The sequence below is a fragment of the Streptomyces longhuiensis genome, from assembly GCF_020616555.1.
Classification (GTDB): Bacteria; Actinomycetota; Actinomycetes; order Streptomycetales; family Streptomycetaceae; genus Streptomyces; species Streptomyces longhuiensis.
In genome coordinates this window covers 9536370-9593550 of record NZ_CP085173.1, presented here as the reverse complement: position 1 = coordinate 9593550, position 57181 = coordinate 9536370, and the positions used below count along the sequence as shown (strand labels likewise).

General features: G+C 67.6%; 50 protein-coding genes and 4 pseudogenes (1 of these 54 running past the window's edge). 32 read left to right on the top strand and 22 right to left on the bottom strand.

Annotated elements, in window-relative coordinates:
- Positions 1-118: 118 nt before the first annotated feature.
- Positions 119-1063, top strand: a complete 945-nt coding sequence (locus LGI35_RS43730) for an NmrA family NAD(P)-binding protein (protein ID WP_227299978.1) — start codon at positions 119-121, stop codon at positions 1061-1063.
- Positions 1064-1515: 452 nt separating this feature from the next.
- On the top strand, positions 1516-2631 hold the full coding sequence (locus LGI35_RS43725; protein WP_227299977.1) for a PP2C family protein-serine/threonine phosphatase: 1116 nt from the start codon (positions 1516-1518) through the stop codon (positions 2629-2631).
- Positions 2632-2851: 220 nt separating this feature from the next.
- Here LGI35_RS43725 and LGI35_RS43720 read toward each other — a convergent pair whose 3' ends face one another.
- Complete coding sequence (locus LGI35_RS43720) at positions 2852-3175, bottom strand: hypothetical protein (RefSeq protein ID WP_227299976.1); 324 nt, start codon at positions 3173-3175, stop codon at positions 2852-2854.
- Between the two features lie 474 nt (positions 3176-3649).
- Here LGI35_RS43720 and LGI35_RS43715 point away from each other — a divergent pair, with 474 nt between their 5' ends.
- On the top strand, positions 3650-4297 hold the full coding sequence (locus tag LGI35_RS43715) for a hypothetical protein (protein WP_227299975.1): 648 nt from the start codon (positions 3650-3652) through the stop codon (positions 4295-4297).
- Positions 4298-4363: 66 nt separating this feature from the next.
- On the opposite strand, the gene LGI35_RS43710 is transcribed toward LGI35_RS43715, so the two are convergent.
- Entirely contained in the window at positions 4364-6301 is a 1938-nt protein-coding gene (locus tag LGI35_RS43710; protein WP_227299974.1) for a hypothetical protein, read from the bottom strand.
- A gap of 1056 nt (positions 6302-7357) precedes the next feature.
- A complete protein-coding gene (locus tag LGI35_RS43705) occupies positions 7358-8131 on the bottom strand; it encodes a PepSY domain-containing protein (protein ID WP_227299973.1) in 774 nt (257 codons plus the stop codon).
- A 130-nt stretch (positions 8132-8261) separates the two neighbouring features.
- Here LGI35_RS43705 and LGI35_RS46795 point away from each other — a divergent pair.
- From LGI35_RS46795 to LGI35_RS43685, 3 genes and pseudogenes are all read left to right on the top strand, one after another.
- Positions 8262-8417, top strand: a pseudogene (locus tag LGI35_RS46795) (oxidoreductase); the annotation flags it as partial.
- Between the two features lie 257 nt (positions 8418-8674).
- Positions 8675-9211 carry a DinB family protein gene (locus LGI35_RS43695; protein WP_227299972.1) on the top strand — a complete coding sequence of 179 codons (537 nt, stop codon included), beginning with the start codon at positions 8675-8677 and terminating at the stop codon, positions 9209-9211.
- Between the two features lie 602 nt (positions 9212-9813).
- On the top strand, positions 9814-10020 hold the full coding sequence (locus LGI35_RS43685) for a cold-shock protein (protein WP_227299971.1): 207 nt from the start codon (positions 9814-9816) through the stop codon (positions 10018-10020).
- A 383-nt stretch (positions 10021-10403) separates the two neighbouring features.
- Here LGI35_RS43685 and LGI35_RS43680 read toward each other — a convergent pair whose 3' ends face one another.
- Entirely contained in the window at positions 10404-10898 is a 495-nt protein-coding gene (locus LGI35_RS43680; RefSeq protein WP_227299970.1) for a GNAT family N-acetyltransferase, read from the bottom strand.
- Positions 10899-11145: 247 nt separating this feature from the next.
- Here LGI35_RS43680 and LGI35_RS43675 point away from each other — a divergent pair, with 247 nt between their 5' ends.
- Together LGI35_RS43675 and LGI35_RS43670 are read left to right on the top strand one after the other, a co-directional pair.
- The gene (locus LGI35_RS43675; RefSeq protein WP_227299969.1) at positions 11146-11730 is read left to right on the top strand and encodes a DinB family protein; all 585 of its coding nucleotides are present in this window, start codon (positions 11146-11148) and stop codon (positions 11728-11730) included.
- Positions 11731-11809: 79 nt separating this feature from the next.
- Positions 11810-12570 (top strand): IS5 family transposase gene (locus LGI35_RS43670; protein WP_376692732.1). Its coding sequence is split into 2 segments (ribosomal slippage): positions 11810-12206 and positions 12206-12570, totalling 762 coding nucleotides; the frame shifts between segments, so codons are not numbered across the junction.
- A 71-nt stretch (positions 12571-12641) separates the two neighbouring features.
- Here LGI35_RS43670 and LGI35_RS43665 read toward each other — a convergent pair.
- Entirely contained in the window at positions 12642-13814 is a 1173-nt protein-coding gene (locus LGI35_RS43665) for an epoxide hydrolase family protein (RefSeq protein WP_227299968.1), read from the bottom strand.
- A 103-nt stretch (positions 13815-13917) separates the two neighbouring features.
- Here LGI35_RS43665 and LGI35_RS43660 point away from each other — a divergent pair, with 103 nt between their 5' ends.
- Together LGI35_RS43660 and LGI35_RS43655 are read left to right on the top strand one after the other, a co-directional pair.
- Positions 13918-14493 (top strand): CGNR zinc finger domain-containing protein, encoded by a 576-nt coding sequence (locus LGI35_RS43660; protein WP_227299967.1) that lies wholly within the window; start codon positions 13918-13920, stop codon positions 14491-14493.
- A 530-nt stretch (positions 14494-15023) separates the two neighbouring features.
- The gene (locus LGI35_RS43655) at positions 15024-15461 is read left to right on the top strand and encodes a cupin domain-containing protein (protein WP_227299966.1); all 438 of its coding nucleotides are present in this window, start codon (positions 15024-15026) and stop codon (positions 15459-15461) included.
- A gap of 20 nt (positions 15462-15481) precedes the next feature.
- Here LGI35_RS43655 and LGI35_RS46730 read toward each other — a convergent pair whose 3' ends face one another.
- Complete coding sequence (locus LGI35_RS46730) at positions 15482-15937, bottom strand: hypothetical protein (protein WP_423835765.1); 456 nt, start codon at positions 15935-15937, stop codon at positions 15482-15484.
- A 99-nt stretch (positions 15938-16036) separates the two neighbouring features.
- On the opposite strand from LGI35_RS46730, the pseudogene LGI35_RS43645 reads away from it, so the two are divergent.
- Positions 16037-16150: pseudogene (locus tag LGI35_RS43645) on the top strand (DUF4291 domain-containing protein); the annotation flags it as partial.
- A gap of 245 nt (positions 16151-16395) precedes the next feature.
- Here the strand turns inward: LGI35_RS43645 and LGI35_RS43640 are convergent.
- Both LGI35_RS43640 and LGI35_RS43635 read right to left on the bottom strand, forming a co-directional pair.
- Entirely contained in the window at positions 16396-16659 is a 264-nt protein-coding gene (locus LGI35_RS43640) for a PepSY domain-containing protein (RefSeq protein ID WP_227299965.1), read from the bottom strand.
- Positions 16660-17266: 607 nt separating this feature from the next.
- Entirely contained in the window at positions 17267-18118 is an 852-nt protein-coding gene (locus LGI35_RS43635; protein WP_279348839.1) for a class I SAM-dependent methyltransferase, read from the bottom strand.
- A 134-nt stretch (positions 18119-18252) separates the two neighbouring features.
- Between LGI35_RS43635 and LGI35_RS43630 the strand changes: the two genes are divergently transcribed.
- Positions 18253-20454 (top strand): FUSC family protein, encoded by a 2202-nt coding sequence (locus LGI35_RS43630; protein WP_227299964.1) that lies wholly within the window; start codon positions 18253-18255, stop codon positions 20452-20454.
- A 50-nt stretch (positions 20455-20504) separates the two neighbouring features.
- Here LGI35_RS43630 and LGI35_RS43625 read toward each other — a convergent pair whose 3' ends face one another.
- Entirely contained in the window at positions 20505-21050 is a 546-nt protein-coding gene (locus tag LGI35_RS43625; protein WP_227299963.1) for an HXXEE domain-containing protein, read from the bottom strand.
- A gap of 343 nt (positions 21051-21393) precedes the next feature.
- Between LGI35_RS43625 and LGI35_RS43620 the strand changes: the two genes are divergently transcribed.
- Together LGI35_RS43620 and LGI35_RS43615 are read left to right on the top strand one after the other, a co-directional pair.
- Positions 21394-21891 (top strand): SRPBCC family protein, encoded by a 498-nt coding sequence (locus LGI35_RS43620; RefSeq protein WP_227299962.1) that lies wholly within the window; start codon positions 21394-21396, stop codon positions 21889-21891.
- Entirely contained in the window at positions 21888-22397 is a 510-nt protein-coding gene (locus LGI35_RS43615; protein ID WP_227299961.1) for a DinB family protein, read from the top strand. The genes LGI35_RS43620 and LGI35_RS43615 overlap by 4 nt, the downstream gene beginning before the upstream one ends.
- Before the next feature lie 308 nt (positions 22398-22705).
- Here LGI35_RS43615 and LGI35_RS43610 read toward each other — a convergent pair whose 3' ends face one another.
- The gene (locus LGI35_RS43610; RefSeq protein ID WP_227299960.1) at positions 22706-23791 is read right to left on the bottom strand and encodes a helix-turn-helix domain-containing protein; all 1086 of its coding nucleotides are present in this window, start codon (positions 23789-23791) and stop codon (positions 22706-22708) included.
- A gap of 99 nt (positions 23792-23890) precedes the next feature.
- Here LGI35_RS43610 and LGI35_RS43605 point away from each other — a divergent pair, with 99 nt between their 5' ends.
- The 4 genes from LGI35_RS43605 to LGI35_RS43590 all read left to right on the top strand — a co-directional run bounded on the left by LGI35_RS43605 (position 23891) and on the right by LGI35_RS43590 (position 28760).
- The gene (locus LGI35_RS43605) at positions 23891-25132 is read left to right on the top strand and encodes an MFS transporter (RefSeq protein ID WP_227299959.1); all 1242 of its coding nucleotides are present in this window, start codon (positions 23891-23893) and stop codon (positions 25130-25132) included.
- Between the two features lie 369 nt (positions 25133-25501).
- The gene (gene dnaK, locus LGI35_RS43600) at positions 25502-27367 is read left to right on the top strand and encodes a molecular chaperone DnaK (RefSeq protein WP_227299958.1); all 1866 of its coding nucleotides are present in this window, start codon (positions 25502-25504) and stop codon (positions 27365-27367) included.
- A 2-nt stretch (positions 27368-27369) separates the two neighbouring features.
- Positions 27370-27864 carry a nucleotide exchange factor GrpE gene (gene grpE, locus LGI35_RS43595; protein WP_227299957.1) on the top strand — a complete coding sequence of 165 codons (495 nt, stop codon included), beginning with the start codon at positions 27370-27372 and terminating at the stop codon, positions 27862-27864.
- A 434-nt stretch (positions 27865-28298) separates the two neighbouring features.
- Positions 28299-28760, top strand: coding sequence for a PPOX class F420-dependent oxidoreductase (locus LGI35_RS43590; protein ID WP_227299956.1), 462 nt, complete (start codon positions 28299-28301; stop codon positions 28758-28760).
- A 772-nt stretch (positions 28761-29532) separates the two neighbouring features.
- Here the strand turns inward: LGI35_RS43590 and LGI35_RS43585 are convergent.
- Together LGI35_RS43585 and LGI35_RS43580 are read right to left on the bottom strand one after the other, a co-directional pair.
- Positions 29533-29721, bottom strand: a complete 189-nt coding sequence (locus LGI35_RS43585; protein ID WP_227299955.1) for a DUF6381 family protein — start codon at positions 29719-29721, stop codon at positions 29533-29535.
- An 814-nt stretch (positions 29722-30535) separates the two neighbouring features.
- Entirely contained in the window at positions 30536-31777 is a 1242-nt protein-coding gene (locus LGI35_RS43580; protein WP_227300759.1) for an AI-2E family transporter, read from the bottom strand.
- 506 nt (positions 31778-32283) lie between these two features.
- On the opposite strand from LGI35_RS43580, the gene LGI35_RS43575 reads away from it, so the two are divergent.
- The 5 genes and pseudogenes from LGI35_RS43575 (at position 32284) to LGI35_RS43555 (ending at position 35903) form a co-directional block, all read left to right on the top strand.
- Positions 32284-32745, top strand: coding sequence for a pyridoxamine 5'-phosphate oxidase family protein (locus tag LGI35_RS43575; protein WP_227299954.1), 462 nt, complete (start codon positions 32284-32286; stop codon positions 32743-32745).
- Between the two features lie 773 nt (positions 32746-33518).
- The gene (locus tag LGI35_RS43570) at positions 33519-34796 is read left to right on the top strand and encodes a molybdopterin-dependent oxidoreductase (protein ID WP_227300758.1); all 1278 of its coding nucleotides are present in this window, start codon (positions 33519-33521) and stop codon (positions 34794-34796) included.
- Positions 34793-35362: a hypothetical protein gene (locus tag LGI35_RS43565; protein ID WP_227299953.1), complete on the top strand. Its 570-nt coding sequence runs from the start codon at positions 34793-34795 to the stop codon at positions 35360-35362. The genes LGI35_RS43570 and LGI35_RS43565 overlap by 4 nt, the downstream gene beginning before the upstream one ends.
- Before the next feature lie 114 nt (positions 35363-35476).
- Positions 35477-35662 (top strand): annotated as a pseudogene (locus LGI35_RS46255) (glycoside hydrolase family 15 protein); the annotation flags it as partial.
- The gene (locus tag LGI35_RS43555) at positions 35622-35903 is read left to right on the top strand and encodes a glycoside hydrolase family 15 protein (RefSeq protein ID WP_227299952.1); all 282 of its coding nucleotides are present in this window, start codon (positions 35622-35624) and stop codon (positions 35901-35903) included. The pseudogene LGI35_RS46255 and the gene LGI35_RS43555, both read left to right, overlap by 41 nt.
- 218 nt (positions 35904-36121) lie before the next feature.
- Here LGI35_RS43555 and LGI35_RS43550 read toward each other — a convergent pair whose 3' ends face one another.
- Positions 36122-37600 (bottom strand): FG-GAP repeat domain-containing protein, encoded by a 1479-nt coding sequence (locus LGI35_RS43550; RefSeq protein WP_227299951.1) that lies wholly within the window; start codon positions 37598-37600, stop codon positions 36122-36124.
- A gap of 412 nt (positions 37601-38012) precedes the next feature.
- Between LGI35_RS43550 and LGI35_RS43545 the strand changes: the two genes are divergently transcribed.
- Positions 38013-38192 carry a hypothetical protein gene (locus tag LGI35_RS43545; protein ID WP_227299950.1) on the top strand — a complete coding sequence of 60 codons (180 nt, stop codon included), beginning with the start codon at positions 38013-38015 and terminating at the stop codon, positions 38190-38192.
- A 569-nt stretch (positions 38193-38761) separates the two neighbouring features.
- Here the strand turns inward: LGI35_RS43545 and LGI35_RS43540 are convergent.
- Positions 38762-39502, bottom strand: a complete 741-nt coding sequence (locus LGI35_RS43540) for a VOC family protein (protein WP_227299949.1) — start codon at positions 39500-39502, stop codon at positions 38762-38764.
- 481 nt (positions 39503-39983) lie between these two features.
- Between LGI35_RS43540 and LGI35_RS43535 the strand changes: the two genes are divergently transcribed.
- Entirely contained in the window at positions 39984-41177 is a 1194-nt protein-coding gene (locus LGI35_RS43535; protein WP_227299948.1) for an alpha/beta fold hydrolase, read from the top strand.
- 78 nt (positions 41178-41255) lie between these two features.
- Here LGI35_RS43535 and LGI35_RS43530 read toward each other — a convergent pair whose 3' ends face one another.
- Positions 41256-41504, bottom strand: a complete 249-nt coding sequence (locus LGI35_RS43530) for a hypothetical protein (RefSeq protein ID WP_227299947.1) — start codon at positions 41502-41504, stop codon at positions 41256-41258.
- A gap of 213 nt (positions 41505-41717) precedes the next feature.
- On the opposite strand from LGI35_RS43530, the gene LGI35_RS43525 reads away from it, so the two are divergent.
- Positions 41718-42188 (top strand): VOC family protein, encoded by a 471-nt coding sequence (locus LGI35_RS43525; protein ID WP_227299946.1) that lies wholly within the window; start codon positions 41718-41720, stop codon positions 42186-42188.
- 277 nt (positions 42189-42465) lie between these two features.
- Here LGI35_RS43525 and LGI35_RS43520 read toward each other — a convergent pair whose 3' ends face one another.
- Positions 42466-43083 carry a hypothetical protein gene (locus LGI35_RS43520; RefSeq protein ID WP_227299945.1) on the bottom strand — a complete coding sequence of 206 codons (618 nt, stop codon included), beginning with the start codon at positions 43081-43083 and terminating at the stop codon, positions 42466-42468.
- Positions 43084-43566: 483 nt separating this feature from the next.
- On the opposite strand from LGI35_RS43520, the gene LGI35_RS43515 reads away from it, so the two are divergent.
- Positions 43567-44364, top strand: a complete 798-nt coding sequence (locus LGI35_RS43515; protein WP_227299944.1) for a COG4705 family protein — start codon at positions 43567-43569, stop codon at positions 44362-44364.
- 278 nt (positions 44365-44642) lie between these two features.
- On the opposite strand, the pseudogene LGI35_RS43505 reads toward LGI35_RS43515, so the two are convergent.
- The 3 genes and pseudogenes from LGI35_RS43505 to LGI35_RS43490 form a co-directional block, all read right to left on the bottom strand.
- A pseudogene (locus LGI35_RS43505) lies at positions 44643-44780 on the bottom strand (helix-turn-helix domain-containing protein); the annotation flags it as partial.
- Between the two features lie 170 nt (positions 44781-44950).
- Positions 44951-45982, bottom strand: coding sequence for a C40 family peptidase (locus LGI35_RS43500; protein ID WP_227299943.1), 1032 nt, complete (start codon positions 45980-45982; stop codon positions 44951-44953).
- A gap of 604 nt (positions 45983-46586) precedes the next feature.
- The gene (locus tag LGI35_RS43490; protein ID WP_227299942.1) at positions 46587-47105 is read right to left on the bottom strand and encodes a hypothetical protein; all 519 of its coding nucleotides are present in this window, start codon (positions 47103-47105) and stop codon (positions 46587-46589) included.
- 111 nt (positions 47106-47216) lie between these two features.
- Here LGI35_RS43490 and LGI35_RS43485 point away from each other — a divergent pair, with 111 nt between their 5' ends.
- Positions 47217-48683, top strand: a complete 1467-nt coding sequence (locus LGI35_RS43485; protein WP_227299941.1) for a cellulase family glycosylhydrolase — start codon at positions 47217-47219, stop codon at positions 48681-48683.
- A 339-nt stretch (positions 48684-49022) separates the two neighbouring features.
- On the opposite strand, the gene LGI35_RS43480 is transcribed toward LGI35_RS43485, so the two are convergent.
- Positions 49023-49514: a GNAT family N-acetyltransferase gene (locus tag LGI35_RS43480; protein WP_227299940.1), complete on the bottom strand. Its 492-nt coding sequence runs from the start codon at positions 49512-49514 to the stop codon at positions 49023-49025.
- A gap of 439 nt (positions 49515-49953) precedes the next feature.
- Between LGI35_RS43480 and LGI35_RS43475 the strand changes: the two genes are divergently transcribed.
- On the top strand, positions 49954-50694 hold the full coding sequence (locus LGI35_RS43475; RefSeq protein ID WP_227299939.1) for an alpha/beta hydrolase: 741 nt from the start codon (positions 49954-49956) through the stop codon (positions 50692-50694).
- Positions 50695-51031: 337 nt separating this feature from the next.
- Here LGI35_RS43475 and LGI35_RS43470 read toward each other — a convergent pair whose 3' ends face one another.
- Positions 51032-51526 carry a MarR family winged helix-turn-helix transcriptional regulator gene (locus LGI35_RS43470; RefSeq protein ID WP_227299938.1) on the bottom strand — a complete coding sequence of 165 codons (495 nt, stop codon included), beginning with the start codon at positions 51524-51526 and terminating at the stop codon, positions 51032-51034.
- A gap of 334 nt (positions 51527-51860) precedes the next feature.
- Entirely contained in the window at positions 51861-53123 is a 1263-nt protein-coding gene (locus LGI35_RS43465; RefSeq protein WP_227299937.1) for an MFS transporter, read from the bottom strand.
- Between the two features lie 445 nt (positions 53124-53568).
- On the opposite strand from LGI35_RS43465, the gene LGI35_RS43460 reads away from it, so the two are divergent.
- From LGI35_RS43460 to LGI35_RS43450, 3 genes are all read left to right on the top strand, one after another.
- Positions 53569-54600 (top strand): 2,5-dihydroxypyridine 5,6-dioxygenase NicX family protein, encoded by a 1032-nt coding sequence (locus tag LGI35_RS43460; RefSeq protein WP_227299936.1) that lies wholly within the window; start codon positions 53569-53571, stop codon positions 54598-54600.
- Positions 54601-54662: 62 nt separating this feature from the next.
- Positions 54663-55934, top strand: coding sequence for an FAD-dependent monooxygenase (locus tag LGI35_RS43455; protein ID WP_227299935.1), 1272 nt, complete (start codon positions 54663-54665; stop codon positions 55932-55934).
- A gap of 116 nt (positions 55935-56050) precedes the next feature.
- Positions 56051-57181, top strand: the 5' portion of a protein-coding gene (locus tag LGI35_RS43450) for an MFS transporter (protein WP_227299934.1). 297 nt of this gene lie beyond the right edge of the window; 1131 of the gene's 1428 nt are visible here — the first part of the coding sequence; the start codon lies at positions 56051-56053; the stop codon falls past the right edge of the window.

Sequence of the window (57181 nt, the reverse complement as noted above, 5' to 3'; positions counted from 1 at the left end):
CCGACGGCTCTCTGTCCGCGAGAATGCGGTCGTCTCAGGATCAGCGTTCCCTGGGGTGGTCCGGGAGCTGGACGCCACCCCGATTGCGCCTTGGTCGTGCGGGCCGCAGGCTAACTGCGTGGACTACAGCCCGGAAGCAGGCGTGCGGCCCATTTTGGTGACCGGTGCTGCGGGCAGCGTCGGGGCCGTCGGCAGGTCCGTGGTCCAAGGTCTACGGCGCCAGGGCCTCCAGGTCCGTGCTCTGGTGCGCCGAGATGACGATCGCGCCCAGGCGTTGCGCGCGATGGGGGCCGAAGTCGTGGTCGGAGATCTGACGCGTGCCCGTGATGTCGCCGACGCCCTCGACGGCTGCGGACGGATGTATTTCGGCATGGCCGTGTCGGCACAGTATCTGCTGGCCGCCGTGACCACAGCGGCCGTCGCACGCGCCTACGGAGGGCTGGAGGCGTTTGTGAACATGTCGCAGCTGACCGTCTCCGAGATGGACGCCACCAGCGGATCCGAGTCGCATCAGCATCGCCAGCAGTGGCTGGTCGAACAGGTTCTCGACTGGTCAGATCTGCCCGTGGTCCAGGTCAGGCCCACCGCCTTCATGGAGAACCCGCTCTTCCAAACCGTGTTCTCCTCGATCGCCAAGGACGGCGCCATCAGGTGGCCCTTCGGCAGGGCGAAAACCTCCCCGATCGCAGCCGGTGACGTTGCTTCGGTCGTCGAGGAGATTCTGGCCGATCCAGCCAGGCACATCGGCAGGATCTATGAGCTGACCGGTCCCCGATCACAGGACATCACCGCTTTGGCCGCGGAGATTTCTGATGCTTTGCACCGCACGGTCGGCTACACCGACGTCCCGTTGCAGGAATGGCTCGACAACGATCTCGGGACGCTGGGACTGCCGGATCACGTGTTCCAGCACATCTCCACCATGGCTCGCCTACACGCGGCCGGCCGCTATGACCGCCAGGCAGACGGCATGGCAGAGGTCACCGGGCGGTCCGCTGCAGGAGTAGCCGATTTCGTCCGCAAGAACCCCGAGCTGTTCACTGGCTCAACGACCCGGGGCTAGCGTCCCGGATTTGCTCAACGGGCGCCACTGGGGGTCGTGCTGCGTTTGCCTCCTGCCCCACGTCCGGTGTCCGGGGGTGGGTCTGGAGCGGTTGACTGCACGCCGCGTCGCCACAAGAGTTCCTCGGCGAACAACTGCAGGTTGACAGGAGCGATCGCCGTCCGGCTATCGGGCAGCGAAGAGGCGGCCGGCGGCGCGGTGACGTACTCCAGCCCGCGGCGTCTCAGGTCCGGCCCCAGCTCGGCCCAGACCGGACCGCCGACGAAGGCCGGATGCAGCGCCGACCAGTGCTCGTACAGAAATCCCGGAGAGCCCAGCTCGGCCGTCTGTCCCAGCCGCCCACCCGTCAGCCTGCCTCCGCAGAGCGACTGACATGCCGGTGATCGCCGGTTGTGATCGCGCAGCTCGTGTCCGCTGATGCGAGTGGGGCGAGCGCGATGTAGAGAGGAGTCATGGCGCAGCGATCTGAAGGGCTTCGCGGGCCGGAGCGAGCAAGCCGGGCGCTGGTCGCCATCCCGGTCGCATGGATCATTGCGGTGTCAGTGATCGACATTCTCGCGCCGCCCGACATCCACCTGGGTCCGCTGCTCGTCGCAGCCCCGGCGATCACCCCCTCGTTCGGCGGCCCCCGGACGGTGGGACTCGTGGCGGCACTGGCGGTGATCGCGCAGACCATCATCGGACTGGTCCGCGATTCCGACACGTTGCTCTCGTCCAACCACCAGGCACAGATCATCGCCCTGATCGTGGTGGGAATTTGCCTCGTCATCTTCTGCGTGGTGCGGGACCGCCGGGCGAAGGAGCTGGAACAGGTGCGGTACGTGTCCGAGACCGCCCAGCAAGTGGTCCTGCCTTCGCTCCCCAAGAAGCTCGGACCGCTGCGGGCCGCCTCCCTCTATCTCGCCGCGGAGGCCGAGGCCCAGATCGGCGGGGACCTGTACGCGGCCGCCCGCACCACCTCCGGCACCCGGCTAATGATCGGCGACGTGCGCGGGAAAGGGCTGACCGCGGTCAATGACGCGGCTTTGCTGCTCGGAGCGTTCCGCGGCGCGGCCCACCGCCAGGCGAGCCTGGGCGAACTGGTGTCCTACCTCGACCGAAGCGTGTGCTGGGACCTGATGGAGCCGGGCGAGACGAGCCGATACGGAGAAACCTTCATCACGGCCACCATCCTGGACATCCCCGACCGCGCCGGTCGGGTCCAGATGATCTCCTGCGGTCACCCGCCGCCGATCGTCCTGCGTGACGGCCGACCGACGAATATGGACGCCCGCAATCCCGCACCGCCCTTGGGCCTCGGCGAACTGTTGCATCCGCGCTACCGCGTCGACAGCTTTCCGTTCGAGCCGGGAGACCTTCTGCTGCTGTACACAGATGGCGTCACCGAGGCCCGCGACTCCACGGGCACCTTCTACCCGCTCGCCGAGCGCATCACCGGGTGGAACGGGAAGAGCCCCGATGCCTTCCTCGACCACCTCCACCGCGACCTGCTGCACTACGTCGGCGGACGCCTGAACGACGACGCCGCCATGATCGCCATCGAACGCCCCGCCGCACCCCGCGCTTGACGCTGTACGGCCAGGTCACTGACCTGCGGTGTCTCACGACCGCTTCATGAGTGCAGTCCGAAGCGGCCGTGAGCTTGAGAAGCCGAACGTGAGATCCCACAGGTTGTGAGGTCTCACCTGCTTCATGTAGCGGCGCTGTGACCTGCGGCTTTTCGCTGGTGTCTCACGCTGTGTCATCCGTCGGCCGTCTATGGCTCCGGCCGTGATCCGCCGACACCCTTCAGACACCCGAGGGGTCGGCGTGATCCGGGTTTCGGCGGAGCGGCAGCAGCTGGCTAAGGGCTATGAGGAGCAGTCCACCAAACAGCAGGGCGTTCCCACCGAAGAATCGAGCCTCCCAGGAAACGCTCGGCAGGACTCGAAAGTAGAAGAGTCCCTGCAGAACGAGGGAAGCGCCCATGAGTAGGGCACCGAGGCCGTGGAGTTGGGGCCTGGTGACGTGGCGGCGCGCCATGGGCGGGATCCACCCTGTCCGGAGCGTGACGATGCCCCCTGTGATCGCCAGCAGCCCGAAGAAGGCGCCCGTTCCCACCACCCATGCCACGGCGTCACTCCGCTCCGACCGCACGAGGCCCGGAACGCAAGTAGCGCCCAGACCGAAGACCTCCGCATTGTCGCTCGACCTGGTGGTGCCTGGCCATGCCGGCGCCGGGCCATCTCCGTTCGCCTTCGGGGTCTGCCGTCGTACCGCAGGTCTCCGTGAGGCAGAACGCTCCCGACAGGCAATCCAGGCCACGGAGAAGCAGCGGGCGACACATGCGAACGCGGGGTCCGTGGAGTCAACTGCCCGCGCCCCAGCCGCCGCCCCGCGAAGCTGCTATGGCGCCCGTGAGCGCCTCGAGAAGGAAGTTGCGGCCCTGGTTCCGCAGGGAAGTTGACGATGCATCAGGTGCAGCAGGTGCAGGTGTAACTCTCCTCCGCACTCACGTCAGGAGATCCGCGAAGCAGTGCCTAGCCGACCCAGGGCACTGCGGACAGGCCACGGCACAGCATCACTGCGCCCGATAACCTGGCTCGCATGTCTGACGGGATCGCCTGGATAGGCGCACACAGCACGACCGGCACGGCAGCACCTGGGGCCGGGATGCTCGGGGGGATCTCCCTCACGGTGGCCCGCGGCTTCGACGAAGAGGACGAGTTCCTGATCGCGCTGGGCGCGGACCTCGACGAGCTGGCCGACGGGGCTCTGTACAAGGACCGCGGGCTTGTACCGTCCGATGCGCATGCCGCGATGTACGGCAGGTGCGGCGAATGGACATACGTCCTGGAGGACTGGGGCATGGCGACCTGGGCCGCGGGCTGGCAGGGCGTCAAGTCAATGCGCCCCTACCCCGGCGAAGAGATCGTGTGTCTGACGCTGAACCGGTGGTCGCCCCCGAACCGGATCATCCACGCGCCCGGCGACGGACAGGTACAGCGGGCCGACTTCGGCACCGACACCGGGTGCACCTCGGACCTGGACGCTGCGCTGCAGGCGGCCGGGGCTGTGGTCCCTCCGCGCCCCGACGCCGGGGACGAACTGGCCATCGCACAGTACGAGCAGGACCGGGAGCGTCTGCCGCAGGCGGTGTTCGCCGCGGTCGGCGACTACTGCGGACTGGTTCTCGACCGGGCCGCCATCACGGCCGGGACCCTGCCGGGTCTGGTGCTGCCCGCCGTCAACTGACCCGACGCGGGCCGGCCCCCACCGCTGGCTCGGGGTGGGGGCCGGCTTGTTGTGCGAGCGTGCGGGTCAGGCGGTGGGGGTCAGCTTGCAGATGACCGGGGTGCTACCGCCGTTGAGGCACGTGATGCCCGGCGTCATGCGGGTGTCCAGCCAATAGGCATCCTTGTCCATGATCCGCATGTCCTTCATAAACTTGCCGAAGTGGCCGCCCATCGACTGCTGATTGTGCATGCCGCTGATCGCCGACCGGCCGCACACTTCGGTGAACGTCGGGTCGGTGCCGTCCAGACTGAGCAGGTGCACCGCCGCACCCAGCTTCTTCGCGTAGGTGGACAGGCACGCATCACCGGTCGGGGTCGGCTTGCCAGGCAGCAACGCCGGGTTCAGGCCGCCCTCGGCCGCCGTCATGCCGCCACTGTTGTAGCTGGACGCAAAGGCGAACTCGTCGCAGTTCAGTTCATCGGTCGCATCCACCAGCGCCGACGCGTCGCCGTGGTCCTTGGCCCATCCGGTCGGGCAGATCCGGTCACGGCTGCGCCCGTTCTGCGACTCGTCGCCCATGTAGTACAGCGGCTTGCGTTCGGCCTCGGATCCGGGGTGCGTCGGGTTGTACGTCTGGATCAGCCACGCGTGCGCGGTCGCCTGCGGAAACGCCTTCGAATTGAGCTCGAACGTCGGCGCAGAGTTCACGAACACGCAACCCGTACCGGCCCCTGCCGCGGTGGTGTCGCACCGGATCTGATCCAGCTCCGCCGTGTCACCGCGATAGTCCAACGACCACTGATAGCCGGTCATGAACGGACGGATCTTCCCATCGGAGGGCATGATCGCACCGTCGACCTGCACATCGGGCTTGTAAAGGTACGTCTGACCCGCGGTCGTCGCGTCCCACGTGTACGGGGTGGAGATCTCCGCGGAGTGCATCTCACCGGGCACCCACCAGTTCTTGCCCTTCCACGCGGACGCGTCGGGCTGGATCGGGTCGCACGATCCCTGACAGAAATGCTTGCCAAGGTTCATGTCGATCTCGGCGAAGTCGAGCGGGATCTGTTGCGCGGGCTCGATCAACAGGTGCTCGGTGAAGCTGTTCGCCCCGTCGAGTTGCAGCGTGCGCACGAACATGAAGTACGCGGTGGCCTGCACGACGCCGTCCATGGAGATGTACACGGGCACCGACCGCACGTCGCACTGAGCGGACCGGGTCGACAAGATGCTGGGGAAATCCGTGTTGCACCACGGGATCCCGGCGATCTCGTCGGCTGCCGCCTGCATCTTGGCGGCCACCTTCTTCGGGGCGTCGGCCTTGGACAGCTGCCTGCCGAAGCAAGCCTGACGCCCCTCGGCGTCCTTGGGCCCACATTGCTCGACCGCAGGCTTGGTCTTCCCGGCCAGCGTCGCACCGGCCCCCAGGGGCTTGGTCTGCGACCCGCTGGGCGGGTTGTCCAACGCCGACGGGTTGGGCGCGGTGTAGTCCGGGGTGGGCAATGTCAGGTCGACGGGCATCTCCGGACGGAACGGGGCCCACGGCGACCACGTCGTTTCGTACAGGGACCCGTCGAAAGCGCTGGTGTGGAACACGTAGTTCGTGTTCAGGGAGAGCCTGCCCGCCGGGACGTCGACCGTGACCAGTGTCCCGCTCGCCACGTACGGGGAGACGATCACGCCGAACTCGGAGTCGTTCAGCTTGACTTTGGTCTTCGGCTTTCCGGCCGCGTCCGCCGTCCACACCTCGAACGTAAGGGTGGACTTGTCGCCGTCCGCGTCAGTGACGGTGTTCTTGAGCTGGATCTTTTGCGAGATGACTCGCTGGAACCCGGCCGCGTCCTTCCGCTTCGACGGCGCGGCGGTGGGGTTCTTCCCCGACACCGGCCGCGATCCGGCGGCGGCAACGGACTTCACCTCGGGCCCAGCAGCAGGTCGCGTGGAGGGGGCCGCGTTGGGGTCGGGCCGCGTGGCTGTGCCGGAGGCTGCGGTCGCCACACCGGCGGTTGCCAGCATCAGCATGGCGACACCGGCGGCTAACCGTGAGATGTGACGTCTTGTTGTGCGTATGCCAGACAAAGGGGTTGCCCTTCTGGCCCGGCCTGCCCGGTAGTTGGGCGTGCGGCCGGACGGTTTGTGTGTCGCGCCGGGGACATTCCTAACGGGCAGCGGCAGCGGACGGCAAGATCCCCAACACGGGATGATTGCCTTTAACCGGAGCTATCAGACGTGATGCACAACACCGTTGACTCTGCGCCTGCCAAGTGACCTGCTGGGGCCACAGACTGGCGGGCTCGCATGTTGCGGTGTCGTGTATTCGACAGCCGCTTGACGCGCCGGACACGGTGGGTCAACGCGTCGGGCAACATGGCGCTCGTGAGCAACTACCAGAGCCAGCGGTCGAGGAACTCGGCCCATCGGCCCAGATGAAGCCGTTGTAGCCGTCGAAGGCAGATGAATCGATCCTCTTGAACTCGTCTGCCAGCACGCTGAGTTCAGCGAGGGCTTCAACCTCGCGGTCATCCGGATCGCTGAGGATCTCGGCCCGGCTGACGTGCAGGCCGTTGGCGAACCATGCCTCACCCGCCGGGGAGGACGTGGTAGACCCACCCCGTGCCGGATTCGGCGCCGAACGACCATGGCAGACCGGGTACGAGGTCGCCATGGTGATGTTGAGTGAGCCGGAGGGGATCCACCAGCTGACGTCTGGAGTGCCGGATCCGCTTCCGCCTGGAACGATGCGTACGCGATCAATTGGTCAACGACGGGGATCCCGACCTCGACCAGTAGTGCCTTTTGGTCCTCGGGGATCTGCCGGCCCCGACACAACTCCCGGGTCTGCCCGCGTCACGTTCTCGGCGCCGGCCGAGGCCGTGAACTCGTCGTACGTCGTCACGTGAGAGTCCTTCCGGAACTGACTGCGGATGCGAACTCTCTCGAGACGGTCTGACAGGCATGCTGCGCACCGTGGGTCAGCAGGTGCTGCGGCAGAGGCCGGTACGGCTCCCTGATAGCTCGGGCCGCCGAAGCTGTGCTCGTGGGAGGCCGGCTCGCCTGCTTCCCACGAGCGGCAGCGCGTCAGTCGTGGTCGACCTCCTCGCGGGTGATGGTGCCCTTCACCGCGTCGATCTCGAAATCGGTCCTGTTCCAGTCCTTGGTAACGACATCGACGGACCAGACAAGGGACTTGTCGTCGCTCTCATCCAGGTTGATGGAGGTGACCGTGCCCTTCTGCTTGTCCGTAGCGACCTTGGCCGCCTCCTGCGGCGTCTGGGTGGCACGGGCGATCCGGTCGGCCATCTCACTCTTGTCGCCGGAGTCCTGGCCGGTCTCCGTAACGGACTGGATGACCTTGCCCGAGATGGCGTCGATGCGGACGGTGTGCGTGGTCCCGTCCTTCTCGACGACCTCAGCGATCCATTCCGGGACGGTGGAGCTACCACTCGGCCTCGGGCTGGGGGTTCCGCTGGGACTGGGGCTCTTGCTCTCGTCGTGGTCGTTGTCGTCGAGGCCCTTCAGGTCGAGTTCGGCGAGTTTGCTGCCTGAGACCTCGCCCACGGCCGTGGCAGCAGCCTTGTCGAAGGTGACCTTGGTGACACCGAGCAGCTCCTTGCGTGCTGTCTGGTCCTCAGTAAGCTCCCCGCTGCTGGAGGGGCTGTCCGACGGTGTGGCCGCCTGGTTCGGAATGATCTTCGCCGCTTCCGCCGTCGCTGCGGCTGTCGTCTTGCCACCGTCCCCGCCGCAACCTGTCATCAGTGCTGCTGAGGCTACGACGGCACACACGGTGCCGAGGACATGAAGGTGGCGGGCTCGAGAGATGCCGGGTCTCTTGCATCGGGACTCAAATCGCATGACCCCATGCCTAGCCCTCACACCGATCGGCCATGTGGCGCGACGGCCGGAGTCACCCGATCAACCGTGCGGCGCCTCCTCTTGGCCGTTGTCGGAGTCAGCTCCTCCCGGGCTGAGCATCCGGGGCTCGCGATCCGGGTCTACCGCCAACGAAGCTGGCCTACGCCATCGACCGTGAGCGGAAGTGCTGGTGGACACCCTGCGCTGGGAGCGGGAGCAAGGTTTGGACCGGCCCGGCCGGGCGGGCCTCAGCAGCCGGCGCGAGCACGAACGGCGGGATGCATAGGGCACGGGGCAGTGCGGGTCTGGTGCTGTGACCGCATAGGTTCGCCCGGTTGCGCTCATGCCGCCTGAGACGCGCGGCGATACCTGGCCGCTCGCAGTCGTGGAGGACCACTCGCGAGGCCGCATTGAGCGATGAGTTCCGATGCGAAGAGAGGTCTTCTTGGGCAGACGTGCTCGTGGGGTGCCAGTAGAGGCGCCGCCCAGTCCTGGGCACATACAAACTCGGCCAAGCTTGATGACCGATGAGGAGACTCCAGCGTGAGCGACATTGTGGTCCAGAAGATCGTCCGTCCTGAGCGCGCAGTATCGGGCCCGTGGCTGGAGGTGATCTCCTCGAATCTCGATTACCACCGAGCGACCTTCTTGTGGAAGTGCGAAGGCCTCTCGGATGCACAACTGCGGCTACGTCCTGTTCGGTCGTCGGCGTTGACCCTGCTGGGGCTCATGCGCCATCTACAGGGGGTTGAGCGTGCGTGGTTCCAGCGGACGTTGGGCGGTACGACGCCTCGCTTCTTCCCCTATAAGACCTATGCCACCGCTGATGGTGGCGAGTGGTTCGACGAGTCGGACGCTACGCCGGCCAGAAGCGTCTACGAGGACTACCTGAAGGCGTGCGAGGAGTCGCGGCAGGTATTCGCGAAGGTGACCGTCGACCTCGCGCGCATCGTGCCTAACCCGGAATTCGGTGATACCGATGTGCGGTTCGTCCTTGAGCACGTGATCGAGGAGTACGCCCGCCACGTCGGCCATGCGGATCTCCTGCGCGAGGCCATCGATGGCGTCACCGGCGAGTAGCCGGCCGCTGCGCCCCACGAAGTAGGCCTCAGCCCAGCATGCGACGAATCGCGACCGAACAGGCGGCGACCTCTGTGCAGGTGGCCAACCACCCGTGAGCACAGGCCTGGTCACCGGGGGCCCGCGACCGCCCCCCCTGGCCACCTATCGCCGGCGGTCACACCGCCGTGACGGGGGCCGACCGACCCAGCGGATACCTCTTTCGCAGCGGATGCGGGCACGTTCCTTGCGTTCGGCGGCCAGGACGTCGCGGTGGCGGGCGTTGGCGTTGCGCCGTCGCAGGCAGGCGTGCAGCGCGTAGACCGCCACCCGCAGGACGCGGTGCGCCTGCGGCAGGCACATTGTGACGATGCTCGACACCCTCGAGCGGCCCTCGCCGAGCGCTGCACGGCCTGACTTCGTGAGCCAGGTGACGTGATGAGGCACCCCGGACCCTTTGTCGCTGAACGTTGACCGGTTGCTGTCGACGTTTGTGCACGGCACGGCACGCCAATCCGGAGGATTCGTCATGGTTGAGGGAGACTTGTCCCTGCCGGAGCTGTGTGCCGCTGCGGCCGGTGCCGCGAGTCGGTGCCGTGGGACATCACGAAGGATCAAAAGCGATGGCAACTGGCCGCGTGAAGTGGTTCAACGCTGAAAAGGGATTCGGCTTCATCGAGCAGGACGGCGGCGGAAGTGACGTCTTCGTGCACTACTCCGCAATCCAGGGCACCGGCTACAAGGAGCTGGCCGAGGGCGAGGCGGTCGAGTTCGACGTCACTCAGGGCCAAAGGGGACCGCAGGCCGAAAACGTGAACCGGATCGGTTGATCGGTTCCCCGCCGGGAGCCGGCGCGACGTAAGGCGGGCGCCCCGTCCGCTCTCCACACCTCGCCCCGGGCGCGATCACCTGCGCCGCGCCCTCTGCGGTCCGGCGCTCGGGGCAGGCAAGGAGAGCGGTGCTGTGGCTCGACGGCTCAAGCGTCAGGCTTGAGCGATCTCTTGTCTCCGCCTCCTGTCCGTGATCCGCTGCGAGGACCTGCGTGGTGGGCCGCATGGGGCAAACGCCAGGAACCTGCCGAACAACGGCAGCGAGTCCGCGATCACTTCCCTGGCATCGCTCTTCCTCAGACGGCGGGTGCGGGCGGCCCGCACCGATCAGCGGTGGCCACAGCCTTCCCTTCCCGCAGCCGACCCACGAGCCAGAGAAGGGTCTATGGCTGGAGGTCGCGCTGGTACCAAGTGCCTGACCTGCCGCCGAGATCGGCCGGGGTCGCAGGGCCAACCAGGACGAATCCGGCCTTGGCCAAGACTTTCTGGGACGCGGCGTTGTCGTGGGAGGTGGCCGCCCTCAGTGTGCGCAGGCCGTGCATCGCTGTCGCCGTCCGGCACAGCTCCCGGACAGTCGCGGTCGCCACGCCGCGGCCGGCGACCCGCTCCGCGACCCGGTAGCCGAGTCTGGCAGTGCCGTCCTCCAAGTCGTACAGGTTGAACCTGCCGAGTACCGAGCCGTCCTCGGCGAGGAGCACATAGAAGGCGCAGATGCCGGCCTCCTGCTCGGCCAGCGAGGCGTCGTACCGGTCGGTGAACCGGTCGAAGAAGTCGTCGCCGCGGTCGGAGATCGAGGCAGCGAAGTAGGTGCGGTTCGCCAGCTCGAAGGCCAAGACCTCCGGGGCGTCGCCGACATGCAGCCGCTTCAGCTCGGGCACTGCCCGACTCTATCCAGATCGTGCGCTGAGGCCACCCGAGGTTCCGCCAGTGGCAGGCAGCCCCAAGTCCAGGGCACATAACGATCTACGGGCTGGAGTATTAGAGGGTGTCTCACGTGGCAAGTTTCCCGAGCCTCTTGTAGCAGGTCAGGGCGGCGGCCATGGCCAGGCCTCGGCTCTGCAAGTCGTTGCGGACCACGTACGGGATCTTGAGACAACGAGGCAGCCCATGGCAGGCTCATGCCGCATGATCGATGAATTCGCGAAAGACAACCTGCACGGGAGACTGCGGCGGGACCGCCAGGCGCTGCTCTGGAAACTCGACGGCTTGTCCGAATACGACGCCCGCAGACCTTTGACAGCGACCGGGACCAACCTCCTCGGCCTGGTCAAACACGTGGCCACCGTCGAGGCCAGGTACTTCGGCGAGGTCTTCGACCGCCCTTCCCCGGAACCGCTGTCCCGGTGGCAGGACTCCAACGGCAGCGATCTGTGGGCGACCGAGGACGAGACCCGCGATCAGATCATCGGGTTCTACCGGCGCACCTGGGAACACTCGGACGCGACGATCAACAAGCTTTCCCTCGACGCCCCCGGCCACGTGCCGTGGTGGCCGGAGCCTCATCCCAACACGAACCTGTTCGCCATCATGGTCCATGTCCTCGGCGAGTCCATCCGGCATGCCGGGCACGCCGATATCCTGCGCGAGGGCCTCGACGGCCGGACCGGAGTGCGCGCCGAAAACGAGAAGCAGATCGACGAGCAAGCCCGTGCAGCCTACTGCGCGAAGATCGAGCAGGCAGCCAAGTCGGCCGCAACGATCAAGGCTTAAAAGCTGTCTCACGTGACTTGATGTTCGTACGGCATGATGCCGGTCGTGGGTGCTGACCTATCGAAGCGTCTGGATCCTGATGAACTCTGGGAGCCGGCCGGCCGCCCCGTTGCTGCCGTCGTTCGCTGCTCGTCCGCAAGGTGGGGGGCCCGCTCCGTGTGACGAGCGGGCCGTGTTCACGGCAGTGGTGTACGCGCTGACCAGCGGCTGTGCCTGGCGGCATCTGCCGCCGACGTTCGCTACGTCGCCCGCCACTGCGCATCGCCGCTTCACGGTATGGACCGAGGCCGGCCTGTGGCGTCGTTCGCACCGGGCGGTGCTGGACGAACTCGGGGCCCGGGGCGAGGTGGACTGGACCTCGGCGATCATCGACGCGGCCTCCGTTCGCACCAAAAGAGGGGGATCGCCGACCGGGCCGAAACCGGTCGATCACGGCAAGAAGGGCAGCAAGCCGCACGTGCTGTCCGAGGCCCAGACATCCCGGTCGTCGTCACTATGTCCGGCACGAACATCCACGACAGCCTCGCCATCAAGCCGCTCATCCACGGCATACCCGCTGTCCGGTCCCGCCGGGGACCACGGCGGCGCCGACCCGTCAAACTCCGTGCGGACAAGGCGTACATCTCTACCAAACACCTGGCCTGGCTCCGCAAGCGCGGGCTCGTCGCGCGCATCGCGCGGCCCGGCATCGAGTCCGGCGAACGCCTGGGTCGGCACCGCTGGAAGATCGAACGGTCGATCGCTCGGCTCTTCGGCTACCGCCGCCTCACCGCCCGATACGAACGAAAGGGCTGGCACTCCCTCGCCTTCCTCAGCCTGACCGCCGCCCTGAACTGCTGAAAGAAGCTCGCGAAACTTGCCACATGAGACGCCCTCTTGGGCGGTGACCAAGCAGCCGGCACCAGCCGCGTTCACCGATGAGCGGCCAGCACTGCAGCGAGGCCCTCTTGCAGATCCCTGACGAAGTACTCGGGAACCTCCAGCGACGGGAAATGTCCCCCGGCTTCGGGCGACCTCCATCGGACGATCCGTCGGTACCGCTCCTGTGCCCAGGGGCGCGGACACTTCTCGATGTCGCGGGGATACATAGTGATCGCTGACGGGACGTCGACCCGAAGTTCGGGATCGAGCGAGTTGTGGCTCTCGTAGTAAATGCGGGCCGCTGATGCGCCGGTCCGCGTCAGCCAATACAGGCTGACGTCGTCAAGAATGCGGTCTCTGGAGATCTTCTCGAACGGGCTGTCCTCGGTGTCCGACCACTCGGCGAATTTGTCGAGGATCCAGGCGAGAAGCCCGACCGGCGAGTCGACGAGCGAGTAGCCGATGGTCTGCGGCCGGGTCGCCTGCTGCTTCGCGTACGCCGCGCGGTGGCGCCAGAAATCGCGGGTCTCCTCGGTCCACTTGCGCTCGACAGCCGTCAGCCCGTCCGTCGTCAACCCGGGCGGCGCCTCCGCGAACAATGTGTGGATGCCCAGAACGTGCTCCGGGAACCTGCCGCCGAGAACCGTGGTGATATTGCCTCCCCAGTCGCCGCCGTGGGCTACGAACTTGCTGTAGCCGAGCCTTCCCATCAGTTCCACCCATGCGGCTGCGATCTTTTCGGTTCCCCACCCGGTGGTGGCCGGCTTGTCGCTGTAACCAAAGCCAGGTAGCGACGGGGCCACGACGTGGAACGCCGGCGCGTCCGCATTTTTCGGATCTGCCAGCTCGTCGACTACATCGACGAACTCGGCAATGCTGCCCGGCCAGCCGTGCGTCAGGAGCAAGGGAGTGGCATCTGCGCGGGCGGATCGGCGGTGCAGGAAGTGGATTCCCAGATCATCAATGGTCGTGCGGAACTGGCCGATCCGGTTGAGGCGCGCTTCGAACGACCGCCAGTTGTACTCGGTGCGCCAGTAGTTCACGACCTCGACGAGGTCGGCGAGAGGAACGCCCTGCTCCCATCGGCGAGGGCCGGGCGCGGCGCGGTGGACCGTCTCGGGCTCCGGCAGTCGCGCCGCGGCCAGTCGCGCGCGCAGATCGGCGAGGTCGGCGTCAGTTGCGTGGGCTTCAAATGCTTGCACGTCACTGGTTGGACGGGGCATGAGACCTCCTGGCCGTCGCGGAACCGGCTACGACCCATCGCGAACCGGCTATGCCGGTTCTAGCAGTTCCCCGAGCCACGCCGCAACCAGCTAAGGTGGTTCCATGCGTGCTGCGTTCCCTGACTTCCGCCTCGGTAACGTGCTGTCGACCAGCTTCACGGGGACTCTGTCGGAGCGTCATGGCGACGCTGTGGAGCGCATTCCCACTCCGCACCGACTCGTCGACTGGCTGACAGTGAGCGGCCTCGCCGTGGACTCCTGCACCACTGCCCAGCTCGACTTCGCTTGGGAACTGAGGGAGTCGATTCACGCTGCCGCGACAGCGGCCGCGGTCAAGGACGCTCTCCCTGCGTCTGCTGTCCAAGTCATCAATGACTGCAGCATTCAGGGTCGGGCCGCAGCGGTCCTGACGCCTGAGGGTCAGCGGCGATGGCGCCTCAACGCGGATTCCTGCGTGGAAGATGCCCTCGGCGTGATCGCCGCCGACGCGATCAGCATCATCGCAGGCGAACGCGACGGAAAATTGGCCTTGTGCGCATCACCAACCTGCCAAGCCGCCTTCTTCGACACCAGCCAAAGCCGCACCCGCAAATGGTGCGACATGAACACGTGCGGGAATCGTCAGAAGAAGGCGCGCTTCAATGCCAACCAGCGCAAAAAACCCAGATCAGCGGAGTGATATTTACGCTCCGTACATCCAAACGGGCCGCACACCTGAGACACATCCGTCGCGTTGGGTGCACCCCAACGGCATCGCTTAAGAGCCGTCCGTCGCCTTCGAACAATCAGTGCAGCAGGAGGCTCTGGCCGAGGCAATACTGCCAAGCTCTGCCACCGGGACAGCCTCATAGCGACGCACCGCCTGCACCAGCACCCAGCGGCACCTCGCATCGGAGCAGGGGAAACATTGCGTGATACGGCACGAGATGCCTGCCGATGGCATGATGCGATGCAGTCTCGATGCCGCTGACTCCGAATTGTGGCTGCTGCCGATGGAAGGCAGGGTGGTCTCGAGACCGTTCGGACCAGACAGAAGGCACACCGCCTGCCACGGATATGGGCTGTGGCTTGTCCTCGTGGCGAAGCGAATTGTGTGAGCCAGAAGCCGGCGAACCTGGTCACCGCCGAACGAGTGGGTCGGCACACCTGCGGAATGCGGTGACCCACGCAAGATCGTCCATCCTGGGCAGGCTTACGGAGGTGTGGTGCATGTCAGAGAAGAACCCAGAGCACGGGACCGCCGAAGAGGTCTCCTTGCCGCCCGAAGTCAAGTTGCTGCAGGAAGTCACTCCGCCCTTCTTTCCCCAAGGTGGCTCGGCAATGACCATTCTTGTCGAGTGGCCTCCTGGGCACCCTGGGCTCCCCCCGCATCGCCACTCGGGCCCGTCGTTCGGTTACGTCATGGAGGGCGCGCTCAGGTTCGAGCTCGAGGGTGAGCCGGAGCGTGTGGTCGAGGCAGGTGGGACGTTCTGGGAGCCTGGCGGTGACGTGATCCACTATCAGGACGGCAACGCCCTGTCGGACGCACCGACCAAGTTCGTGGTGACCATGGTGTGCGCGCCGGGTCAGCCGATGCTCAAGGTGGTCGACGAGGAGGAGCTGAAGGAACGGGCGCACCTGCGCGCCCCGCGTCCCTCCGAAGGCTGACCCGATCGACACGCGTCACTTCACAACAGGGCAAACGCCCCTGGCGCGGCGACGCGCCGCCATTCGTAAACCGGGCACTGCACTGACGTCGACGAGGTCTGACCGAGTGCATGGAAGCGGCATTGGCGCACGATGACCAGCGAGGTGTCGTCGGTGGCGCCACCCGGTGGGAGTAGGTCGGTGAGCACCGCGTCGACGAGGCCTTCGGGATCGTCTGCCCGGTGGCGGGCCACGGCGTCGGCGAGCCAGGCGAGGCCCTTGTCCATGTCCTTGTCGATGTCCTCGTCGCGGCGTTCGATCAGACCGTCGTAAACGCACGAGGGCGGCGCCCCGCGGAAGGTCGCGACAGCCCGGATCCGGGAGGTGTTGAGGGCGGACGCCCAGTGTCGGGGGTGATGGTGCCGCTCTCCCAGTCGATGAACGTTGGCCACGGTGGTGTTCTCGGCCCCGTCGATGGTGCGGGCTTCCCTGGGCACCGTCGAAGCCGTCTCCGGTGGACGTCAGGTTGATCACCCGTGGGCGTGCGCTCGTAGAACGCGCAGCCTCAAGGCAAGCCAAGAAGCCGAACGATGGGCGCACAGGAACATGCCTACCTGGCCCGCTGTGAGCACGGGCTGCATCCTGACCGCGCCACCTGGAGACGCCGGTTGAAGCGGTCTCCGGCTCGGGTCCGGTGGGACCCGGAACGTCTTCGGTGGAAACTCCCTCCTGTTTGCTGGACTGCTCCTCATGGCGCATAGCCAGGTACGGCCGCTCCGCCCCAACCCTGATCATCCCGACTCCTCGGGTGCCTGAAGGGTGTTGGCAGATCACAGCACGGCCGTAGACGGATAGCCCCGTCCCACGCCAAAAACAACGTGCCCGCAATCCGGAAGTCACATGATCCGCCGGGGTCGCCTGGCAATGGATCCGGCCCGGGACAGGAGCCGCACCCTCACCGGTTCGCGGAGTTGTCCTCCTCGAGGATCTCGCCCGTGTGGGCATTGAGCTCGATCCACCACACAACCCCGGCGGCATCCTCGACCTCGACAGCGAACCGGTAGCGGCCGGGCGCAGTCTCGTCTTCGCCGTACTCGAACCCGAGGACGTCTTTCCGTGCCGGGTGCCGTGCGGCGGCGATCCGCTCGAGTTCGTCACGCGGCATGACTTGGCCGGCTTCGACGATTTGCCGCGCCTGTTCGCTGTCGATACGTCTCATGGCGCCACGGTATGGCGGCCTCCCCCGCCCGGCGACCGGTGCGCGCCCCCTTGGTCTACGGGATGGGCCGACTGTGTTCGCGTACTTGGGGTCGCCGGGGAACTAGCCGCGCCTGCCGGGCAGGAGGACGTGCCGGATCGTCAGGCCGGGCCCGTACAGGGCATGGACGCGGGTCAGGCCGGACGTGTCGCCCGCCGGAGGGCGCAGGCAGACGCTGTGGCCCCTCGCGTATGGGCATCAGGGCTGACCGCGCCAGGCGGGGGCTTTGCACTCTCGGGGAGGACCTGGGCTCCGCTGCTGTGGATCAGGCGGGAGAAGCAACCGGGGGCGGACAGGGGTACCCGGTGACGAGAAGCCCGTCCACGGCGTGGGAGCCGGTGTTGGCATACCTGACGGTGTGTCCGTCCAGGCGGCTCGTGGTCGCCGCGTCGAACGAACCCGAAGACCCTTCGGGCCGGCGGCAATGCCTGGCCTCCGCGTGGCGATTTTCGGGCGACTCTCAGTGGTCGTAGGCGGTCAGTGCGCGCATGGCCGGCTGGCGGCGCATGAACCTGGCTCCACTCATCAGGTCCCCTTGGGATCGATCATTCGGGGAACTGGGAGGAGCTTACCGGCGGACCGCCGAGATGAGTCCGCCGGGCCGCTCCTCGTGCTGCGGCGGGGTACTGATCGGACGGCCGTAGGCGGCAGCGCGTTCGCGCAGGGTGTGGCTGTCGGCGTCCCAGCCGTGCCCGGCCAGCCAGCCCACCGGGTCGTCGGGCATCTCCGAGACCCACATGGACGCCGCCGATCCCGGCGCGGCGTCCGCGCCGAAGCGCTCGATCACGCCACGCGAGCCCAATGTCAGACCCATCCAACTGCCCGCCGCCGACTGCGTGCTGATCCGGGCCAGCAGTAGCTCCACCGCGTCCTCGGGCAGATAGATCAGTAGTCCTTCGGCGATCCACACGGTCGGCGCGGCCGGGTCGTGCCCTGCGACGGTCAGCGCGCCTGGCCAGTCCTCACGCAGATCCACCGCGACGGTGATCCGCTCGCAGCGTGCGAGGGCACGCTCCTGGCGCAGCACCGAAGCCTTGAAGTCCAGTGGCGCGGCGGTGTCGACCTCGAACAGCCGGGTGCCCTCGGGCCAGTCGATCCGGAAGGCCCGGCTGTCCATGCCGGCGCCGAGCAGCACGACCTGCCGGACCCCGGACGCGGAAGCCTGCTGCAACAGGTCGTCGAGGAACTTCGTCCTGATGACGATGGAGTGGGACACGGCCAGTCGGCGGCGTCGCGCGGCCTCGTCATCGGGCAGCGGCGGCGAGGAGGGCCACAGGCCGCCGGCGGTGGCGAAGGCCTGTGCCAGTGGGTCGCGGAACAGCGCGTTCTCCCGCTCGCTCTCCAGCGCGCGCACCCGGGCCACCCCCACCGCCGTGGCCCACACTCCCGACGGTTGCGCCCGCTCCCGCTCATCAGTCACCGCGCCAGCCTAGATGATCGATTCCAAGGGGCACCTGACGAGGGAGCGCCGGGTTCATGCGCCGGATGGGCGAGCTCCAGGACGACTGACCTCCCGGGCGGGCGGACCGCACGGCTCGGGGTGATCCTGGTGGCATGGGTGGTACCGGCGTTCCCTGGGTCCGGCTGCCCGCCGCCTACCGGGCGGCGGCCCGCCGCTCCGTGCGGGTCACGGTGGCCGCCGGCGCCGGGTTCTACCTGTTCCTGTACGGCTTTCATTCGGTCGACGCAGCGACCTACGCGCTCTTCGCCGCGATATCGCTCGCGGGACTGTCGCACATCCCCGGGACCGGCCGGCAGCGTGCCGCGGTGGTGGCACGGCTGCTACCGGTCTGCCTGGTGCTGATCACCGTCGGCACCTACCTGTCGGTGCGGACCTGGACCGCGACGGCCGGGATGCTGGTGATCGGCTTCGCGCTGGCCTTCTCCGCGGTAGGCGGCCCCCGCCTGGCGGGGGCCGCGCCCGGTCTCCAGCTGATGTACATCCTGCCGTCGTTCCCGCCCTACGACCCCGGCTCGCTCGGCGGCCGGCTGGCCGGCGCCTCGGTGGGCATCGTGTTCCTCGTGCTCGCGGAGACGTTCCTGCTGCCCGATCCCCCCACTGTCCCCTACCGAGAGCTGGCCGCGCGGGCCGCCGACAGCGCCCGGCGCTGTGCCGAGGAACTGACCGGTCCGCCGTACGCGATCACCGCCCGGACTGCGCAGGAGGCCCGAGCCGCCAGTACCGCGCTGCGGTCCTCACAGGTACCGGAGGCCGAGCGGCCCGCCGGGCCGAGCGTGCGGGACCGCGGCCTGGCCCACACCGGCCTGGCCACCCGCACCCTGCTGGCGCGGCTGACCGCTCCCCCCGAGCAAAATCCCGGGCCGGCCGAATCCGAGGTGGGGCTGGTCGTACTGCGCGCAGTGCGGGACACAGCCCGCGAGACGGCCGACCGCCTGCGGGGCCGATCTCCCACCGCCGAGGACGCACACATTCGGCTACTACGGGCCCGTACCACCCTGGCGGCCGGCCCGGACGCGGACATCTCGCCGGCCGCGCTGCGCCGGCACGCGCAGGTGCTGGAGCTCGCGGACGCCGCGCTGGCGATGTCCACGGCCGCGGCCATCGCCGTACGGGGCCGAGCGGGCGCGGCACAGGCAGCCCCAGGCCGATTCTGGTACGCCCGAAAGCGTGCGCCGCAGCTGTGGTGGTCGCGGTTGGTGGGGCACGCGGGCAACCGGTCGGTGTTCTTCCAGAACGCAGTACGGATCAGCCTGGCCCTCGCCGCGGCCCGGCTGATCGCGGGTGTGGACACCCTGCCGCACGGCTTCTGGGTTCTGCTGGCAACCTTGACTCTGACCCGGACCACCGTACGGGAGACCCGCTCGACGATACGGTTGGCACTGACCGGGACTCTCGTCGGCGCACTGATCGTGGCCGCACTCTTCACGCTGGTCGGGACCGGAATCGCCGTCTACGCGGCGGTGCTCCCGCCGCTGATGCTGATCGCGTTCACGCTGGGGCCGGTCAAGGGCATCGGCTGGGCCCAGGCGCTGTTCACCCTGGTGGTCGCCCTGGCATTCGCACAGCTGGCGCCCGCGACCTGGCAGCTTGCCGAGTTCCGGCTGCTGGACGTGCTGACCGGCAGCGCGATCGGCGCTGTCTTCGGGCTGCTCGCCTGGCCGCGCGGTGCCCACGACGAACTGCGGCGGTCGATGGCGGTTCTGCTGCGCGGTGCGGCGGAGAACGTGGTGGCGACCACCGCCCAGGTGGCCGCGGGCGGGGTGCGGGCGCCAGTGACAGCCCCGCCGGGCCACCGCTCACTGCAGCACTCACTGGGCCTGGCGGAGGTGGCATACGCCCAGTTCCACAGCGAGCCGAAGGGCTTGGCCTCCGCCCGCCCCGGCCCAGATCCGCCAGGCTCGAGAAGCCCCCATGAACCCGCCGACCAAAACAGCTCCCAGGACTGGCAGGCGACCCTGATGGCCGCCCACCACACCCTGTGGGGAGCCGACCGGCTGCTGGTGCCACCCGAGCCGATGGTCGTACCGCCCCTGGAGCCAGAGCCATCGGCGGCCATGACCCGCCTCGGGGACCGGGTGGCCGGGCGCATGCTGCTGGTGTCGGCGCGCCTCGATCCGGGCGGCGACACCCCAAAGGCCCCAATAGCGCTGCGCGACCCCGACTTCGACGGTTTCGCGGTGGAACCGCCGGGCGCACCACGCGTGTACTACGCGGCCGTCTCCTGGCTGGACGCACTCATGACGGACCTGGAACGGATCACCGGCGAGGCCACAGCCGCGCCCTTCCGCCCCTGAAGACGCTCAGGGGCCGATCCCCGTCTGGGTAGTCAAGTTCTGGACCGTGTTCAGCTCCGGTTGGCAACCCGTCGGGCCACCAGGTGTGCCCCTGCCGTGGCCGCTGCGGCCAACCCGAGGCCCTGAACGGCGTCCCGGGGGCGTGCGGGACGCAGCACCCCCGCTCGGCGCAGGCGGCCACGGGCCCAGAGCGTGAAGGGAATGACCACCAACGGCGAGGTGACCGAACCCGGCGTGTACCCACGGACCGCAGCGGCCAGGGCCAGATGCACCAGACCGTGCAGGCCGAATCCGTTGAGGGCCCCTTGGTAGAAAGCCGAACGCCCGCCGGTGCGGTACCCGTCGACAGCCGCCGCAGCAACCACCACGGCCATCCCGGCGACGGCGCTTGCGAACTCGCGCTCGTCAATGGACTCCAGCTGCCGCCATATCTGATCCGGTACCCGCGGAAATCGCCCTCGCAGCTCGGGTACCCGGTCACGGGCCCAGCGCGGCACCATGACGACTTCCTCCGCGTCATGCACCGCCCAAGCAACCAGGAGCCCCAGAGTCACGCTGGCGCCGACACCGCACCGACCGATCTCACGTCCGCTCATAACCAGGCAGTCTGTCAGCCCATTTGAGGCACACGGCCGGCGGACCCGACCCCACAAGCGATCACTCATCAGCGCCCCGGACCATGAAGAACACACTCGAAGATCATCCCAAGGGGCCCAACTGCCACTGCGAGCTGCGCAGTTCGCTCTCACATGCCGCGCTCCGGGCCGTACCAGGGCTCGGGACGTTCGCCGGCGGACATCGACGGTGGCGGCGACAGAACCGGTGTTCGGCGGGAGTGCGCGCAGGGCAGGGCTGTGCCCGGCCAGGCATTGTCGTACCCCCGCTGTAGCGTCCAGGCCAAAGTCACACTCATGCTCTGCGGTTGACGGAGGGGCGCGTATGACGAGTACGACAGGCGAGGCCGTGGTGGCGGTGTCCGGGCACATCAACGCCCCGGCACAGGACATCTGCAGGATCCTGGCCGACCCCGGACTGCACCCGGACCTCGACGGCTGCGGGATCCTGCGCGGCGGCATCTTTGACTTCGTGGTCTCGGACGTCGCGGACGTCCTGGTGATGCGGATGCACTACGAGACCTTCGGCTCCTACGAGATGAACAACCACGTCGTCGCGTACGAGCCGGTCCGCCCCATCGGCTGGGAGCCCAGGCCCGGTCGTGGGCATCCGGACGCCACCGGGCCCCGGGCCGCGTGGGGCAACCGGTGGGTCTTCAACCTGCTCCCGGACGGGCCAACGGGCTCGATGGCGACCGAGATCGTCGACGGTTCTCCCATGCCGGTGGACAAACGCGCGGCAGTGGACAGTGGACGCGTCTGGTGGCAGACGCAGATGGCGAGCACCCTGGAGTGCCTCGCCGAATGGAGCGTCGTGCGGTGAACGCCGAACTCGACGCTCTCAAGGGCGCCCTGGACCGCCAGCGCGAGCACGTCGTCGGGATCCTCGAAGGGCTCTCGGAGGAGGATCTGCGGCGGCCGGTGCTGCCCAGCGGCTGGAGCTGCCTGGCATTGCTGCGCCACCTCACGCTTGATGTCGAACGCTTCTGGTTTTCCGGGGTGATCGCGGGCGAGCCGGATGTGGCCGGACAGCTCACGGCGGGCACGGAGGCGCACTGGTACATACCCGAGACGATGAGGGCCGAGGACGTCTTCGCCGACTACCGGGCGGCCGTCGTGCGCGCCAACGCTGTGATCGCCGCCGCCGCGCCCGAACAGGAGCCCGCCGCGTGGCCCGTGGAGATCTGGCCGGCCTGGCGGCTGCCCGACGTGCGGCACATCCTGATCCATGTGCTCGCCGAAGTCGCCTGTCACAGCGGCCACTTGGACGCGGTCCGCGAACTGATCGACAACACCACCTGGCTCGGCGGCAATCCCTACGCCGGCTAGATCCGTGACCGGATCAGGTCCGCTGAGTTCTTCAGGCCGCGCTGGTGAGCGAGCGTCCGCCTCAGTGAATGCCTTTCCCGCTGAGGATGCGGGCGCGTTCGCAGCGCTGGGGGCGAGGACGTCGTGGTGGCGGGCGTTGGGCGTTGCGCCAGCACAGGTCGGCGTGCGGAGGACGGGTCTGCACAGTGTGGCTTGCGGTGGTTGGAGCCGGCGATGATGAACGCTGCAGCGGCCCGAAGCGTGCCGGAACGGGGCCGGCCCAGGACCCTTGACGCCCTCGTCTGCGTGAACGCGGGCGAGGGCGTGAGTCAGCGCAGTACGGCTGCCAGTAGGTCGGCCCCCAGCGCCGTCAGGTCGGACAGATTGAGGGTGTAACGAACGTAGCGACCGTGCCGTTGGGCCGTGAGCAGGTCCGCGCGGCGCAGGACGGCGAGGTGGCGGGAAACCTCTGGGGGTGAGAGTTCCCAGGCGTGGGCGAGCTCGCCGGTGGTGTGCGGGCCGCGGGCCAGGGTGCGCAGCAGTCGCAGCCGTACCGGATGCGCGAGTGCTTCCAGCCGTAGCGTGACCGTTTCCAGCGATACCGGCTGCGATGGACTCGCCTCGGCCACGGGGTACTGCACCACCGGCTGCCATCCGGGCGCGTGGACGACCACCAGGTGCGGGCGGCCGAAGACGCTGGGGAGGAAGGTGACTCCGGTGCCGTGGGCGGAGGTCGCATTGTCCTGCAGTTTGTCCACGATGATGGAGCTGCCGTCCGGCGCCAGGGTGACGGCGCTGGAGACTGACGCGAGTGCCGCCCCGATGCCCTGGCGCTTCAGAAGGTCGTTCTTCAGGCGCAGGTCGGTGGCGAGTTGCACCGCTACGTCCGTCCAGGCGGCGTCGAAGAACGCCTCGGCGCACTGTTCGAGGGTGTGCCGCACGCGTGCCCGCACGGCGGCCGGGTCCGCGAGCAGCCGTTCCGCGAAGGCCTCTTGGAGCGCGCCGCGGGCCTGGGCCCGGTCCAGGGCCCGCTCGCGTGCCGTCGCGTCGGCGAGCGGAGACGGCGCGGCGAAGTGGACCCGGTTGCTGCCGCACGTGGTGATGAGCGCGGCGGTCACATAGGTTTCGTCGTCGATGCGGTCCACATCGTCCAATTCCTCGGCGAGGGTCGGCCGGGGACGAGCGGGCACCAGGAAGTCGGCTCGTGACGAACGCCAGAGGAACTCCGCCTCCCTGAGCCGCTCGGCCAGTTCCGGCCGCAGCCCCGCCCAGACGTCCCCGGCCCAGCGGGCGAGTTGCGGGTGATGCGCGGGTTCGGCCAGCACGTGCAGCATCGCGGTCAGCTCGGCCAGCGGGGAGGCGGCGAACCGCAGTCGCCCGGACGGCAGTTCGCCGATGTCGATCCTCAACGTCATCCCCTCATCATCACTTCACTGACGCCCGACGACCGCGTCGATTGACGGTCTCCGTCAACCGACATGGCCGGCCCGTCGGCCGAACGCACCGTTGACGCCATGCCAACCACCACCATGCTCCAGCCGCGCACCCTCGTCCGTGCCTCCGGAGGCCCCCGCTACGCCGTCGCTCTGGCCGTGGACGCGCTCGGCACCGGCATGCTGCGCCCTTTTCTGCTGCTCTACGGGGTGAAGGTGCTGAGGCTGTCCTCACTGGCCACCGGCATCGCCATGACGGTGGGCGTCGTCCTGGGGCTGGTGTGCATGCCCGCTGTCGGCCGATGGCTGGACCGGGGCGCACGCAGCACGGTCGTGGCAGCGTCGATGCTGGTGCGGGTGCTGGGCGTGGCACTGCTGCTGGCCGCCCCGGCGGGCCACATCGGGCTGTTCGCGGCGGCGGCCCTCTTCCTCGGCATCGGCAACCAGGCGTGGCCGGCCGCCCACGCAGCCCTCGTGGCCACGGTCGCCCACGGCCGCGAACGCGACGCCGCTCTCGCGGGAGGCCGCGCCCTGCGCAACGCCGGCCTGGGCGCGGGTGGCCTCCTTGCCGCCGCGTGCCTGACGGGCGGCACCACCGCATTGCAGGCGCTGGCAGTCGTCACCGGCATCGCCTATCTCGCTGCGGCAGCACTGGCATGGTCGGTCCACCTGCACACGCATCCGGCCGCTCTCTCGGCCAAGGACGGGACCGAAGGGCCCGCACCTCGGATGCGCGTGCTGCTGGCCGCCAACGTGGTCTACGTTTTCTGCCTCAACGTCCCCGAAATCGCGCTGCCTCTGGTCCTGGTGACACAGTTGGACGGCTCCCTGACGTGGCCGGCATCCATCTTCGTGGCGAACACGGTGCTGGTGGTCACCTTGCAGGTGCCGGTCACTGTCGTGTTGTCCCGCTTCCCCAGGCGGACGGTGCTGGCTTTTGCCGGCGTGGTACTCGCTGTGTCCTACCTCGGCTTCCTCGCGACCACCTCACTGGGACCCGACTGGAATGGCCCGGCCGTCGCAGGAGTGTCCGTGGTCTGCACCATCGGCGAGATCATCTATGCCGGCAGCGCCACCGCGCTCGTCACCGCCCTCGCCCCGGCCGATGTCCTGGGACGCGCCCTCGCCCGCTTCCAGCTCTCCACGGGCTTCGGCCTCGCCGTCTCCCCCGCAGTCATCACCACTCTCGCCTCCTACGGCTCGGCTGCCCTGTGGGGCAGCCTCGCCACTGCGACGCTTGTGTCCGCTTCCGCGGTTGCCGCCGAGAAGGATCAAGGAACGCAGGTCAGCGGTTGCTGCCCCCGGGCGCGAGCAAGCTCGTGAGCTCGGCGATCACCTCGGGGTCGGCCCCAATTGACGCCCTCGCCGGCGTGAAAGCAGACGATTGAGTCCACACTGCTGCGCAGTGCCACCCACGGGTTCCTTCTTCACGGGCCTCTGCCGACTGGTGAGGGTCGGTCTTCAGCAAGACCGCCACCAGTCTGTGGTGGCCCACGAGACCGCCGGGCGAGAGCTGCGACCGGTGGCCCCCAGATCCGTGCCGGCCGTGTGGCCATCCGAGTCACGGGTACTAAACCTATAAAACAGGATGTATACATACGCCCGAGTTCCTGCTGCAAACAGGTCGGCCCGATGAGAACGGAGGGTCGCATGACGGGACGCCGTCAACCATGACAGAGGAGGGAGAGACAGATGACTCGCTCGGTCGGGATCGATCTTGGCACGACGAACTCGGTGGTCTCGGTCCTCGAGGGCGGTGAGCCCACCGTCATCACCAATACGGAAGGGGCCAGGACCACCCCGTCGGTCGTGGCCTTCGCCAAGACCGGCGAGGTACTCGTCGGCGAGGTGGCCAAACGACAGGCTGTGACGAACGTGGAGCGCACCGCGCGCTCCGTGAAGCGGCACATGGGAGACCACGGCTGGCGTTTTCCGGAGAACGCGGATTTCGACGGCAAGCGGTACAGCTCCCAGGAGATCTCCGCACGTGTGCTGCAGAAGCTCAAGCGGGACGCGGAGGCCTACCTCGGTGAGGACGTCACCGATGCGGTGGTCACCGTCCCGGCGTACTTCGACGACACCCAGAGGCAGGCGACGAAGGAAGCCGGAGAGATCGCCGGTCTGAACGTCCTGCGCATCGTCAACGAGCCGACGGCCGCGGCATTGGCGTACGGGTTGGACAAGGAGAACGACCAGACCGTGCTGGTCTTCGACCTGGGTGGCGGCACCTTCGACGTGTCGCTCCTCGAGATGGGCGAGGGCGTCATCGAGGTGAAGGCCACCAACGGCGACACGAACCTCGGCGGTGACGACTGGGACCAGCGCGTCGTCGACTACCTGGTCAAGCAGTTCAAGAACGGCCACGGCGTGGACCTGTCCAAGGACAAGATGGCGGTGCAGCGCCTGCGGGAGACCGCCGAGAAGGCGAAGATCGAGCTCTCGTCCTCGACCGAGACCACGATCAACCTGCCCTACATCACGGCGTCCGCCGAGGGCCCGCTGCACCTGGACGAGAAGCTCACGCGCGCCCAGTTCCAGCAGCTCACGTCCGACCTCCTGGAGCGCTGCAAAACGCCGTTCCACAACGCGATCAAGGATGCCGGCGTCAAGCTGTCGGACATCAACCACGTGATCCTCGTGGGCGGCTCCACGCGTATGCCAGCCGTGACCGAACTGGTCCGCGAGCTCACGGGCAAAGACCCGAACAAGGGTGTGAACCCGGACGAGGTCGTCGCCATCGGCGCCGCCCTGCAGGCCGGTGTCCTCAAGGGTGAGGTCAAGGACATCCTGCTCCTCGACGTGACCCCGCTGTCCCTCGGCATCGAGACCAAGGGAGGGATCATGACGAAGCTCATCGAGCGCAACACCACGATCCCGACCAAGCGTTCCGAGATCTTCACGACGGCCGACGACAACCAGCCGTCCGTGCAGATCCAGGTCTACCAAGGCGAGCGCGAGATCGCGGCATACAACAAAAAACTCGGCATGTTCGAGCTCACCGGTCTGCCGCCGGCCCCGCGGGGCCTCCCGCAGATCGAGGTCGCCTTCGACATCGACGCCAACGGCATCATGCACGTGACCGCGAAGGACCTGGGCACGGGCAAGGAACAGAAGATGACCGTCACCGGCGGCTCCGCCCTGCCCAAGGACGACATCAACCGCATGGTCCACGAAGCCGAGAAGCACGCCGAGGAAGACCACCGTCGCCGCGAAGCCGCCGAGACCCGCAACCAGGGCGAGCAGCTCGTCTACCAGACGGAGAAGTTCCTCAAGGACAACGAGGACAAGGTCCCCGGCGAGGTCAAGACCGAGGTCGAGGAGTCGCTCACCGAGCTGAAGGAGAAGCTCAAGGGCGAGGACACCGCCGAGATCCGCACCGCCACCGAGAAGGTCGCCACCGTCTCGCAGAAGCTGGGCCAGGCCATGTACGCCCAGGCGCAGGGCGCGCAGGCCGCCGGCGGTCCCGAGGCCGGTGCCCCGGGCGACGGCCAGAAGGCCGCTGACGACGACGTCGTCGACGCCGAGATCGTCGACGACGACAAACCCGAGGCGGGCTGACCATGGAGAAAGAACGACTGCCGGTCACAGACCTCTCACTGCGGCACCTGCTCGAGGAGCGCACGGACGACCTGCAGCGAGTGAAGGCGGAGTACGACAACTACCGCAAGCAGGTGCGGCGAGATCGCATGGCCGTGCGGGAAATCGCCGTCGCCAACGTTCTTCGCACACTGCTTCCCGTACTGGATGCCGTGGACCGCACGTGCCAGCACGAGCCGATCACGCCGGGTCTTCACGACATCGCCGACACCCTGCGAACCCAGCTCGGCTCGCTGGGCCTTCAGTCGTTCGGCGAGAAAGGCGACGCGTTCGACCCCGCCTTCCACGACGCCGTGGCCCATCATGTCTCCTCGGACGCCGAGCGGTTGGTCTGTACGCAGATCCTCCGCCTCGGGTACCGAGTCGGTGAGCATCTGCTGCGCCCGGCCCACGTGGAGGTCGTCGGACCGCCTCGACCCGAAGCGGATCCCCGCCTCGGGCATGACAGAGAGATCTGAGCCGAAAAGGACACCACTGCCGTCCCGGCCAGTACCTGGGCGAGCACCGCGGTACGCCCCCCGCTGCGGACTGTTGACCGCGAAAGGCCAAATTGCCGCGTACGCGATCAAGAACTCCGCTGAGCGGCAGTACACGGAGCGCAAGCAGCAACGACGCTCGGTCGGCCCGCCCTGCTGCCAACACCTAAAAGGGGCGGAATGGAACTCGCAGGTGAGGTTGTTGGCCCGGGGGCGACCAGCCAACCACCGATACATACGCCGGGGTTGAGCGCTCGACGGCCTCCACTGGACGTTCGATCAGACCCCGCTCGTGCGTGCGGCACTCAGACATGGTGCCCACTTCACGGCGTACGAGGCAGGCGAAGCCCTCGCCGAGGCCGGCACTCTCGCACAAGGGTGGGGCACGCTCGACGTCCGGGGGGCACGAGACCGTGGTGGCAGATGGGCTGGAGGTTCTGATTGAGTGGGTGCTCCGGCACCACATGAGAAAGTTGCCCGCCATGACATTGCCTAGTGAGCTGACCGAGGTCCTGGGCGGCCCGGCCATCTGTTTCCTGACGACACTCATGCCGGACGGGTCGCCGCAGATCACCCAGACCTGGGTCGACACTGACGGTGACCATGTGGTCATCAACACGGTGACCACTCATCAGAAGATGAAGAACATCCACCGCGATCCGCGCGTCGCCGTCGCCATCGCAGATCCGGCGGAACCTTCCCGCTACTGGGCAATCCGCGGCCGCGTCATTTCGTCCACGACCGAGGGCGCCGAGACGCACATCGACAAAGTGGCGCACAAGTACCTCGGCGGCCCCTATCCCTGGTTCGGTGGGCGCGACCAGGAACGGGTCATGCTGACCATCAGCACCGACAAGGTGCACTCGCCACGCGGTTGAGCGACTGACGGACCGCATCCGTCCCCACAGACGCACCCGACCCGCCCGAGTGGCTCCGGTCTTCTCGCCCTCGACTGATCGAGGGGGCGAGAAACCCGCGCGGACGGTACAGCCGGGGGCCTGACTTCCCACCGGGGCGGTAGGTCCGACAACTACGTTGCCGGACAAGGCGCTTCCGTCATTTCCAGCCCTTCTCCGGAGGCCAGAGGACGCCTGTCCGGCGAGCTGGGCACGTGTCCGTGCGCCCCTGGGCAGACGGGCGGCGGCGATCTCTTCAGCGTGCTCTCGCGAGGAACCCCGGTGGTTCACCCCCGGGAGGAATCACATCCGGTGACGGCGATGCGGAGCATCGTCACGACAACGGGCGCGGAGGGCCCGCAAGAGACCGGGTCGGAGTGCCTGGTGAGGAATGTGCGCTGTTCGAATGCCGGTACGTCGGGCGGCAGGTACCGTCACGGCCGTGAAACTGGTGGTGCAGGTGAAACTCCTGCCGACGCCCATACAGACGGCGGCACTTGAGGAATCCTGCATGCCTGTAACGAGGCCGCAGCGTGGGGGTCGTCCGTGGCGTTCGAGAAGGACATCAAGCGCAACTTCGCCCTGCGCGAGCCGGCCCGGTTTCACCGAATGTGTCAGAGGTGCCATGCCGACATGCCTGCCGGGGCCGCGGGCGGCTGAGCGGAGACAGCAGTGACCGGCCGGGGGCCTCTCGCGTACCAGAAGGCTACGGAGACTGACCACCGGCCGGTGTCTGTGCTCGGAACTACCGGGACTACAGCGTCGGGTCGATGTCCGACTTGCCCGTACCGCCTGCGTGCTCGCTCTGCTCCTTGAGCTGGCGGGCCTTGTCCTTCAGACGCTGACGCTCCTGCGGGTCAGTGGCGCGTTCCGCGGCCTGCTCGAGGTCGTTAGCCTTGGCACGCATCTGCTGGATCCGACCGGACTCGCCTGCTGCGCTCATGATCACTCCTTGGGTGATGGGGAAGAGCGGGCCACTCCAGAAAAACAGGCCTCGTCACCCCCTGCATCTCGGGCGGTCACCCACTGCTATCTGCGCAGTTGGGAATGGTCTCGCGGAACGACGGGAGAGTCCGGGGAGTGCTGGCCAGCTACCTGATGGGGGCTGACGCGACGATTTTCCAGACCATCCCCCAGAGCACGTCACCGCCGGCAGCGAACGGCCTGTCACTGGCGGTACGGAGGGAACTTGCGCGTGATGGTCTCGTCGGGGGCCCGAAACCATTGACCTGCTCCTCTCCGTGAAGGGCAAGGGTTCCGGTGTTCTCCGCCGGTTGCCATGCCGCTATGCGGCACGGCTTCCGGGTGGGGAATCCGTGGCTTCCTGCCTCTTCGCACTGCGCCAGAACAGGTTCTGGCCTGACCGGCGCTCCACAGGCCGATACCGCCAGTCCGCCGGTACACCGAACGGCAGAACCGGCCGGTGTGAGCACCGGCCGGCTCCGGCACGGCCAGCCCCTCCAAAGCACCCGGCCCGCAGACAAGTATCTGCGGTGTCCGGCTGCCCCGGACCTGAGTCTGCGACTCCCTGCGTCACCACCATCAGATTCGCTTCACCATCGGCCTGAAGCCCGAAGCAGCACGAGCGAACTCCGGTACCTGTGGGGGCACGGGGTCGGCCGGGTGACGGTGCCGGAGCCATCCCACGTCGTGCACGAACAGTGCGGTGCGCCGGTCGCGGACGCCGGCCGGACGCGACTGGACCGACGTGCGGCCGCGCCCGGCAAACCCTTGGCCGCCTCTCGGGCTTCAGCGTGTCAGTCCGGTGAGCGTCCGGGGTGGTCCGGCTCGGGCCGCGTACGTGGGGCGCGGAGTTCGCTGAGTACGGACCAGGCGACCGACACCATGGGGACGGACACGACCGCGCCGATCACTCCGGCCAGGATGCTTCCGGCGATGACGGAGAGAGCCACCACCACGGGGTGCAGCCGCACGGCCCAGCCCAGGACCAGTGGATGCAGTACGTGGCCTTCGATCTGGCCGACGACCACGATCAGGGCGAGGACCACGATCGCGATGACCGGGCCCCGCGTGGCCAGGGCGACGACCGTGGCCACGGCCAGTGCGATGGGGGAGCCCACCAGCGGGATGAAGGCGGCGAAGAACTCCAGCAGCATCAGCGGCAGGGCCAGCGGCACGCGCAGCGCGAACAGCGCGATCCCGACCAACACGGCGTTGGATGCGGCCACGATGATGATGCCCCGCGTGTACCCGGCGAAGGTGCGCCACGCCGTCCGTCCCGCGCGGCCCCAGATGTCCCGAGCGCCCTCCGGCAGCAGATCCTGGAACCAGTACCAGTACTTGTCCCCGGAATGCATGAAGAAGAAGGAACAGAACAGGGCGAGCGCCCCTGCGGTGAGGACTTCCACCAGCCGCCCGGCGCCGCTCAGCGCTCTGCTGATGAGTTCCGAACGGTGCTGCGAGACGAACGTGGACACCTTGCCCTGCAGATCCGAGAGCACTGCGTGGTTCACGTGGAAGGGGGCACCCTCCAGCCACCGTTGGATCCGCCCGACGCCCCCGGAGAATTCCTGCCCCAGCTGTGTCGATTCCTTCGCGATCAGTCCGCCGACCAGCACCAGCAGCCCCAGCACGACGATCAGGCTCCCGACCACGCTCAACGCAACTGCCGCGGCCCTCGGCAGACGCCGCGCCAGCAGATCGGCGAGCGGACGCAGCACCGAGGTCACGACGAATGCGAGGAACAGCGCCACACCGACCAGCTGCAACCGCCCCAGGATCGTGAAAACCGCGTACACGGCAACCCCGAGCAAAAGCAGCCGCCATGCGTACGCCGCCGCCACACGCAGCCCGCGGTTCACAGTCACGCCGTCGTGGTCCCCGGCGCGCCGCAGCGTGGTCCCAGCCGTATGGGACCGTGACTGCGCCCTCGCCCCGCGGGCGGGCCGGCTCCCCAGCACGACATGCCGCAGCCGTCGCCCACCGCGACCGGCAGCGGGTCGCGAACGGTCGTCCACCTGTGTGTCACCGCCTCCCATCGCCGTGTCGCGCAGCTCCGTGTTCCCCAAGGGGCAGCTTCGAACGACGCCGTCGGAACCGCGTGACTTGGCCAAAGCGGAGCGAACACAAGGGGCGTCATGGACAGCGTGTGGCTGTAGAAGAGTCGTCGCAAGCGGGGCCGGCCAAGGGCCAATCGCTCCAGGCGGCCCGACGCCCTCACCTCTAGGCGAGCCTAGGTCGGGCTTCATCTCCCTCAGCAGGGCTCCCTGGTGCTCGGTGCGGCCGGCTCCAACGGCCCGTCCAACGGGGCTGGACCAGTCACTGGCCCAGCTCACCGGCTCAGCTGGTCCGCCTGGCGCCGCACCCACCAGTCGCGATCAGGCGCCGGCAATTGCTGGAGACAGGTATGACTGAGCGCTTCCGCCGGCCACTTTGAGCACCGACCTTGGTCGCCTCGAGCCAAATGCTGACGGGTCATCCGTCGCTGGGAGTAGGACCTGCGCCTCAGGCGCGCTTCGTGCCTACGTGGCTAGGGTCGACCCTCATGGAGAGCACCGGAATCGTTCGTCGCCAGATGGCGGAGCGTATACGCGACACTCTGGAACGGCTCGTTGCCGAGCGGGATGTATGGGTGTCGACGGCTCACCCTGATCACGGGCCGCACCAGGTGCCGCTGTGGTTCTTGTGGGATGGGCGAGCAGTGTGGATGTGCACCAGCGCCTCTTCCGTGACTGCGCGCAACGTCCGTGAAGAGCCGCGCGTGCGCCTGTCGCTACCGGACACCTTCGACGTGGTGCTCCTCCAGGGCGAGGCGGAGTGCTTCCCTGATCAGGAGGTGCCCGGCGGCGCAGCGGAGGCGTTCACCGACAAGTTCGGGTGGGACCCACGCGTGGAAGAGGGTTCCTTTCTGTATATCCGCGTGGTCCCGAGGACTGTGCGCGCTTGGCGCGGCGAGCCAGAACTACGCGGGAGAGTCATCATGCGCGACGGGATGTGGCTGGATTAGCGGCCTCCCTCGCCGACGCGCCTCTCGACGATCACGATCCACAGCTGAAATATGAAAGGGCCTCGAAGACCGCAAAGTCTTCGGAGCCTCAATGCTGAAGGTGAACTGCTGGGTCAGGCGGCGTGACCCAGTACATGGCTTATCCCCCAAGCATTCGCGTGGCCGGCATCGCCGCCGCGGGCATGGTGACCACCTGAGGTCGCCAACTCGTTCGAGGCGTTGCCGGTGTCTTCGGTACGGCCGGAGTTGCCTGAGGTGGTCGTGGCGTTGCCGCAGTCGTGCTTCCAGCCTCCGCGCCGACCGTGGGCCCACGACGGACCGCGCGCCTGGCCCCAAGTGCCATGGTGCCGGGCCCGCACCGGTGGTTGGCCCAGCAGTGGTCGCGTCCGCCGCGGTGGTCTCGCTCGCCAGCAATGCTGCCTGGGAACGGAGTGCGCCGGCTGAGAGACCGTGTCGGACACAAACTCGCCCAACCTGCTTCCGGAGCTTCAAAGCGGCAACACTATGCTCCTATTCTTGTCGTTATATTACTAAAAGGCCGATTCGGGAGAGGTCTCATGGGCGACCAGCAGGCGGGTGACGGGAACCCCCGTGACGATGGAGCATCCGAGCCGCACCATGGGACCGAACCGCTCGACGCCTCGGATCAACCCGGCACAGCCCGTCCGGCGCCATCGGAAGACACTCACCCGGTCGGCACCCAGCCGGCTCCCGGCCAGACCAGTCCGTCGCTCAAGCAGTCGGCAGAACGCAAGCCTGCGCTCTCAGACCTTCTGCGGGATGGACCGCCGGTGGGCCCGACCCGCCGGGGCTTCTGGCGCAGTCCGCTGCGCGGGCCCTGGCTGACGTCCGTACTCGGGGCGGTACTGCTGGCGGGCATCGTCTTGATGTTCGTGACGGGACTGCTCTCGTACGCCGCGTACAACCCGGATCTCGGCGCCAACGACAAGACCCCGGACCGGGGCTGGCTCGGCTTCTATCTGTTCTCCTGGCCCACACACCCCTATTGGCTGTACCGGCTCACCCAGGGCGTCCACGTCACGCTCGGCATCGTCCTGATCCCGGTGCTGCTGGCGAAGCTGTGGTCGGTGATCCCCAAGCTGTTCTCATGGCCCCCGGTCAAGTCGGCCGGCCACGCACTCGAACGGATCTCGGTGCTGCTGCTCGTGGGAGGCGTGCTCTTCGAGTTCGCGACCGGCGTGCTGAACATCCAGTTGGACTACATTTTCCCCGGCTCGTTCTACCCCCTTCACTTCTACGGTGCCTGGATCTTCATCGGTGCCTTCGTCGTCCATGTCGCCTTCCGCATCCCGCTCATGGTCCGGATGCTGCGCAGCGGCACTCTTCGCGAGGAACTGCGCAGGCCTGTCGGAGCCGTGAAGGGGGATCCGTCCGACCTTACGGACCTGGTCACCCCACGCCCTGCCGCCCCGACCATGTCACGCCGAGGCGCGCTGGGCATGGTGGGGGCAGGCTCCCTCGTCCTGCTCGGCGTGACAGCGGGACAGAGCATCGGGGGATGGATGCGGCCCACCGCGCTGCTCGCGCCGCGCGGGCAGGACCCCGGGCCGGGCCCCAACGGGTTCCAGATCAACAAGACCGCTGTCGGGGTGGGTATCAGGGCGCGGGATGTGGGGTCGGCCTGGCGTCTCGTCGTGCGGGGACCCGGCCGGAAGCAGATCTTGACTCGTGATCAGGTTCTGGCGCTGCCGCAGCACCGGGCCGCGTTGCCGATCGCCTGTGTGGAGGGGTGGTCCACCGAGGACCAGGAGTGGAGCGGAGTACGCCTCGCGGACCTGGCGGCCCTGGTCGGATTCACGGGAGAAGCGCCGGGCGTGTTCGTCCAGTCCGCCCAGCGGGCGGGGTCGTTCCGTTCGACGACGTTGCGTGACAACCAGGTCAGGGACCCGCGCTCGTTGCTGGCGCTGCGGGTCAACGGGGCCGATCTGTCTCCGGACCACGGCTACCCCGCGCGGATCATCGTCCCGGCCAACCCGGGTGTCCACAACACCAAGTGGGTCACGCGGCTGACCTTCGGGGAGAACGCGTGAAACGCTTCCGCACGGTCTACGGGGCCTCGCCGCTGCATCTGCTGCTGGTGCTCTGCTCGTTCGCCCTGACCGGCTACGCCGGTGTGCGGCTGCTGAGCGACGGCGAGCCCTGGAGGATCGTCATCTGGTTCGTCGGCGCCGCGCTCCTGCACGACCTGGTGCTGCTCCCCCTGTACACGGTGACCGATCGTGCGGCTCAGACCGTCCTCGGCGAGCGTCGTGAACCTGTCGACTCCAACGGAGCCGCAACCACCCACCCGAGCCAGGGGTGGATCAACTACATCCGGGTTCCGGTCTTCCTCTCCGGCGTCCTGCTCCTGACGTACTTTCCGCTGATCCTGGGGCGGGTCAGCCACCGCTTCACCCTGTACACCACGCTCTCCGCCGACGTGTTCCTCGGCCGCTGGCTGCTCATCACCGCCGTCTTCTTCGCCCTTTCCGCCGTGGCCCTGCTGATCCGCATGCGGCGGTCCCGCTCTCGGAAGCAGCCCCCGCCCGCGCCCCGCCCGCGCGTAGATCTGCGTAAGCCGGACAAGAGCGGGCCGGCCCCAGAGCCGTCGCCGTGAGGGGCGGCGAGATGCCCGCGGCCGTACGGGGGACTTCGGCCCCCACCCGGCGGGACAGGCGGATCGGTCGGATCGGTCGGGGCTGACCGCAACTGGGACTACCGCTACACCTGGGTCCGTGATGCCAGCTTCACCCTCCAGGCACTGTCCACCTCGGCCTGCGAGAAGGAGAAGGCCGCCTACTTCGGATTCCTCGCCCAGGCCGCGGCGACCCAGCTCGACCGCGGCATCGGCCTCCAGGTCATGTTCGGTATCGGCGGTGAAAGGGACCTCAGCGAACGCACCCTCACCCACCTCTCGGGCCGGCGCGGCAGCACCCCGGTCCGCACCGGCAACGACGCGTGGAGCCAACGCCAGCTTCGAAACCGCGCTGGCCTGCGCCAACGACGTCGGTCTACTCGCCGAGGAAGTGGACTCCGCCACAGGCGAAGCCTTGGGCAACTACCCACAGGCGTTCAGTCACATCGGCCTCATCAACGCGGCACGCGCCATCCACCGAGCCGAGAACGCCCGCCCCGATGGCCCCGCCTCACATCCATGATCCCTCTCATGCAGTCGTGCCTTCCAGCGCACTCGCACCTTCGCCAATTGCGCGATCAGAACCGTCGAGCGGCCGGTGCAGAGGGTCCTCGCGCCCAGGTTCGCGGAAACAGCATCCTCGCCACAGACCGGTGTGAGGACCATCGCCCGTTGCACACCATCCGACTCGCCCTGCAGCGGCTCCCGAAGCTTCAGTTCACCTGGAACGCTGGCCAGTTCTCAGCCGGTACCGAGCTCGTGGGTCTTGAGGAAGTACGCGCCTTTCCCGGACAGCCCGTCCTTGCTGCCGGGGAAGACCCAATAGCCCTGATCCTCACGGGGTTTGTGATATCCCACGTAGCTCGCGACCAAGTCGTCATATCCATCCGCGTCGAGATCCACCAGAGCCACGCTCCGCCCGAAGTGGTCGCTGTCGACCTCGAAGCCAGGTTCGCCTTTCAGGCCCACGGAGTCGCGGTTCACGGCGGTGGACAGCGCGAGCCCTTCGGGTCCGCCCACGTACAAGGTGACCTGGCCGTCCGGGTTGTGGCGGCCCGTATCCACCTGCAGAGCGTCGACCAGACCGTCACCGTTCACATCACCGATCGCTGCGGGAAACCACCCCCCGGGCATGGGCACGCTGCGAGGTCCGCTGAGAAACGCAGTCGGACCGCCGTAGTAGAGGACCGTCGGGCCGTCCTCGGGCTTCAAATACAGATCGTCCGCACCGTCACCGTCGAAGTCGGCCACGAGAGACGAGGTCAGCTGCGTCGGCATGTTCTTGGTGCGACCCGCATACGCAAGGCCCTGCTCGGTCCCGGTGTAGAGATCGACGCGGTCGGACGGTTCTGGGTAGTCGCCCTCCATGCTGTCTTCGCCGGTCAAGCTCTCCACCAGGAGGTCGGTGCGTCCGTCGCCGGTGAAGTCGCCGCTCACGGTGGTGCGCACAGTAAGTGTGCCGTTGCGCTCGAGGTCGAGTCCGGACAGTCCGGCAGGCTTGCCGTCCCGGCCGAGCGGGCCCCGCATGAGGACGACCGAGCAGCCGCCTGCCTTCGGCCGGTCAGCGACGGCATTGCCGACCAGATCGGCATGGCCGTCGCCGTCGACATCTCCCAGGGGGGACGAGTTGAGCCGCGGGATTGCCGAGTCCAGGCGGGTAGCCCGTTGCTTGCCGTCGCGATGGCCCCACACCACGTACTGTCGCCCCTTGGCGTCATTGAAGACCAGATCGCCGAGCCCGTCCCCGTCAAGGTCGCGCGGCTTGCTGATCGTCGCACCCGAGATGCGGGGGTTGCCGTCCTTGTCCTGCATCCCAGGGAAGACACGGCTCAGCGATACGGCATCGGCTGCCTTGACCGGACTCTTCGAGCCGAGGACATACGCCCGGTTCTGCCGCCAACTGCCGCCGTCCACCGGGCGATACCAGCCCTCCACAGCGAAGTCCCCGCGCTTGTCGCCGTTGAAGTCGGCGACGGGAACGGGCTTCTTGCGGACAGGTGGCGCAGCAGCATCGGGGGCCTGGGCAGGTGCGACACAGCCCGACGGCGTCACATCCACACCGGCACGTACGGAACCTCGCGCCGGCCCCTCCCCCGCTGCCGTGCAGCCGGCGGCCAGCAGCGCAGCCGTGCAGAGGAAGGCAGTCAGGCTTTGGAGCCGGGCGGGTATCCGTACCTGCTCGGCCATGGCGCGCGCCCGGGTCTGCTCGGCTATGGACATACGGATCGAAGCCTCCTCCATAGACCCGTCACCGGGCCGTCCCCTCCGGGCTCGGCCACGTTGCCGATCTCGGGAGCGGATCTTATACGCGACTCGGCGTCACCGGGTGGTCTGCGCAGCCCAGAAGTGATCCACGTCCAGATCGGCGTGTAGCTGGTCGTGGGCTGAGGCCGTGCCCTATGTGGTGAGGCGCGGTAGGCGCCCAATATGGGTCCGGGGAAATGAAGTTGGATCGTTCCGGACGGGTTGGACCTCGCCGTGCTCCCCCACACGCCGCAGGCGGCCTCACGCGAGGCCGCGGAAGCCGTCCTCGATCAGGTCCTCTTCCCTCGCTACGTCCGGATTCTTGTCCTGCTCAACCTCGGGGCCCCGGGACCGACCAGGACTGCGTGCAGGTCCTCGAGACCCAGGAGTGGCGCCGCGACTGCACATACCCGTCCGCGCCCACCTGGTCCGCAGCTACAAGACCCATGGACACAACCGGGAGAAGACGCGGACAGTCCTGGAGTACGCCCCCAACACACAACCCGCTTCCAGAAGCCGTAAGGACTTCTTCCAGTTGGCTCTCACCATCGAGCACATCCTGCGCTGAGTCTGCCCACCTCAGCACGATCGGAACGCCAACTGTCGTCAGCCGAGGCAGGAGCCCCCTGCCCGGACCCTCAGCCTGCTCGCACATGGGCCGGCCGACCCCGAGTTACGGGGAGGGCCCCGCACACGCGCTGATGCGGGGCCCCGAGGGCTTCGTTCCTGTCGTCGCCCACGGCCGACGTTATGTGACATGCCGCCAGGGCGCATGCGGGATGGGCCAATGGGGACTGTGCCTTCGCCACCGGTGTGTCCCCGCTGGAGGCGGCGCCGGGTGTTCTTCGAAGTAAGCCTGTCCCCGTAGTGGTGGGGTCAGCTACGACCGCTGCGTAGGCAGAGCAACCAGCCCTGCCGGCGATCTACTCGGTCGCCGGATGCGCTGCTCAGTCACAGGCGGTGTGACTGAGCAGTGCATCCGGCGAGTTGAGTGCAGTGGCCTGCGAGCGAGCCGACCGACGCCCCCGACACGAGGGGCTCCCACGGCTCGAATCCACCTGGATGCCGCAGCCCGACTGCCCGGGGCGTGGCGGATGAGCAGGCACGGCTCGCGTGCCGGGGCGTCAGGGCCGCATGTCAGGACCGGCCCAGGACGCAGAACTCGTGGTCCTCCGGGTCCGTCAGGCACGTCCACGGGACGTCGCCCTGGCCTAGGTCGAGATCGGTGGCGCCCAGGGCCCGCAGCCGGGCCACCTCCGCTGCTTTGTCGTCACCGGGGTACGGCAGCAGGTCGACATGGACGCGGTCCGGCACGGTCTTCACGCCGGCGCGGAGGAATTCGAGATACGGGCCGACGCCCTTGGCAGAGCGCAGCACGGCACGATCGTCGGTCACCTCGTGCAGGGCCCAGTCGATCGCCTCGCCCCAGAAGCGGGCCATTTCCCGCGGATCCGCGCAGTCGATCACCACTGCGGCGATCGGCCCGGTGTCCCGGTAGATCTCCCGAGGTTCCAGCACGCAGAACTCGTTGCCTTCCGGGTCGGCGAGGACCGTCCACGGCACGTCGCCCTGCCCGATGTCGGCAGGCGTCGCGCCGAGAGCCTTCAGGCGCGCGACCAACTCTGCCTGATGGGCCACGGAGGTGGTGGCGAGATCAATGTGGACACGATTCTTTGTTGTCGTCTTGGGTTCCGGGACGCTCACGACGTCGATGCAGACAGCGGCCGGGTCCGGCCAGACGAAGCCGCCGCCCGGTTCAACGTTGGTCACGCCGGGTCCCTCGCTGGAGACACTCCAGCCGAGCGCCTCCGCCCAGAACCGGCCGACCGCCGAGTCATCAAGGGCCTTTATGTTCACCTGAACAGGTCGCAATGCCATGTCGGCGACCCTATGCGCTGTGGAACGGCGCCCGCAGGTACTGTCGCCAAACAGAGATCAACTCGCTCTCCAGCCGCCTCAGCTCGCTGATCAGAGCGCTCGGTCCCGCCACGTCAAACTGCTCACCCGCCACATGAATCTCTCTGAGGTCCCGACAGAGGCGTGGGACATGTCGGCGGGTGATGAGGCAGGCGCCGGGGCGGTGCTTGCGCTGCGCGTTCGTCTCCCGGCGACCTCTACGGCCGCGAACTCACTCGTCGACGGGGACATCTTGACCAGCATCGCGGTCTCGGCCGGCGCACAGCACCCCGCGGGCTGACGCGGCTGAGAGGCCGAGGCGGGCACTGCTTCCTGCGCCGTTCGGGTCATGCACCAGCGGTTCTCCTCGTTCGCCTGCCGTTGCTCCGGTAGCCAGTGGATCTTGCACCCCCACCACCGAGGAGTTCTCGTGCTGTGTCGTCGTGCCCTAGGCAGGAAGACCGTGGCAACGCTCATCGCCGCGGCCACCACTGTTCTTCCCCTCACCCTGTCCATCGCCACCACAGCGACCGCAGCCGACCGGCCCGTCTTCTACGAGCCGCCAGCGGCGCTGCCCGCACACAATGGTGACGTGATCCGCTCCGAGCAGGCCGTCTTTTACCTCGACCCGCTCAAGGCGATCAAGGTCGATGCGAGCGTCGACCGGATCATGTACCGCACAACCGACCGCCTCGGGAAGCCCATCGCGGTCACCGGCACCGTGCTCACACCCAGGAACGTCAACCTGTCCCCGCGGCCGATCGTCGCCTTCGCTCCTGGCACCCAGGGACTGGCCGACAAATGCGCGCCTTCGCTCCAGATCGCCCAGGGCACCGAGTATGAGGGGCTGCCCATCAAGAAGCTCCTGGACCAGGGCTTCGCCGTCGTGGTGACCGACTACCAGGGACTGGGCACCCCAGGAGTCCACACTTACATGAATCGCGAAGTGCAGGGCCATGCAGTCCTGGACTCTGTGCGGGCGGCACAACGGCTCCAGGGCGCACACCTGCCCGCCGACGGGCCGGTCGCCCTCTACGGCTACTCCCAGGGCGGCGGAGCAACGGCCTCGGCGGCCGAACTCGCCCCGGAGTATGCACCCGAGCTGAAGATCAAGGGTGCCGTAGTCGGCGCTCCCCCGGCGGACATGGGCCAGATGGCCGCCGGTCTCGACGGCTCCGCGTACGGGGTGTTCTTCAACTACGCCCTTTCCGGGCTCGGCGCCGGCTACGGCATCGATATCGACGCGTACCTGAACTCCCACGGGAAGCGGGTGACGCACGACCTGCGGGACAACCTGTGCACCACGCAGGCACTCGCCAAGTACCCGTTCCTGCACTCCCGCTTCCTGGCCGCCGGCCTTCGCCCGCTGACCGAGCTCCTCGATCGAGCACCGTGGAATGCCATCGTGGCGGATCAGCAGCTCGGCAAGCGCAGGCCCGCGGTGCCGGTCCTGCTTTCCCACAGCACCCTCGACGATGTCATCCCCCAGCAGGTCGGCAAGAAGCTGGCCGCCGACTGGTGCCGCCTCGGCGCGACAGTGAACTTCAGCAGCAACCACATCCCCGGCCACATCGCAGCCACCATCGCAACGGGCAGGGAGGGCGTCCCCTGGCTCCAGGACCGCTTCGCCGACAAGCCCGCGCCCAGCACTTGCTGACTCCTCATTAGGAAGCTGACCACAGCGAGCGGCTCCGATCCACGACGTCGCGCAGTGCAAGTGCAGGGACGCCGGTGATCAGGTCAGGCCACGGTTCGAAGGCGGTTTGGCACCCCTCAGCGGTCGGGGGCAGCGATGCATCGCTGCCCCCGACCGCTCACGCGGGTTCACTCGGGCAGCAGGCCGGTGCACCAGCCAGCAGACTTGCTCGATCACCTGGATGTGCGCGGTGGTGCCATGGGAGAACACGAAGCCGTCCAACTCACTCTCCTCGAGTTCGAGTTCGGTGATGTTCGCGTACAGCGCGTCAACGAAGCGCAGTGGCATTCGTCGGCGAGCCCACGCCGCCCGTGAGATTCAGCGGCTGCACGGTCAACAGGCAATCTCATGTCCCGTGTTGGCGGCCGTCCCGGGTAAGAGCGGTGGGGTTCCACAGTTCACCGAGGGCAAGCCGAGTTTGGGAAGGTACACCGATGAGTTCCGCCGGTCGGGCCGGTCTACCAGGACGTACACGATCGAGCCACCGAATGGAGACCCACCATGACGAATCCCGCACACCCGGGCCGCACGCTGTTCGTGAACATCCCCGTGGCGGATCTCGGGCTCAGCAAGGCGTTCTTCACCAAGCTCGGGTTCAGCTTCAACCCGATGTTCACCGACGAGACCGCCGCCTGCATGCTGGTCGGCGAGCACGCCTTCGTCATGCTGCTCAGCCGCGAGAAGTTCGCGGAGTTCGCGAAACTGCCGATGGCCGATCCCACCACACACACGCTGGCGTTGTACTGCTTCAGCGTGTCGTCCCGCGATGAGGTCGATGCGGTCAGCGCCACTGCACTCGCGGCGGGCGGCTCCGAGGCGGATGGCGCCGAGGACCACGGCTTCATGTACTCACGCAGCTTCTTCGACCTCGACGGGCACGGCTGGCAGGTCATGTGGATGGACCCGGCCGCGGCTGAGCAGGGACCCGAGGCATTCGCGGCCTCCACGCAGGACGCCGACACCCCGGCCTGACCCACCACCGCGTAAGGCACGAGGCACGACGGCCGTCGACGGCAGGCCCACCGCCTGAAGGCCTCAGACCATGAGCGGTCCGGGGCCTTCTCCCTGGTAAGGCTCGTGGGACGATCACCGGCATGACGCTTGATCCTCAGTCTCTGGCAAGTACCCACATGAGTCGTCTGGCTGGTCACGCCACGTCCGAACTTCCGGTGTTTGAGGCGCTGCCTGCCCGTCTGGTGGAGTCGGGCTTCCGGTTGTAACTCAGTTGATGTAGCTCGAAGTTGCTCGGTCATCGCGGCCGGTAGGAGAGCACTGGATCCGCCCAGCCGCCGAGGCGGCGTGACAGCCCAAAGCGTGATGGCAACCACCAGCGTCGCCGAACGTGATCAGCCGTGACCGAGGACCATTGAGGACCAGCGAGGTCTTCCACGCCCCACCATGTCTTGACGGCCTTGTTCCCGTTGAGCTTCAGAAGCGGCCAACGAGGAAGATGCAGCCCGCTGAAGAACATCGAGACGTCATCGCCACACTTGGTGGTGTAGAAGAACCGCTCAACGTCCGTGTAACTGGCTCCGAGGCCGGAATCCAAGCCCATGGTCCCACCGAGCCATGACAACGAAAGCTTGCCTCCGGACGGGATGGAAGGGACAAGCACTGGGTTGAACCACACTTCCCCGTTGAGTCCTCGTGTGAGCCCCGTTCTCAGGGTCTGGGCAACAACGATGTTTGTTGCTGGGCCTGTTCCGACGTTGACAAGCCACCACTTCGGCTCACCGGAATCGCCCTGAGCGCTCTCCCACATGAACTGCAAGACCGGCATGTGGGAACGGCGGTTGGATGCATACGACAGGGCAAGAGAACCCACGGATACGAGGACTGCCAGCACGGATATCAGGATGGTCAGCATTGCCCCTCCCACACACGACGAGTGCGAGGTCCTCCATACCCGCTCCTGCGCAGTCGAACTCCCCCGACCTCGTGCGCGAACACGACTTCATCGCGTATGAAGACCTCAAGATCCGCAATGTGGTCAAGGCTCCCGTCCCGAAGCAAGCCGGACTCCATGACCCCGATCCACGAGTTGAAGCTGCCCAGGGCCTCTAGGGCGGGGCGCGAGTCCCTATCGGAGCTGCCACCCACTGGCAACTCCTAAACGTGGGGGTCAGACCGGTTCCCCAGAGCAAGGTCGGAGCGAACGTTTCCTGATGCGGCACCAACCAACGACTGCCCTTCATACCAACCGCCGGACGGGCACAACCAGTGCTCAGCGGGCGGTGTTCAGGTCGCTTTCAGGTTCGCGCACGGCTGGGGAAACATCTGCACCAGAAGCCGAAAAGCCCTGGTAAAGGGGGCTGGGGTAGAGACAGTCGACCGTGTCATCGTGCGGGCCATGAGCACAGAACACGTCCTCGACCACCCGGACAACCTTGCCGTTACCCATGCCCACGTCCGCCGTATGGCGAACAAGGTTCCTGAAGTGACGGTCTACTTCTGGATCATCAAGGTACTGACCACCGGCATGGGCGAGACGGCATCCGACTTCCTGGCCAAGGCCCTCAACCCCGTCTTGGCGGTCGGGCTCGGTGGATTCGGGCTCGCGGTGTCCTTGGTGATCCAGTTCTCCGTGCGCCGGTACGTGGCGTGGATCTACTGGACCGGGATCGTCATGGTCAGTGTGTTCGGCACGATGGCCGCCGACGTGCTGCACGTCGTCCTCGGTGTTCCTTACGCCATCTCCACGCCGTTGTTCATGATCGTGCTGGCCGCTGTGTTCGCCCTCTGGTACGCGAGCGAGCGAACCCTCTCCATCCACAGCATCCGCACCCGCCGCTCGGAGTTCTTCTACTGGGCCGCCGTCCTCGCCACGTTCGCGCTGGGCACCGCAGCCGGCGACCTGACTGCCTCCATCGGCCTGCGCTACCTCGGCTCCGCAGTCCTGTTCGCCGTCGCCATCTGTGTCCCCGCCGTCCTGCACCGCGCCGGCACCCTGGGCGCGGTGACCGCGTTCTGGATCGCGTACGTCATCACCCGCCCACTGGGCGCCTCCCTCGCTGACTGGATGGCCCTCCCCCGAGGCCGCGGCGGTCTCGCGATGGGTCTTGGGCCGGTCACTCTGTCCTGGACAGTGGCCATCTTGGGGTTCGTCGCCTACCTGGCCGTCTCGAAGCGGGACACGCAGGCCGGCTGACCAGCCCAGCCGCTGTCGAGGAGCCGCATCGTAGTGACTCCGCCCGCTCGCCTGGTGATGTAACCGCATAGGTTCGCAACGTACGACGGAGCTGGCCGACCTGGCGGCCGTCGGCCTCGATGACGACGTGATGAGCCGTGGCATAACGACCGTTCTTCGACTGCTCAGCGATCCAGCGGTCCCGGGCGGAGGCTAGTGCGCCGTCCACGATGAGCGCGGTGATCTCACGGCACCGCTCACGTGGTTGAAGCGCGAGCTTCGGGCCGATCTGCCTACCGGCGTCGCGCCCACCGATAGGCGGTGGGACGGGAGATGCCCATTTCCCTCGCGATGTGGGCGATCGGCCGGCCGGAGCAGACTCGGTCGACCAGGATCCGCCTGCTGTGACGGGTCAGACGGGCGTTGCGGTGAGACATGAAGGCCTCTGTGCGGTGCAGATTCGACACCTCCACCACACCGGAGGCCTTCGTCATTCATCAAGACCCACGCGTCGACAACGCTCACGCTCAATACACCTAAGGCCCGGAATTCGCCCGAACAGGGGCGTTCCCGGAACCGTCGGTAGGAGGATCAGATGCGGGCGTAATCAGCCTGCGACGCGGACGCCGAACTGGAAGCTGCCGATCGTGCTCATCGACTCGTAGCGCACCGAGGCCCCCGGATGCGGCGCGTGCAGCACCTGGCCGTTGCCCGCATAGAGGCCGACATGCTCGGTGTTGTTGAAGAAGACCAGGTCACCGGGCTTGAGTGCGCTCATGCCCACCCGGGTTCCGTCGTTGACCTGCGTGTACGTGACCCGGGAGATCTGGATACCGGCCTGCGCGTACGCCCACTGCGTGAGGCCCGAGCAGTCGTAGGAGTTGGGCCCCGTGGTGCCACGGACGTACGGCTTGCCTATCTGGGTGGCGGCCGCGTTCAGCGCGGCGGCACCGAACTTGGAGGCGGCCGCCTCGTGACCGAGGTTGACGCGGCTCGAGGAGGATCGGCTGGCCCGGGCCTCCTCGGTGGCCATCTTGGCGCGCTCGGCGGCGGTCAGGGAGTTCAGCAGTTTCTGCGCCTTGCTGAGCTTGCCCTGGATTTCCTTCTTCTTCTTGCCGAGCTCGGTGCGGGTGCTTGCGAGGTCCTGAAGCTTCTCTGCGGCCTCCGCACGTTTCTGGGCCAGCTCGCGCTGCTTCGCCTGGACCTTCTTGAGCGACTCCAGCTGCCGCGCGGAGAGGGAGTCGAGCGTGGACGCCTTGTCGAGGAAGTCGTCGGGGTCGGCGGAGAGGAAGAGCTGGACCGAGGGGTCGATGCCGCCGGAGCGGTACTGCTCGCCGGCCATCGCACCGAGGCCCGTACGCAGTTCATTGAGCTCGCCCTGCTCGCGGGCGACCTTGTCCTGGAGCTGGCCGATCTCCTTCTCCAGCTTCTTCTGCTTCTCCTGGGCCCCGTCGTACTGGTTGGTGGCCCGCTCCGCCTCTTCGTAGAGCTTGTCGACCTTCGCCTTGACCTCGCTCTTCGTGGGCTTGGGGGCCGCGTTGGCGGCCTGCGAAGTAAGGGCCACGGCAGCGGCGGCGGTCGCCGTGAGCACGGTTACACGGGCACGGCTTGACTGCTTGGGTCGACGGTGGGACGCCACGAAGGCGGTCTCCTTCTACCTCCAGCCGCCCACAAACACCCAAGTGGGCGGTGCCCCTCCACCGTCACTCACCTCATGTGAGTGATCACCAGAGCGGAGGTTCGAGACCTGACCCTAGTGACCTTCCTGTGACCATTTCAAAGCCTGACGTGAAAAATCTCGCCCATACCCTGCATTCTTTGCGCACAACTCACTTGTAGTGATGTCGATTTGACACTACGTTGCGTGATGGATTCACCAATCAGGCCAAACCGCACGAACATTGTAGGTCGATATAACCCGGACATCGGCCACGGGAGAGCCGCTTCAGGAGCATCACGGACACAACTGGACGCCCGCACGACCTGCGTCGCGTCCAGCAAAGTCAGGTGAGCCAGAGTCGTCGGCAGGCGAGGGTGACTACGGTTTGGCAGAGGCGAGCTCGTTTGCCCTTGTGGGCGGCCAGGACCTTGTTGTGCTTGAGTTTGTCGAAGTAGCGTTCCGGCGGCGCCCGGCGGTGAGCGGTGGTGACCGTCACAAGCTCCGGGCGGCCAAGTCCTTTTCAGCGTCGTCAAGCGGCAACAAGCTCACTACCAAAGACGGCAGCTGCGGCGGGTTCTGGCGCCTACCTGGCCGACGCCCTCCTTGCTGCCGTGGACAGCACCGCGAGCCCCGGGAGCCAGCCAAGGGCCACGCCCCACAGCGCGCCGAACACCGCCCCCGCAACCGCGTATCCCACCCAGCCGGCGAACCCCGCCTCCACCATCCGCGCTGCCACGAACCCGCGCCACGCCCCGGCGACAGCGGCGCCCGCGATCAGTGCGGTCCAGCCGGCCAGGAGACGCCGAGTGCGGCCGCTGTCGGGACGGCGGCGTACGTGACGGCGAACCCGCAGCACGGCAGCCGCGAGGAGGGTCAACGCGCCGAAGCTTTCGGCCAGTTGCCACGCCCAGGTCGTGGCGCCGAGCGGCGCCACGCGAAGCCCCGGCAGTCCGGGCGGGATGCCGAGCGCGCTCGGCACGACGGTCAGGCCCGCGTGCGCGGTGGTGTAGGTCAGGAGTGGCACGAAGCCGTACGCGAGAACGAGTGCCAGGCAGGCGCAGAGCACTGCTGTCGTCGCGGACCAGCGGATCTTCAGCGACATGGTGCATCACTGTAAGTGGCGTTCGGGCGCCCCGACAGAGGGCGGGAACAGAAAAGCTGAACAGTGCTCACGTCTGTTGCGGGGCAGGATCGAGTGCCTATAGTCCACGCCATGGCCGGATCTGCGATCAAGTCGCTGCGGGCGAAGTGGCGTATCTGGGCGTCGTGTTGGGTCACCGCCGCCGTCGCCGTCGCGCTGCTCGTGGCCGTCGGCCCGGACAGCGCGGGCGCGGGCGGTAAGCGCCGCTGGATCACTGACGACCAGGGGCGCGCCCTCGTCCTCAACGGTCTCAACACCGCCTCAAGCGCCAAGTCCGAACCGAACGGCATGCCGTGGATCAAGGCCGCCGACGTCCAGCGGGAGAAGCAGCAACTCGGCTCGAACTTCGTACGGTTCCTCATCCAATGGCGGAACGTCGAGCCAAGGCCGGGGGCGTACGACGAGACGTATCTCGACCAGGTCGCCGAACGTGTGCACTGGTACGGCGCGCGCGGCTATCACGTCATGCTCGACATGCATCAGGACGTCTACGGGCCGAAGACGAAAGGCAACGGCGCGCCCGCCTGGGCCACCCAGACCGACGGGCTCCAGGTCGCGGAGCAGGATCAGTGGGAGCTCAAGTACATCGAACCGGGCACGGTGCGCGCCTTCGATCACTTCTGGGGCACCAGGCAGTCAAGCCGGAATCTGCGTGCCCGGTACGCGGCGGCTTGGGCGCATGTCGCCGGACGATTCCGCGACGATCCCGCCGTCATCGGCTACGACCTGATGAACGAGCCATGGGGCGGATCCGTGCAGGGAGCGGCTTTCGAAGCAGGCCCGCTCGCCGCCCTCTACCGCAGGACCCTCGCGGCCATCCGCGAGGTCGACCACGACTCCTGGATCTTTGTCGAGCCGGAGGCTGTGAGCACCAACTGGGGCCTGCCCAGCGGACTTCCGTACCTGAAGGACCCACGCGGCGACGGCGACCGGGCCCGCATCGCCTACGCCCCGCATGTCTACCCACTGCCCTTGGACCTCGGCAACGGCTACAGCGGTGACGCCAAGGCATGGGTGCGGCGCACGCTGGGCTCATGGCGCACGCAGACCGAACGCACCGCGCGGCGGCTGAACGCCCCTGTCGTCATCGGCGAGTACGGGATCGACGCGACGCTGCCGGGAGCGTTGACGTACGTCGCTGCGGTGCGGCGTCTCGCCGAGGACATGGGTGCGGGGACCGCCTACTGGTCCAACGACCCCGGTCCCTGGTCGCCTTGGGAGCGCACGAAACGTGGCGGACTGCGGGCGACACGACTGCTGCCCGTGCTCGACCGGCCCACGCCGCTCGCGATCGCGGGGGAACCGGACACGTACGAATGGGATGCCACATCCAGGACGCTGAAGGTGAGCTGGCGTGGCGCGCGGCGGGGTGTCCGCGGGGGCACGGAGCTGTATCTGCCCGAGCGCCACTTCCCGCGCGGTGGACGCGTCACAGGCGGTGACGTCATCTCTTGGGACGCCAAGTCCCGGATTCTGGTGGTCCGGTCCGGGCCCGGCGAGCACCGCGTCCGCTTCACACCCGTCCCTGACACGGACTGAGCTCGACACGACGGCCGGTGTGAAGACCCGGCACTCCAGCAGCGTCTCGCTGACTGCCGCGCGGATCTGTGACACCGGATGCGGGACTACCTCCGCGGCCTACTGCGCCCGGTCGGCCGCGAGAAGGGCTGGCAGTGGGCCGATCGTCGATGACGTCATGAAGAAAGATCGCAGATTCGATTCCGCCGCAGGAGTCGGCTGCTGCCTGCGACCTTCCGACCGCTGGTGTGGCCGCTCTGTCTCACGAAGGTGGCATTTCCTCACGGTGGCTTTGTTCACGAGAACCGGTTCTGGCTCAACGTCTGTGAAGCGCGCACGGTGAGTGACGAATGACGGCGGTCAGCCCTGACGACCCTCGGAAAAGCTGAACTCCATGAGGAGGTCCTCGGCTTCGCCCGACACCTGCCGGAAGCCGGCCTTCTCCCAGGCGCGCACTGCTCGCACGTTCCCTCTCCCGGGATCGACTGTCACGCGCCGCCATCCGAGAGTCCCGCCCAAGTGCGCAAGGAGCGCGCGAGCCGCATCCGGTCCCAAGCCCCGGCCGCGCGCCTCCGGCCCCAACACCATGTCGATGCCGCCTTCAGCCGCGCCGGCGTGCCAGTACTGCGCGTAGCCCACCGGTGTGCTCTGTGCCAGTACAAGGAAGGACTCGACACGCGGCCGGCGCCGCCCGACGTACTTGTCGGCCACCTCGTCACGCGATATCGGTACGCCGCCCCAGTGCTCGACGAAGTCTGGGGAAGCGAACCATTGGGCCAGCAGATCCACATCGTCCTCGGTCGTCGGGACAAGACGGGTCAGCACTCCGTCGAGAACTACTCCATCGGCCACAGTCACTCTCCCCTTCGACTTGGAAGCGCACGCAGGACGGAAAGTTACGGCATCACGGAATCTGGGCCAGAACCCGAGAACCGACAGCACCCGTAGATGAGGTGGGAGGCATCGGCGGCACGTCGTGTTCGATGTTCACGAGAGAAACGGCAGTGCCCCCAGCGTCCCCCGGCCTCGCAGGGCCTCGCCTCGGGAAGCCGCGACCAGGCCCCGAGTAGTTCTGCGTAGTGTTTCGGACTCCTTGGCGTCCAGCCCCGGAGCCTCGCAAGAACCCATTGGCGATTCGCAGCGAGCATTGCTAGCCTTCCGGAGGCCGTGCGAGAGAACGAGGAGGTGGTACCCGTGAACGTATTCACATGGGTGCTCTCCTCCGGGGTCACGGTCGGGCGATAGGTCGTCCGGGAGCGCCGTTTCACGAGCACTCCCGAAAGGCACGACCATGCATTTCACCTCTGAACAGCGTCTCGACGACGGCGTCGTTGAACGCAAATTCACCCTCGACGAGATCCCCGGCATCCTGTGGACGCCCGGATCCGCGACCGCATCCGCACCGGTCCCGCTGATCCTGCTCGGCCACCCCCCGCTCGGACTGCACAAGATGTACCCCCGGCTGACGGGGCGGGCCCGGCATGCCGCGGCGGACGGCTTCGCCGCGGCCACCATCGAGCTCCCCGGGAGCGGTGACCGGCCCCGTTGGGCTGCTATCGAGCAGGCCCGCGCAGAGCTGCGCCGGGCTATGAAGGCCGGGGAGCCGGTCAGCGACGAGATCGTCGACGCCCTCATCCTCCCGCTGGTCGAAAAGGCGGTCCCGGAATGGCAGGCCGCCCTGGACGCCCTCCAGTCGCTGCCCGAGATCGACGGCCCGGTCGGATACTCGGGAGGAGTGATCTCCATCGGCGTCCGCCTTGCGGTGATCGAGCCGCGCATTGTGGCTGCCGGCTTCTTCGCCGGGAGTTTCGTGCCTCGCACCATCTTCGAGGAGGCCCGCCAGGTCACCATCCCGCTGCACGTCCTGCTGCAGTGGGACGACGAAGGGAACGACCGGCAGGCGGCCCTGGATCTGTTCGACGCCTTCGGCTCCAAGGAGAAGTCCCTGCACGCCAACATGGGCGGGCACACCGGCGTCCCGCAGTTCGCAGGGGAGGACGCGGCCCGGTTCTTCACTCGGCATCTGAGCTAGCCACCGTCCGCCCCTGCCGTCAGGCCGGCAGCAGACCGTAAGCCGTGTTGGCCAGGGCCCTGTTCGTCATGGGCAGGGCCCGGCGCTCCTCCGCTGTTGATGTCGCGGGCCCCTGCCAATTCAGCGGGGGCCCGCGCTGCACCGTGCAATGAACCTGTTCGGTGTCTGCACGACGTGGCTTTCGCGGGAGTCGCGATCTCGGTGGAGGCACGACCTCGCGCCCACTCCCGCGCTGTGGCTGTGCCAGGCCGAGGCGGGCAGCCGGTGAACACCCTCGATGATCACGCGGTGGCCTATTCCAACCGGATCCGCCACAGAATCGCGAAATGAGAACGGATTACCAGGAGTCCCCGTCACCCTCGACATTGGCCACCATCTTGCGCAGCACCTTGAGCGCGGCCACGTACTCCTCGTCACTGATGCCCCTGTGCACCACGACGCGCAGCTCGGTCACCAGCTCACGCAGCCGCGCTCTGGCAGCCTCCCCGGCATCGGTGAGGTGCAGGCGCTGCCCGGCATCGATCCGGAGCCATTCGCGGTGGAGCAACTGGTCGACGACCCGGGCGATCTCGTGCTGCCCGTCGGCCAGGTGCGTCAGCTGGGCGACGACCTCCTCACGGCTCGGCGCCGTGGGCCCGCCGTTCACGCGGTTGAGTACCCAGTACTGCGGCTGCGTGACGTCGATCTTGGCCATGGCGTCACGCAGGTGGCGGGTGACGGACGAGTGAGCCAGACCGGTCCAGTAGCCGACGGGCTGAGTGGCCAGCATGTCATCGGATGCGGCCGCGTCTGCCGGTGCCTGGTCGGTGGTGGCTCCAGTCAGCGATTCCATGATCGCGACGCTACATTTCCCCTGGCGCACTGAACAATCGCAAATGAGACATCCACTGCAACTGGTCCTGGGCACGCGTCGGGACCGGCGACCACCACCACATGCTGGTCCGCCGCAGCCCCGCGCGCCACCAGGCAATCCGACGCAGCCACTACCGACGACCGCTCGCCCACGCAGCCGGCGGATAGATCACGAAACCACGCTGGAGTACTTGCTGAAAGCGACGGCTTCGACTCTGTCGAGGCCGTCGGTCCAATATTTCCCGAGGTCGATCGGCATTCCCGAGCGGACCAGTCATCGACGAATTCCACGCCAGGCGGAGGACTCCTGACGCCTACTCACTGGAAATTTCCGTGGCTTCCGCAGCAACGCCCGGCTGCGGCCGGGTCCGCACGCCCCAGCGGGCAAGAGGTGGACCGGCAGCGCCCAGCGCCGCGAAGAACGACGCCAGCACCAGCCAGCCCGCCGTGCCGAGGCCGAGCACCACCGTGGTGAGGATCGCTGGGGCAAGAGCCTGGCCCGCGCTGAAGCCGAGGCCGAGGAGACCTTGGTACTGGCCCTGGGCATGGTCGGGGGCAAGACCGAAGCCCAGGGCGAAGCCCGCCGAGGACTCCCAGACCTCCCCCAGGCTATGGACGAAGATCGCTGCCAGGACAAGTGCCGCTGCCGCCCAGACCGGGGTGTACGCCGCCAGCGCCATCATCGGGCAGCTGATGAGGAAGCTCAGCCCCGCAGTGCGAAACGCTCTGCCACCGTCGTGCGGGGTTTCGATACGGGATCCGATCCTGGTCTGCATCAGTACGCAGAAGGCGGAATTGACGGCGAACAGTGCGGCCACGGTCCAGCGCGGCGCTTCGGTGTGTTCGGAGATCCAGATCGGCAAGAGCAGGGAGACCACCGGGTATTGCAGTCCCATGGCCCCGTAAAGGGCAGTGAACGTCAGGAACGGGCGGTCCGTGAAAGCGATCCAGCGATGCTGCTGCGGAGGTGCTGCCAGCACCGGATAGCGGGGCACCAGGAACAGAAGTAATGCGCACAGGGCGAAGCTCGCCGCGTTGCCGAGGATCAGCGCGACATAGGCACCGCGGGTGTCCGCGGCTAACGCCAGCCCGGCACCCACCGTTCCGAGGATGACGCCCAGATTGACGAAGGTGCGCAACTTCGCGCGGAACAGTGCCGGGCGATCAACCCCGACCCGGGCCACCAGAGCGCCCCAGGCCGCCCCGCCGGCCGCGGCGGCGATCCGGTCGACTGTCGCGATGGCCGTGAGCGCGGCCCAGTTCTCGACGGCGAGGAGAGCCGACATCGATACCGCCTGGACCGCAAGGGCCAGCATCATGATTGTGCGCGCCCCGCGCCGGTCGGCGAGATGGCCCCCCGGTATGCCCGCGCACAAGCCGACCACTCCGGCGATGGTGAGCGCCGCGCCGACTTGCACCGCCGGCAGGCCCACGACCAAGGTGAAATAGAGCACCGACGCCGCGTTGAACAGACCGTTGCCGACCCTGTTGACGAAACTGGCGGCGATCAGCGCACGCTCCGGCCTGCTGTCCCCCACCATGCGGGCCAGTCGGTCCGCCGGGCCGCCCTTGACCATGGGCAGCAGGCTAGCAGTGGCTGCAGAACCCGCCGCGGCTGTACAAAGATCGCGTGCCCTGATGGCGACTCAGGTCCCGACAGCTCATGTGCGATGCCAGGGGGACCGACATCGCCTGGTGCAGGGTCTCGCGGCCACCGCGGCCGGCAACCGCCCAGCCGACCTCACCCCGGGCCGTCGCCGGATCGATCCTCCGACACCTGGAATTTACGTGCCGCGTCCGACCCGGGCTCTTGCGCACCCCTGATAGTACGTGTTCGGATTATCTCGGCAGCGGGCATCCGGTCAACCGCCCGAGGCCGCCGGCGTGGGCATACCTCTGCCCTGCTCCACGTGCCTTCGGCTCACCGATCAACGATCCCATCCCACACGTCTGCGTAACTCCGCGCTGCCCGCATCCAGGTCCGGATGCGACGTTCATCCCGAACAACCCCGGAGGAACACCGTGTTTGACTTCACTTCCGTCGACCTCCTCGACGCCTTCACCCGAGAACTACGGCTGTGCAAGCTGCGGGACGGCGAGCACGTCGTCGTTCTCAGCGAACCCGGCAGCCGAGGCGACTACGTGGCCGCCGCCTTCGGTGCCGCCAAGAGCCTCGGCGCACACGTCATCTCCGCTACGGTGCCCGGCGGTTCACCTGCGCCGATGCCCAGTACGCACACCGGTGCGGGCCCAGGTCTGGTGTCCGTCCTGAACGACCGCACCGCCCAGGACCTGCTCAAGTCGGCCGACCTCGTCGTCGACCTCACTCGTGAGGGCTTCATCCACGCCCCCGTGCAGCAGGAGATTCTCGCCGCAGGGACGCGGATCATCTTCGTCTGCGACGCGCCTGACGTGCTGATCCGCAATCTCCCCGACGCCGGGGACAAGGTGCGGGTCCTCGATGGTGTCTCCCTGCTGCGCACCGGCTCCGTCATGCGCGTCACGTCCGCGGCGGGCACCGACCTGACGGTCCAACTCACCGATTCGCACCCGGAGTTCCAGTGCGGCTTCGCAGATGACCCCGGACGTTGGGATCACTGGCCGAGCACCATGGTGCTGTGCTGGCCGGAGATCTCCGACGGGCAGATCGTGCTCGCGGAGGGCGACATCCTGCTGCCGTTCAAGGAGTACGTGCGTACGCCCGTCACCCTGGAGGTCTCGGGCGGCCACATCGACAAGGTCAGCGGTGGTGCCGAGGCCGAGATGCTCAACACCTTCTTCGACGACTCGCAGGACCAGTGGGCTCGCAGCCTGTCTCACATGGGGTGGGGCCTGATGCGCACAGCGGACTGGTTCGCCACCGCGATGTACGGCAAGGACGACCTGATGGGCATGGACGCGCGCGCCTTCGCCGGCAACTTCCTGTGGTCGACGGGTCCCCACCCGCACCTGCAGCGTGAGTCGTACGCGCACCTGGACATCGCGATGCGCGGCTGCACCGTCGGCGTCGACGGTGTCGAGGTCGTCACGGGCGGGCGCCTCGCCCAGGGCTGAAGCGGCGGCCACTGGCGCCGAAGGATCCGCGGTCCCACCTCACTCCCAGGAGATCAGCACTCGTGGCTCTCAGTCAGTCGTTTGAAATCACCGTCGTCGGCGGCGGCCTCGGTGGCCTCACGGCCGCGCTGTCACTGCGGCAGCAGGGCTTGCGCGTCACCGTCCTCGAACAGGCTCCTCAGCTGGGCGAGGTGGGAGCCGGGATCCAGACCGCGCCGAACGCCAGCCGCATTCTGCTGGGTCTGGGCCTGCGCCGGCAGCTGGAAGCCATCCGCACCGAGCCCCTCGACCAGGTGCGCCGCCGCTGGCAGGACGGCAGCATCATCGGCCTCACTCCGCTCGGACGGCACGTCAAGGACGCCTTCAACGCGCCGTACTGGCACTACCACCGGGCAGATCTGCACCGGGTGATCCTCGACGCCTGCACGGATCCGGCCGGTCCTGGCCCCGCCGTCACCATCCGTACCGACAGCCGCGTCACCGCCCTCGACCGAAGCGATCCGCGACGTCCCGTGGCGGTCACGCAGGACGGCACGCGGTACGCCGCCGACGCCCTCATCGGCGCGGACGGTGTCCGTTCCCAGGTCCGCGATCTGATGGGCGCCGAGGACACCCTGGTCTTCTCCGGCGACATGGCCTTCCGTGCCCTGATCCCCGGGGAGCTGCTGCGGGCCGACCCGGCGACCCGGTTCCTCTTCGATCGCTTCCAGAGCACCATCTGGTACGGGCCGGGTCGCCACTTGGTGCACTACCTCATCCGTGGCGGCGAGTACCTCAATGTCGTCGGCTGCGTGCCGTGCACCGACGAGGTGGCCGAGCAGTGGACCACCACCGCCTCGGCAGGGCAGCTCGTCGAAGCCTACGACGGCTGGGACGACCGCGTCTCGGCCATGCTGGCCAAAGCCAAGGACGACGTCACCTGCTTCGCGCTGTACCACCGGCGGCCCGATCCGGTCTGGGTCGACGGCCGGGTCGCGCTGCTCGGCGACGCCTGCCACGCGATGCTGCCGTACCAGGCCCAGGGTGCGTCCCAGGCCATGGAGGACGCGGCGGTCCTGGCCGAGGAGCTGGGCGCCGTGACGGCCGGCGGCATCGAGGACGCGCTGCAGCGCTACGTCCACCGCCGGGCCAAGCACGCCGCGATGGTGCAGCAGGCCTCGCTGCGCAACAGGACCTTCTACCGCTACCCGGACGGTTCCGAGCAGCGCGCACGCGACGCCGCGCTCGCGCAGTGCTTCGACGGCGAGTCGGACGTGTCCTACGACTGGCTGTGGAGCGGGACCCCGCTCGACGGCGCCGATGGGGAGTCGTTCGCCTACCGTCACCACCGCTGACACTTCCTCCCCCGTGTCTCACCACGGCCCGCTCCGTGGCCGCACCCGCAGCTCGTGCAGTCCCCCAGTGCCCGCGATGTCGCGGCGCCCACCCTCTGCAGACCTGGAGTACGCGCGTGAAAACCGGTGACCAGATCGTTCAGGAACTCCCCTGGAGATGGGGCGTCCAGGGCCGCATCTTCATCATCGGCGGCCTCGGGTATCTCTTCGATGCCTGGGACGTCGCCCTCAACGGCTTCCTCACCCCGCTGCTCGGCACCGAGTTCGGCCTGTCGGTCGGCGAGCGCAGCCTCGTCGCGACCGCCAACCTCGTCGGCATGGCGGCCGGCGCGGTCCTCTGGGGCTCGATCGCGGACCGGATCGGGCGCAAGAAGGCCTTCAGCACCACACTGCTGATCTTCGCGCTCTTCTCCGTCCTGTGTGCCTTCTCCCCCACCTACGAGGTCTTTCTCGCCCTGCGCTTCTGCGCGGGTGTCGGACTCGGCGGCTGCATCCCCGTCGATTACGCGCTCATCAGTGAGTTCTCGCCGCGCAAGTACCGCGGCCGGATCCTGACCGCGCTGGATCTGTGGTGGCCGATCGGCGGCACGTTGTGCGGCCTGGCCTCCACCGCGATGCTGGATCTGGGCGGCGACTGGCGCTGGATGCTGGGCGCCATGACGCTCCCCGCGCTGTTGCTCTTCTGGGTACGGCGCGGCGTGCCCGAGTCCCCGATCTACCTCACTGCCAAGGGCCGCGAGCGACAGGCCCGTGCGGTCATCGACGATCTTGTGGCCCGTACGGGCGCCCCGGTCGAGCCGTACGCGGTACCTGCGCCCCGGCAGGTCGATCAGGAGGGCCGCCAGGGCGGATTCGCCGAGGCGTGTGCCCAGTTGGGACGGGTGTGGACGTTCAGCCCGCGCATCACGTCGGTCGCCTGGTCCCTGTTCGTCACCATCATGCTGGTGTACTACGCGGCGCTGAGCTGGATGCCGTCCATCCTCGCCGACGAGGGCTACAGCAACACGGCGGCCTTCGCGGGCACCACCCTGATGAGCGCCGTGGGAATCGCGGGTGTGGCCGTGTCCGCCTGGCTGGTGGACATGGTGGGCCGTAAGTGGCTGATCGGTGTCTCGGCGCCACTCGCCTCCGTCGCCCTGGTGCTCTTCGCGACGCTCCTGTCCACGCCGACGGCTGCGATGGTGGCTCTCGCCGTCTTCGGCTTCACCATCCAGCTGACCATCCCCGTGCTGTACGCGTATGTGGCC

Coding starts and splice junctions, on each gene's coding strand:
- LGI35_RS43725 (WP_227299977.1), top strand. CDS start 1,516: ATGGCGCAGCGATCTGAAGGGCTTCGCGGGCCGGAGCGAGCAAGCCGG.
- LGI35_RS43715 (WP_227299975.1), top strand. CDS start 3,650: ATGTCTGACGGGATCGCCTGGATAGGCGCACACAGCACGACCGGCACG.
- LGI35_RS43710 (WP_227299974.1), bottom strand. CDS start 6,301: ATGCTGATGCTGGCAACCGCCGGTGTGGCGACCGCAGCCTCCGGCACA.
- LGI35_RS43705 (WP_227299973.1), bottom strand. CDS start 8,131: ATGCGATTTGAGTCCCGATGCAAGAGACCCGGCATCTCTCGAGCCCGC.
- LGI35_RS43685 (WP_227299971.1), top strand. CDS start 9,814: ATGGCAACTGGCCGCGTGAAGTGGTTCAACGCTGAAAAGGGATTCGGC.
- LGI35_RS43675 (WP_227299969.1), top strand. CDS start 11,146: ATGATCGATGAATTCGCGAAAGACAACCTGCACGGGAGACTGCGGCGG.
- LGI35_RS43665 (WP_227299968.1), bottom strand. CDS start 13,814: ATGCCCCGTCCAACCAGTGACGTGCAAGCATTTGAAGCCCACGCAACT.
- LGI35_RS43660 (WP_227299967.1), top strand. CDS start 13,918: ATGCGTGCTGCGTTCCCTGACTTCCGCCTCGGTAACGTGCTGTCGACC.
- LGI35_RS43655 (WP_227299966.1), top strand. CDS start 15,024: ATGTCAGAGAAGAACCCAGAGCACGGGACCGCCGAAGAGGTCTCCTTG.
- LGI35_RS43640 (WP_227299965.1), bottom strand. CDS start 16,659: ATGAGACGTATCGACAGCGAACAGGCGCGGCAAATCGTCGAAGCCGGC.
- LGI35_RS43630 (WP_227299964.1), top strand. CDS start 18,253: ATGGGTGGTACCGGCGTTCCCTGGGTCCGGCTGCCCGCCGCCTACCGG.
- LGI35_RS43625 (WP_227299963.1), bottom strand. CDS start 21,050: ATGAGCGGACGTGAGATCGGTCGGTGCGGTGTCGGCGCCAGCGTGACT.
- LGI35_RS43620 (WP_227299962.1), top strand. CDS start 21,394: ATGACGAGTACGACAGGCGAGGCCGTGGTGGCGGTGTCCGGGCACATC.
- LGI35_RS43610 (WP_227299960.1), bottom strand. CDS start 23,791: ATGACGTTGAGGATCGACATCGGCGAACTGCCGTCCGGGCGACTGCGG.
- LGI35_RS43605 (WP_227299959.1), top strand. CDS start 23,891: ATGCCAACCACCACCATGCTCCAGCCGCGCACCCTCGTCCGTGCCTCC.
- dnaK (WP_227299958.1), top strand. CDS start 25,502: ATGACTCGCTCGGTCGGGATCGATCTTGGCACGACGAACTCGGTGGTC.
- grpE (WP_227299957.1), top strand. CDS start 27,370: ATGGAGAAAGAACGACTGCCGGTCACAGACCTCTCACTGCGGCACCTG.
- LGI35_RS43585 (WP_227299955.1), bottom strand. CDS start 29,721: ATGAGCGCAGCAGGCGAGTCCGGTCGGATCCAGCAGATGCGTGCCAAG.
- LGI35_RS43580 (WP_227300759.1), bottom strand. CDS start 31,777: ATGGGAGGCGGTGACACACAGGTGGACGACCGTTCGCGACCCGCTGCC.
- LGI35_RS43575 (WP_227299954.1), top strand. CDS start 32,284: ATGGAGAGCACCGGAATCGTTCGTCGCCAGATGGCGGAGCGTATACGC.
- LGI35_RS43550 (WP_227299951.1), bottom strand. CDS start 37,600: ATGTCCATAGCCGAGCAGACCCGGGCGCGCGCCATGGCCGAGCAGGTA.
- LGI35_RS43540 (WP_227299949.1), bottom strand. CDS start 39,502: ATGGCATTGCGACCTGTTCAGGTGAACATAAAGGCCCTTGATGACTCG.
- LGI35_RS43530 (WP_227299947.1), bottom strand. CDS start 41,504: ATGCCACTGCGCTTCGTTGACGCGCTGTACGCGAACATCACCGAACTC.
- LGI35_RS43525 (WP_227299946.1), top strand. CDS start 41,718: ATGACGAATCCCGCACACCCGGGCCGCACGCTGTTCGTGAACATCCCC.
- LGI35_RS43520 (WP_227299945.1), bottom strand. CDS start 43,083: ATGCTGACCATCCTGATATCCGTGCTGGCAGTCCTCGTATCCGTGGGT.
- LGI35_RS43515 (WP_227299944.1), top strand. CDS start 43,567: ATGAGCACAGAACACGTCCTCGACCACCCGGACAACCTTGCCGTTACC.
- LGI35_RS43490 (WP_227299942.1), bottom strand. CDS start 47,105: ATGTCGCTGAAGATCCGCTGGTCCGCGACGACAGCAGTGCTCTGCGCC.
- LGI35_RS43485 (WP_227299941.1), top strand. CDS start 47,217: ATGGCCGGATCTGCGATCAAGTCGCTGCGGGCGAAGTGGCGTATCTGG.
- LGI35_RS43475 (WP_227299939.1), top strand. CDS start 49,954: ATGCATTTCACCTCTGAACAGCGTCTCGACGACGGCGTCGTTGAACGC.
- LGI35_RS43470 (WP_227299938.1), bottom strand. CDS start 51,526: ATGGAATCGCTGACTGGAGCCACCACCGACCAGGCACCGGCAGACGCG.
- LGI35_RS43465 (WP_227299937.1), bottom strand. CDS start 53,123: ATGGTCAAGGGCGGCCCGGCGGACCGACTGGCCCGCATGGTGGGGGAC.